Genomic DNA, 56,115 nt, shown 5'->3' on the forward strand with positions numbered 1-56,115 from the left:
CCGCGCGGGGCCGGCCAGGCGCCAGGCTCCCCGGGGGGGATCAGGTGTCAGACCGATGGGGTGTTCTGACACCTCCGACGCGCCTTGACCCAAGACGGGCCGGCCGCCAGGCCCTCCGTGCCGGTCGGTTGCCGCAAAAAAACCAGGCCCCCGAGGGGGCCTGGTTCGTCCATCATGGCGCCGTCGCCGGCGCAACGGGTCAGTCTTCTTCGACGAAGGTCTCTTCGCGCTTCTTGCGGATCGACGGCAGGGCCACCAGCACCACCAGGATCACCGCGGCGGCCAGCAGCGAGGCCGACAGGGGCCGCTCGACGAAGGTGAAGAAATCGCCGCGCGACAGCAGCAGGGCGCGCCGGAAGTTCTCCTCCATCATCGGGCCGAGCACCAGGCCCAGCAGCAGCGGGGCGCCTTCGCACTTCAACTTGGCCCAGACATAGCCCACCACGCCGAAGATGGCGGTGGTGAAGATGTCGAAGGTGTTGTAGTTCAGCGAATAGACCCCGATGGTGCAGAACACCAGGATGGCCGGGAACAGGATGCGGTAGGGCACCTTCAGCAGCTTGATCCACAGGCCGATCAGCGGCAGGTTCAGCACCACCAGCATCAGGTTGCCGATCCACATCGAGGCGATCAGGCCCCAGAACAGCTCCGGATGGCTGGTCATGACCTGCGGGCCGGGCTGGATGTTGTGGATGGTCATCGCGCCGACCATCAACGCCATCACGGCGTTGCCCGGGATGCCCAGGGTCAGCAGCGGGATGAACGAGGTCTGCGCGGCCGCGTTGTTGGCCGATTCCGGTCCGCCCAGGCCGGCCGGGTGGCCCTTGCCGAAGCGTTCGGGGTTCTTGGACAGCTTCTTTTCCAGGGTGTAGGACGCGAACGACGACAGCACCGCCCCGCCGCCCGGCAGGATGCCCAGCATCGAACCCAGCACCGTGCCGCGCACGGCGGCCGGCGCCGCTTCCTTGAACTCCTGCTTGTTGGGGTACAGCGTGCCGATCTTGTCGGTGATGTCGACGCGGTTCTCTTTCTGCTCCAGGTTGGTCATGATCTCGGCGAAGCCGAACACGCCCATGGCCACGATGGCGAAGTCGATACCGTCCTGCAGCTCGGGGATGCCGAAGTCGAAGCGGGCCACGCCGGAGTTCACGTCGGTGCCCACCATGCCCAGCAGCAGGCCCAGCACGATCATGGCGATCGCCTTGGGCAGCGAGCCCGAGGCCAGCACCACGGCGCCCACCAGGCCCAGGGTCATCAGCGAGAAGTACTCGGCGGGGCCGAACTTGAACGCCACTTCGGCCAGCGGGGGCGCGAAGGCGGCCAGCAGCAGCGTCGCCACGCAGCCGGCGAAGAACGAACCGATCGCGGCGATGGCCAGCGCGGCGCCGGCGCGCCCGTTACGCGCCATCTGGTGGCCGTCCAGCACGGTCACCACCGCGGATGTCTCGCCTGGCAGCGCCACCAGGATGGCGGTGGTCGAGCCGCCGTATTGCGCGCCGTAGTAAATACCCGCCAGCATGATCAGCCCGGCCACCGGCGGCAGCACGTAGGTGATCGGCAGCAGCATGGCGATGGTCGGCACCGGGCCGATGCCGGGCAGCACCCCGATCAGCGTGCCCAGGATGCAGCCCAGCAGGGCGTAAGCCAGGTTCTCGGGCGTGAACGCCACCGAGAAGCCCAGCGACAAATGTTCCAGCAATTCCATGACAGTCTCTTCCCTTTAACTCAGTTCATGCCCAGAAACGACGGCCACAGCGGGAAGATCAGACCCAGGCCCTTGATGAACGCCAGGTATGAGAACACCACCAGGAAAATGCCATTGGCCACGGCCACTTTGAGATTGAACTCATGGCTCGCCAGGCTGCTGGCCACCACCAGCACGAAGACCGAGATATACACGCCCAGCAATTTCAGGATCAGGGCGTACAGGACCACCGAGCCGATCACCAGGAAGGTGATCCGCCAATCGAATTTGTCGACATGGGTTTCCGTGGCGTTCTTGGCCAGCGAGCCGAGCAGCACGATGGCGCCCAGCACGGCCAGGACCAAGCCCAGCGCGAAAGGGAAATATCCCGGTCCCATCCGGGCGGCGGTACCCATTTGGTAGCTCGCCGCTTTCCAGGCGAATCCCAGTCCAAGGGCGATGAACATCACCCCCGACCAGAAGTCCTGCCTATTGCGTAGCTGCATGATGGTCTGCTCCTATTTACAGCATGTGAGTTGAAGCCGGTCCTATGCGGAGGCGGCGCACGAAGGCATTCGGTATGCCATTTGTTCTTGGAGAAGGAGGCGCCTTTTGGGCAGCGCGCATGGTAATGGAGGGGTCTGGGGCTGCAAACCCGCGTAAACGGCCGCAAATATGGGGTTTTCCCTAGAACGGGCGTCCAAGTTGTAACCCCGGACCGGAACGGCTCCAGAATGAAAGCAAAGTGAAAGTCAATAGAAAGACGGGCGAAAGCCGCCACCGGCTCGACGGACGTTTTATGCTTCTGGTTCGTACGTCCGGGCCTGTCCCGAAGTCCTACTGAATATTGCCGTATTTCTCACCTTGCGTGCGGCCGCCCGGGCGGCGCGCGGATGGTTTACGATAGCGCCCATGCTGCAAGACCTCGATCAACTCGCCGCCCGTATCGGGCAACTGGTGCAACGCACGCGGCAACTGCATGCCGAGCGTGATGCGTTGCGTGTCCGCCTGAGCCAAAGTGAAGCCAGCCAGCGCTCGCTCGAGCAACGTTGCGCCGAACACCAGGCCGAAATCCAGGCCTTGCAGGCCAAGCTGCAGGAGCACGACGGCACCGTTGCCGGCATGCTGGCGGAAGCCCGTCAGGCTGAAGCCGACCTGCGCGAGCAACTCGCCCGCGAAGCCGCCGAGCGCCAGGCCGTCGAGTCGCGCTCCAGCGCCCGCGAGGCCGAGTTGCAGGGCAGCCTCAGTGCGCGCGATACCGATCTCCAGCGCCTGCGCGTCGCCGCCGCCGCGGCCCGCGAGCGCATCGACACCGTACTGGCCAAGCTGCCGGGCGCGCCGACCGGAGAACAGCCGTAATGGAACGCATCGATGTCACCATCCTGGGCCGCGACTACTCGCTCGCCTGCTCCGCCGATGAAAAGCCCGCGCTGATGGCCGCGGTGCGCCATGTCGACCATCTCATGCTGCGCATCCAGGGTTCCGGCAAGGTTTCCAGCAACGAACGCATCGCCGTCATGGCCGCGCTGCAGATCGCCGGCGAGCTGCTGGCCATGAAAGCGCCCGACGGGCCGCTGGGCGGTTTGGCGGTCGGCGACTTCAAGCGTAGAATCGAGGACATGAACTCCTTGCTCGACGACGCCTTGTCCGGGCAGGAAAAATTGCTGTAGGGCGCAAGCCCCCGGCGTGTCGGTCATCACGCAATGTTTTTTCAGTTTGTCCCTGCCGTGTTCGTGACTCGGCCATACATTCTCTGAACCTATGTCTTACGGCATATGGTTGCGTGAATGGCGAGCTGGAGCGATCGTCTCTCGCAGACGAACCCGACGCTCGACGGAACGCGACCACCTTGAACCTTACGGTTCGAGATGCCGGCCTAGACGGCACAGGCGGGGCATCTACTCCGGCGGGCCTGCACAGCGGCAGGTCCGCGCCGGACATCTTCCTCCTCTCTTCCCTCCACTCTGACAGGTTTGCTATGCACTCCTATCCCGCGTTCTCGTTGACTCGGATCGCCGCCGCGTGCTGCGCCGCCCTGGCCCTGGCGGCCGTCCAGCCCGCCTGGGCGCAGCCGCAGCCGCCGCAGCAGGCCGAAGAACCCGCCAAGCGCGCGCCCGAACTCACGCTCCAGGCTTCCGCCTCGTCCGATGTGCAACAGGACACGGTCCGCATCACCCTGGCCACCGAACTCGAGGCGGCCTCCCAGGCCGCCGCCGGCAAGGCGCTGACCGCCGCGCTGGACGAAGTCGTCAAGCGGGCGCAGGGCACCAAGGGCGTGGAAGTGCGCACCGGCGGCTACAACGTCTGGCCCAATGCCAACGACAAGGGCAAGATCCAGAACTGGCGCGCCCGCGGCGAAATCACGCTCGAATCCAAGGACTTCGCCGCCGCCTCGGCGCTCGCATCCAAGCTGGGCGACAAGGCCGCCATCGCGCAGATCAGTTTCCTGCTGTCACGCGAAGCGCGCGAGGCCGAAGAACGCAAACTGCTCGGCCAGGCCGCCGAAGCCTTCCGTGACCGCGCGCTGGCGGCCGCCACGGCCTTCGGCTTCAGCGGCTACCAGGTGCGGCAGCTCGAACTGAGCGGCGGCGGCTCGCCGGTGCCGGTGCCGCGCCCCATGGGCGCCCAGATGATGGCCAAGAGCAGCATGGCCGAAGCGGCCGATGTGCCGCTCGAGGCGGGCAAGGTCACCGTCAGCATTGCCGTCAACGGGACGGTTGTCTTGCACTGAGCACGAACATCACGATGCCGGCCAGCACCATGGGCAGGGACAGCCACTGTCCCATGCTCATGCCGCCGGCCAGCAGGCCCAGGAAGTCGTCCGGCTCGCGGGTGAATTCCACCAGGAACCGGAACGCCCCGTAGCCGATCAGGAACAGCGCGCTCACCTGGCCGGTGGGGCGCGGCTTGCTGGAAAACCACCACAGCAGCGCGAACAGCGCGATACCCTCCAGCCCCAGCTCATAGAGCTGCGACGGATGGCGCGGCAGCCCGTCGCCCGACTGCGGGAACACCATCGCCCAGGGCACATCCGTGGGCCGGCCCCACAGTTCGCCATTGATGAAATTGCCCAGCCGGCCCGCGCCCAGGCCCAGGGGGATCAACGGCGCGATGAAATCGCTGACCGTGAAGAACGACACGCCTTTCTTGCGCGCGAACAGCAGCATCACCAGGATGACGCCGATCAGCCCGCCGTGGAACGACATGCCGCCTTCCCACAGGTAGAGCGTTTCCAGCGGATGCGCCAGGTAATAGCCGGGCTTGTAGAACAGCACATAGCCCAGCCGGCCGCCCAGCACCACGCCCAGCACGCTGTAGAAGATCAGGTCTTCCAGGTCGCGCGGGGTGAAGGCCGGCGTGTGGCCGCGCGCCAGGCGCACGCGGCCCAGTGCATAGACGAGCGCGAAGCCCACCAGGTACATCAGGCCATACCAGTGAATGGCCAGGGGGCCGATGCGCAGGGCCACGGGATCGAATTCGGGATAGTGCAGCATATTCCGCCACGCAGAAAAAGATTGGTCGATAATAACCGGCGAACGTGTCGCCCCGGCATCGCGGGCGGCCGCGCCATCGCGCAATACCGGAGACAGACCATGCCGAACAACGAACGTTCACGCCATATCACCCACGGCGTCGCCCGCGCGCCCAACCGGGCCATGTACTACGCCCTGGGCTACCAGGAAGCGGATTTCGAGAACCCCATGATCGGCGTGGCCAACGGCCATTCCACCATCACGCCCTGCAACAGCGGCCTGCAGCGGCTGGCCGATGCCGCCATCGAGGCGGTGCGTGCGGCGCGCGCCAATCCGCAGGTGTTCGGCACGCCCACCATCTCCGACGGCATGTCCATGGGCACCGAGGGCATGAAATACTCGCTGGTGTCGCGCGAAGTCATCGCCGACTGTATCGAGACCGCCGTGCAGGGCCAGTGGATGGACGGCGTGGTGGTCATCGGCGGCTGCGACAAGAACATGCCGGGCGGCATGATCGCGCTGGCCCGCATGAACGTCCCCGGCATCTATGTCTATGGCGGCACCATCAAACCGGGCCGCTACCAGGGCAAGGACCTCACCATTGTGTCGGTGTTCGAGGCCGTGGGCGAGTTCACCATGGGCCGCATGGACCAGGAGGACTTCAAGCAGATCGAGAAATGCGCCATTCCCGGTTCGGGCTCGTGCGGCGGCATGTACACCGCCAACACCATGAGCTCGGCCTTCGAGGCGCTGGGCATGAGCCTGCCGTATTCCAGCACCATGGCCAACGAAGACGACGAGAAGGTCGCGTCGGCGGCCGAGTCGGCGCGCGTGCTGGTCGACGCCGTGCGGCGCGGCGTGCGTCCGCGCGACATCATTACCCGCGAATCGATCGAGAACGCCGTCTCGGTCATCATGGCCACGGGCGGCTCCACCAACGCCGTGCTGCACTTCCTGGCCATTGCCCACGCCGCCGAGGTGCCCTGGACCATCGACGATTTCGAGCGCATCCGCCAGCGCGTGCCAGTCATCTGCGACCTCAAGCCATCGGGCCGCTACGTGGCCACCGACCTGCACCGGGCCGGCGGCATCCCGCAGGTCATGAAGATCCTGCTCGACGCCGGCCTCTTGCACGGGCATTGCATGACCATCACCGGCAAGACCATCGCCGAGACGCTGTCCGACGTGCCGTCCGCGCCGCGCGCCGACCAGGACGTCATCCGCCCCATCGACCGTCCGCTGTATCCGCACGGGCACCTGGCCATCCTCAAGGGCAACTTGTCGCCGGAAGGCTGCGTGGCCAAGATCACCGGCCTGAAGAATCCCTCCATTACCGGTCCCGCGCGCGTCTTCGATTCCGAAGACGACGCCATGGCCGCCATCATGGATCGCCGCATCCGCGACGGCGACGTGGTGGTGATCCGTTACGAAGGCCCCAAGGGCGGTCCCGGCATGCGCGAGATGCTGGCTCCCACGTCCGCCCTGATCGGCCAGGGGCTGGGCGAGACCGTCGGGCTCATCACTGACGGGCGCTTCTCCGGCGGGACCTGGGGCATGGTGGTGGGCCACGTTGCGCCCGAGGCCTATGTGGGCGGTCCCATCGCCCTGATCCGCGAGGGCGATTCGGTTACCATCGACGCTCACCAGCTTTTGCTGCAACTCAACATTTCTGACGAGGAAATGGCGGCGCGCCGCAAGGCCTGGGTCCAGCCCAAGCCCCGGTACACGCGCGGCGTGCTTGCCAAGTTCGGCAAGCTGGCCGGCACCGCCAGCCGTGGGGCAGTCACCGATGCGTTTGAAGAGTAGTCTGGCGGCGGCGGCCGCCTGCGTCCTGTGGGCGGGCCTGCCGGCCGCCGTGCCGGCCCAGGAAACCGGCGCCGAACTGGCGCGCAACAAGGCCTGCATGGCCTGTCACCAGGTCGACAGCAAGCGCGTAGGGCCGCCCCTGCGCAGCGTGGCGGAGCGTTATGCCGGCCAGGGCGACGCCATGGTGCAGTATCTGGCGGACAAGATCCGCAACGGCGGCCGCGGCGCCTGGGGGGCCGTTCCCATGCCGGCCCAGCGCCAAGTTGGCGAAGACGAAGCGCGCCAGCTGGCGCAGTGGATCCTCTCCCTGGCGCCCGCCAAGCCCGAATAGCGCCGGACGGCGCGCCGGCGGGCCGTGCGGCCCGCCCTTTGAACAAGGAATCGCCATGTCGCAACAAGCTTCTGCAGGAAATAACCAGGTCGCCGTGCTCGGCGGCGGCTGCTTCTGGTGCGTCGAGGCCGTGCTGGCCGACCTGCGCGGCGTGGTCAGCGTCGTGCCGGGCTATAGCGGCGGCCATGTCGACCACCCCACTTACGAGCAGGTGTGCGGCAAGCAGACCGGCCACGTCGAGGTGGCGCGGGTCGAGTTCGACCCCGCCGTGCTCTCGTACAGCGACCTGCTGCGCGTCTTCTTCGCCACCCACGACCCCACCACGCCGGGCCGCCAGGGCAACGACGTCGGGCCCCAATACGAATCCACCATCTTCTGGCAGGACGAGTCGCAGCGCCAGCAGGCGCAGGACGTCATGGTTGAAATCGAGGCGCAGAAAATCTACGACGCCCCGCTGGTCACGCAACTGCGCGAGCCGGCCACTTTCTGGCCGGCCGAGGACTATCACCGCAATTATTTCGCCCTGCATCCCGAGCAGGGCTATTGCCAGTTCGTCATCGCGCCCAAGGTCGCCAAGTTCCGCAAGCAGTTCCGCGACCGTCTGGCCCGCTGACAGCCGCGGCGCCGGCGGGAACGCCGCGCGCCGTTGCCGCATCTAATGCGGCATACCCCCGGATAATGCGGGGCGGGAGCTGCGGACATGTCCTTGACCCTGTTGAAGCCTGGCGGCGCGGTATCGCCCGATGTCGAACTGGCCGGCCGCATCGCGCGCGGCGACAGCGAGGCCTTGTGCGCGCTGATGCGGCGCTGCAACCAGACCCTGTACCGTACCGCCCGCAGCATCCTGCGCGATGACGCGGACGCCGAAGAAGCGGTGCAGGAAGCCTATTTCAAGGCTTATCGCGTCATGGCTTCCTTTCGCGGCGACGCTTCGCTGAACACCTGGCTGGTGCGCATCGTGGTCAACGAATCGAAGCAGCGCCTGCGCCAGCGCAAGCGCCGGCTCGGCCTGGTGCCGCTCGCCGACCTGGGAGGCGACCTCCCGGACTTGCCGGAGAAAAGCATGTACGAAGCCGCCAGCGGGCTGCCGCCCGAGCAGGTCGTGCTGCAGGCGCAGACGCGCAAGCTGCTCGAAAGCAAGATCGACCAGTTGCCTGACACCTTCCGCATGGTGTTCGTGCTGCGCGCCATCGAGGAAATGAGCGTCGAGGAAGTGGCCGACTGCCTGGATATCCCCGGCGCCACGGTGCGCACCCGCTACTTCCGCGCACGCGCCCTGTTGCGCAAGGCGCTCGAGCGCGAAATGGCCGATGGGCTGAACAGCGCATTCTCGTTTGCCGGCGACCGCTGCGACCGCATCGTCGCCGCCGTCATGGAGCGGCTCGGCGCCACCGCCCCACACCGCTGATTCTCTTCACCACTGGAGGTGCATCATGTCGTTTCTGACGATAGGGGCGTGTACGCGCGCGCGCCCGGGCCGGCGCGCGTTCCTGGGCCAGGGCGGCCTGCTGCTGTCGGGCGCGGCGGTTGCGCTGCTGGCCGGACGCGACGCGCTCGCCAAGGGCGGCAAGGCGCAAGAATCGGATGTGCGCATCCTCAATACCGCACTGGGCGCCGAACTCGAGGCTATTGCCGCCTACCAGCTCGGGGCCGAGAGCGGCCTGCTGCAAAAGCCGGTGCGGGAGCTGGCCCTGTCCTTCCAGGGCCACCACAAGGCGCATGCCGAGCTGTTGTCCAAGACGGTCGCGTCGCTGGGCGGCAGGCCTGTGGCGCCGAAAGACAAGTATGTCTTTCCGACCAGCACGCTGAAATCCCAGGCCGACGTGCTGCGCTTCGCGGCTGCGCTGGAGAAGGGCGCGGTCAGCGCCTACCTGGGGGCGGTGCCGGTGTTCGACAACCGCGAGCTGGCCAAGGCCGCGGCCAGTATCCTGGGCGACGAGGCCATGCATTGGGCCGTCTTGCGGCAGGCGCTGGGCGAAAACCCGGTGCCGGACGCGTTCGTATCATGACTGCGCGCATGGCCGGTGCGATCAGCCTGGCGGGGGTGGCGCTGGCCGGCGGGGCGGCATGGGCCGCCCCGCCCGCGCCGGCCTATACCGGCGAGGCCGCGCGGGGCCAGGCGATTTATGAGCGCTGCCTGGCATGCCACGCGCTGGCCCATGACCGCACCGGGCCACGCCATTGCGGCCTGTTCGGGCGGCGCGCCGGCAGCGTGCCGGGGTTCGCCTATTCCGACGCCATGCGGCGGTCGGGCATCGTCTGGGACGAGCAGACCCTCGACCTGTTCCTGAAAAACCCGCTCGCCGCGGTGCCGGGCACGTCCATGGGCTACGCCGGCGTTGCCGACCCCCAGGAACGCGCCGATCTCATTGCCTACCTGAAACAGGCGCCCGCCTGCGCGCCATAAAGCGCGCCGGCGGGCGGCGGCTCATTCGACGGTCTTGAGCACGCCGCGACGCATCTGGTCCAGCTCGATGGATTCGAACAGCGCCTTGAAATTGCCTTCGCCAAAGCCGTCGTTGCCCTTGCGCTGGATGATCTCGAAGAAGATCGGACCGATCTGGTTCTCGGTGAATATCTGCAGCAGCAGGCCGCCGCCGGGGGCGCCGTCGAGCAGGATGCGGTTCGTCTGCAGGCGCGCCACGTCTTCGCCATGGTTCGGCAGGCGTCGGTCCAGCAGTTCATAGTAGGTGTCCGGCGTATCCAGGAATGCCACGCCGTTCTGGCGCAGCGCCTCGACCGTCGCGTAGATGTCCTCGGTCGCCATGGCGATGTGCTGGATCCCTTCGCCGCGGTACAGGTCCAGGTATTCCTGGATCTGGCCTTTCTCTTCCGTGCCTTCCTCGTTGATCGGGATGCGGATGTTGCCGCAGGGCGAGGTCATGGCCTTGGACTTCACCCCGGTGACCTTGCCTTCGATGTCGAAATAGCGGATCTCGCGGAAATTGAACAGCCGCTCGTAGAATTCGGACCATTCGGCCATGCGGCCCTTGTGCACGTTGTGCGTCAGGTGGTCCACCAGCGTCAGCCCCGCGCCGGCGTGCGTCAGGTCGCTGGCGGCGGTCTGCACGTCGAGCGGCTCGAAGTCCACGTCATAGATGCTGATGTCCCCGATGCCGCCATGGCCGTTCTTGCCGCGCCAGCGGTCCACCAGGTAGATGAGCGAATCGCCGATGCCCTTGATGGCCGGGATGTTCAATTCCATCGGGCCGCTGTGCGAATCGAAGCCCCAGGCGCCCAGCTCCAGCGCGCGCTTGTAGGCCTTGGCCGCGTCTTGCACGCGAAAGCCAATGGCACAGATCGACGGGCCGTGCAGGCGGGCGAAGCGCTGCGCGAACGAGTCGGGTTCGGCGTTGATCAGGAAATTCACGCCGCCCTGGCGGTACAGCGTCACGTCCTTGTGACGGTGCCGGGCGATCGCCTTGAAGCCCAGTGTCTCGAATACCTTGCGCAGCGCGGCCGGGTCCGGCGCGGCATATTCGATGAACTCGAAGCCGGCGGTCCCCATCGGGTTGTCCCAGGTCTGGAAAGAGGTGTTCATGAGAGGCTCTCCCTTGTGTCGTGTTGGAGGACTCGAAAATCAAGTCTAGGACGGAGATTGTAGGGAGCAAAGCGCAGCAGACGATTGCAAATATGCCCCGGGAAGGCCGGTATTGAGCAATAATATTGCTCATTGAAATACATTCAGGGCAGATAATGTCAGATACCGAGCTCGACAGGACAGATCGCCGAATCCTGGCCGAATTGCAGCGCGACGGCCGCCTCAGCAACCAGGAACTGGCCGACCGGGTCTCCCTGTCGCCCAGCCCCTGCCTGCGGCGGGTGCGCCGGCTCGAAGAGCGGGGCTTCATCAAGCGCTACGTAGCCCTGGTCGACGCCGAGAAAGTCGGCCTGGGCCTGCTGGCTTACGTCACCATCCGCCTGAACAAGCATGTCGGCGGCAGCCACGCGCCCATGGGCGAGTTCGCCCGCGATGTGCAGCGCTGGCCCGAAGTAGTGGAGTGCTATGCCATGTCCGGCGACATGGACTACCTGCTGCGCGTGCAAGTGGCCGACCTGGCCCATTTTTCGCGCTTCGCCATGGACACGCTCATGCGCCATCCCGCAGTAGTGGACATGAAGTCCTTCTTTGCGCTGCAGCAGATCAAGGAAACCACCGAACTGCGCCTATAGCTATATAGAACGGCTTTCTGCCCCATAGCCGTCCCCGTTTGTTTTGGCGGTTTCAAAAAATAGTGTCGTACTGACCGTCACGCCTTTGTCATCTGTGCTATAGTCTCGCTCCTTCGCTGCTTGAACGTGATTTTCCAGGCGGCGAAGGGCCGGAATCTTTTGCGGCGAATGGCACGATGCCTCACAGCGTTGTTGCACAGATTGCAAAAGTCGTGTTAAGATTTCGGGCTTGGCAGTTGACGAAAATATCAGGGTTAACCCTGATGTCCAGGCAGCGAGCCGCAGCAAGTCAGATTCGATCGATTTGACAGGTTTCAAAAAAGGCCTCATAATCTCGTTTCTGTGCTGCTGAGACAGCAAGCCGGTTGCGAAGCAGCTGGCGGGCAGTAAGCGGTACCTGTTCTTTAACAACGAAACAACCGATAAGTGTGGGCGCTTGGTGGGCCGCGCGAGGCGGGTCCGGTTTAGCCGGGCTTGCCAGGCCAAAGAGAACCAAGTGCTCACATCGAAGTGAAGAACCTTGAATATGTCAAAGATATTCATCGAACCTCACTTCCTTTGAGCAAAGTGCTGCTACTTCGGTAGCGGTGCGCGAACTACAGAGATTGAACTGAAGAGTTTGATCCTGGCTCAGATTGAACGCTAGCGGGATGCTTTACACATGCAAGTCGAACGGCAGCGCGGACTTCGGTCTGGCGGCGAGTGGCGAACGGGTGAGTAATGTATCGGAACGTGCCCAGTAGCGGGGGATAACTACGCGAAAGCGTAGCTAATACCGCATACGCCCTTTGGGGGAAAGCGGGGGACCTTCGGGCCTCGCACTATTGGAGCGGCCGATATCGGATTAGCTAGTTGGTGGGGTAAAGGCCTACCAAGGCGACGATCCGTAGCTGGTTTGAGAGGACGACCAGCCACACTGGGACTGAGACACGGCCCAGACTCCTACGGGAGGCAGCAGTGGGGAATTTTGGACAATGGGGGCAACCCTGATCCAGCCATCCCGCGTGTGCGATGAAGGCCTTCGGGTTGTAAAGCACTTTTGGCAGGAAAGAAACGGCCCTGGTTAATACCTGGGGCAACTGACGGTACCTGCAGAATAAGCACCGGCTAACTACGTGCCAGCAGCCGCGGTAATACGTAGGGTGCAAGCGTTAATCGGAATTACTGGGCGTAAAGCGTGCGCAGGCGGTTCGGAAAGAAAGATGTGAAATCCCAGGGCTTAACCTTGGAACTGCATTTTTAACTACCGGGCTAGAGTGTGTCAGAGGGAGGTGGAATTCCGCGTGTAGCAGTGAAATGCGTAGAGATGCGGAGGAACACCGATGGCGAAGGCAGCCTCCTGGGATAACACTGACGCTCATGCACGAAAGCGTGGGGAGCAAACAGGATTAGATACCCTGGTAGTCCACGCCCTAAACGATGTCAACTAGCTGTTGGGGGCTTCGGCCCTTGGTAGCGCAGCTAACGCGTGAAGTTGACCGCCTGGGGAGTACGGTCGCAAGATTAAAACTCAAAGGAATTGACGGGGACCCGCACAAGCGGTGGATGATGTGGATTAATTCGATGCAACGCGAAAAACCTTACCTACCCTTGACATGTCTGGAATGCCGAAGAGATTTGGCAGTGCTCGCAAGAGAACCGGAACACAGGTGCTGCATGGCTGTCGTCAGCTCGTGTCGTGAGATGTTGGGTTAAGTCCCGCAACGAGCGCAACCCTTGTCATTAGTTGCTACGAAAGGGCACTCTAATGAGACTGCCGGTGACAAACCGGAGGAAGGTGGGGATGACGTCAAGTCCTCATGGCCCTTATGGGTAGGGCTTCACACGTCATACAATGGTCGGGACAGAGGGCAGCCAACCCGCGAGGGGGAGCCAATCCCAGAAACCCGATCGTAGTCCGGATCGCAGTCTGCAACTCGACTGCGTGAAGTCGGAATCGCTAGTAATCGCGGATCAGCATGTCGCGGTGAATACGTTCCCGGGTCTTGTACACACCGCCCGACACACCATGGGAGTGGGTTTTACCAGAAGTAGTTAGCCTAACCGCAAGGGGGGCGATTACCACGGTAGGATTCATGACTGGGGTGAAGTCGTAACAAGGTAGCCGTATCGGAAGGTGCGGCTGGATCACCTCCTTTAAGAGCTTGAAGTGCGGACTATTAAGCGTCCACGCTTATCGGTTGTTTATATGTGTAGCCGGGATCGGTTGCGGGCGTTGGGTGAGGGGGAGTCCTCCCTGGGCCGCGACCCTGACTGCTGATCCGAAGAGGGTTTTTGGGTCTGTAGCTCAGTCGGTTAGAGCACCGTCTTGATAAGGCGGGGGTCGTTGGTTCGAATCCAACCAGACCCACCAGGTATTTCCGAGGCGGCGGCCGGTAGTGGCCGCGGATGAGGGGATACGGGGGTGTAGCTCAGCTGGGAGAGCGCCTGCTTTGCAAGCAGGATGTCATCGGTTCGATCCCGTTCACCTCCACCATGCGCCAGAGTTCAACGCCCAGGGTTGCGAGTCAGCCCTGTGCGTTGGGTTTTGCCCAATGCGAGCTATACATCGTTCTTTAACAATCAGGAAGAAGCACAACGAAAGTGTGTTCATGTAGTAGTCGGCGCGAGCCGATGAAAATGAGCACGGGTTGTGATTGCATAGATTTAGTTCCAAGTCTCAAGATTCCGATCGCAGTTGGATCGGGATGGCTTTGAAACTTATGAACGGCACAAACGCGAAACATATCAGCGTCCTATAAGACGGTAGTGTTATAGGATCAAGCGACTAAGTGCATATGGTGGATGCCTTGGCGATCACAGGCGAAGAAGGACGTGGTAGCCTGCGAAAAGCTGCGGGGAGCTGGCAAACAAGCTTTGATCCGCAGATGTCCGAATGGGGAAACCCACTGCGCAAGCAGTATCCCTGGCTGAATACATAGGCCAGTGGAGGCGAACCGGGTGAACTGAAACATCTCAGTAGCTCGAGGAACAGACATCAACCGAGATTCCGAAAGTAGTGGCGAGCGAAATCGGAGCAGCCTTTACGATTTAGCCAATCAGATAGTCGAACGGGATGGAAAGCCCGGCCGTAGCAGGTGATAGCCCTGTAGACGAAATCTGGCTGGTGGAACTAGGCGTAAGAGAAGTAGGGCGGGACACGTGAAATCCTGTCTGAAGATGGGGGGACCATCCTCCAAGGCTAAATACTCGTGATCGACCGATAGTGAACCAGTACCGTGAGGGAAAGGCGAAAAGAACCCCGGAAGGGGAGTGAAATAGATCCTGAAACCGTATGCATACAAACAGTCGGAGCCTCTTAATGGGGTGACGGCGTACCTTTTGTATAATGGGTCAGCGACTTACATTCAGTGGCGAGCTTAACCGGATAGGGAAGGCGTAGCGAAAGCGAGTCCGAATAGGGCGATTCAGTCGCTGGGTGTAGACCCGAAACCAGATGATCTACCCATGGCCAGGTTGAAGGCACGGTAACACGTGCTGGAGGACCGAACCCACTAGTGTTGAAAAACTAGGGGATGAGCTGTGGATAGGGGTGAAAGGCTAAACAAATCTGGAAATAGCTGGTTCTCTCCGAAAACTATTTAGGTAGTGCCTCAAGTATGACTGCGGGGGGTAGAGCACTGTTATGGCTAGGGGGTCATGGCGACTTACCAAACCATGGCAAACTCCGAATACCCGCAAGTCCAGCTTGGGAGACAGAGCACCGGGTGCTAACGTCCGGACTCAAGAGGGAAACAACCCAGACCGCCAGCTAAGGTCCCAAATTATCGCTAAGTGGGAAACGAAGTGGGAAGGCATAGACAGTCAGGAGGTTGGCTTAGAAGCAGCCATCCTTTAAAGAAAGCGTAATAGCTCACTGATCGAGTCGTCCTGCGCGGAAGATGTAACGGGGCTCAAGCGATAAACCGAAGCTGCGGGTGTGTACTTTGTACACGCGGTAGGAGAGCGTTCTGTAAGCCTGTGAAGGTGACTCGTAAGGGTTGCTGGAGGTATCAGAAGTGCGAATGCTGACATGAGTAGCGATAAAGGGGGTGAAAAGCCCCCTCGCCGTAAGTCCAAGGTTTCCTGCGCAACGTTCATCGGCGCAGGGTGAGTCGGCCCCTAAGGCGAGGCAGAGATGCGTAGCTGATGGGAAGCGGGTTAATATTCCCGCACCGTCGTACAGTGCGATGGGGGGACGGATCGCGGAAGGTCATCAGGGTGTTGGATGTCCCTGTTGCTGCATTGGAGAAGGCGCTTTAGGCAAATCCGGGCGCGTAATTCAAGGGTGTGGCACGAGCGAGCAAGTCTCGCGAAGTGATTGGAAGTGGTTCCAAGAAAAGCCTCTAAGCTTCAGCTGTACGAGACCGTACCGCAAACCGACACAGGTGGACGGGATGAATATTCCAAGGCGCTTGAGAGAACTCAGGAGAAGGAACTCGGCAAATTGATACCGTAACTTCGGGAGAAGGTATGCCCCGGTAGGGTGAGGCGCCCGCGCGCCAAGCTCGATGGGGCCGCAGAGAATCGGTGGCTGCGACTGTTTATTAAAAACACAGCACTCTGCCAAGACGAAAGTCGACGTATAGGGTGTGACGCCTGCCCGGTGCCGGAAGGTTAAGTGATGGGGTGCAAGCTCTTGATCGAAGCCCCGGTAAACGGCGGCCGTAACTATAACGGTCCTAAGGTAGCGAAATTCCTTGTCGGGTAAGTTCCGACCTGCACGAATGGCGTAACGATGGCCACACTGTCTCCTCCTGAGACTCAGCGAAGTTGAAGTGTTTGTGATGATGCAATCTACCCGCGGCTAGACGGGAAGACCCCATGAACCTTTACTGTAGCTTTGCATTGGACTGTGAACCGGCCTGTGTAGGATAGGTGGGAGGCGCAGAAACCGAGTCGCCAGATTCGGTGGAGCCGTCCTTGAAATACCACCCTGGTTTGTTTGCGGTTCTAACCTTGGTCCGTTATCCGGATCGGGGACAGTGCATGGTAGGCAGTTTGACTGGGGCGGTCTCCTCCCAAAGCGTAACGGAGGAGTTCGAAGGTACGCTAGGTACGGTCGGAAATCGTGCTGATAGTGCAATGGCATAAGCGTGCTTGACTGTGAGACTGACAAGTCGAACAGGTGCGAAAGCAGGACATAGTGATCCGGTGGTTCTGAATGGAAGGGCCATCGCTCAACGGATAAAAGGTACTCTGGGGATAACAGGCTGATACCGCCCAAGAGTTCATATCGACGGCGGTGTTTGGCACCTCGATGTCGGCTCATCTCATCCTGGGGCTGTAGCCGGTCCCAAGGGTATGGCTGTTCGCCATTTAAAGAGGTACGTGAGCTGGGTTTAAAACGTCGTGAGACAGTTTGGTCCCTATCTGCCGTGGGCGTTGGATACTTGACGGAGCCTGCTCCTAGTACGAGAGGACCGGAGTGGACGTACCTCTGGTGTACCGGTTGTCATGCCAATGGCATTGCCGGGTAGCTAAGTACGGAAGAGATAACCGCTGAAGGCATCTAAGCGGGAAACTCGTCTGAAGATTAGGTATCCCGGGGGCTTGACCCCCCTGAAGGGTCGTTCGAGACCAGAACGTTGATAGGTCGGGTGTGGAAGCGCAGTAATGCGTTGAGCTAACCGATACTAATTGCCCGTGCGGCTTGATCCTATAACTCTGCGGGTTTTATAGACCTGGTATGAGCGCGTAGCAGTCAAGTGCCGTTCAAACAAACTTCATAACCCTCGCCCCATCCCGGGCGCGATGTGCTTCTTCCGAATTGCGGCGCCGGCCACACTCGGCCTGCGCCCAACCCGCTACGCCTGACGACCATAGCAAGGTGGTCCCACTCCTTCCCATCCCGAACAGGACAGTGAAACGCCTTCGCGCCGATGATAGTGCACATCCGTGTGTGAAAGTAGGTCATCGTCAGGCTCTTATCCCCAAAACCCCAGTGAGCTCCCCTCACTGGGGTTTTGCTTTTGAGACAAACGGAAAATGCCACCCCGCGTCGCGACCCCGCCACATCGCGGTAATACGGTCTCTCGCCAGGCCCGGCCATGTGTCTTTGTGCGGTAAGATTGACTAAATCTATTCGATGGAGCGGCTATCGTGAGCGATCCCCAGACTTCCCTGCCCGGCAATTCACCCGATTTGCGCACGTTGACCCATGTAGCCTACGGCCTGTATGCGCTGGGTTTTCTCACGGGTGGCTTCCTTGGCATCGCCACGCTGGCGGCGGTGGTGCTGATGTATGTCAAGCGTGCCGATACGGCGGGCACCATGTATGCCGCGCACTTCGACTGGCTGTTGCGCACCTTCTGGTGGGCGCTGCTGTGGCTGGCCATCAGCGCGATCGCCACGCTGATTTTCATCGGCTGGATCGGCCTGGCTGCTACCGTGGTGTGGGTGCTGTACCGCCTGATCAAGGGCTGGCTGGCCCTGTTGGAAGGGTCCGCGCCTACATCCTATGCCTGAAGGCTACGCCATATGACAACGGCTGACCATGGGTCAGCCGTTTCTGTTTTGGGAGTCCGCCAGGCGGGTGCGTCGGCGCCGGCCGGAACGCACAGTGCGGCAGGGGTTCTCGGAGGAAAACAGGCTTGCGGGCCTGGAGAAGCGGCCCTGGCGCGCGCGTCGGGCGGAAGGCAGGGACGTACCAGGTACGCCCTTTGCCGGCTTACTTCAGATGGGCGTTGACCAGCTTGGTCAGTTCGAACATCGTGACCTGGTCTTTGCCGAAGATCGGACGCAGCTTGGCATCGGCGTTGATGTTGCGCTTGTTGCTGGCATCTTGCAGGTTGTGTTTCTTGATGTATTCCCAGATCTTTTTGGTGACCTCGGTGCGCGGCACGGCTTCGGAGCCGATGACGGCGGCCAGCTCTGCGCTGGGGGGTCAGCGGCTTCATGAATGCGGCGTTCGGCTTGCGTGCGGTCGCGGGTTTGGAGGTTGTAGCCATAATGCGGCGCTCCTTCTCTGGCTGTTGGAAAAATTGTCCTGCGGGCGGAGCATAACGTGTCTCCCAGCCAAAGACAAAGCCATTTATGCTCTGTAGCAACTAAAATGGGGACTTGGACACCCCACTACCAAGGTGTGTAACGTCTCATGTACGCCAGATCCGCGCTCGAATCCATCCGCCTCTTTCACGACGAATTGACTGCCATTCGCCGCGATTTGCACGCCCATCCGGAACTCGGTTTCGAAGAGGTCCGCACGTCCGGCATCGTGGCCGGCGCGCTGGAAGCACTGGGCCTGGAAGTGCACCGGGGCATCGGCAAGACGGGCGTGGTGGGCGTGATACGCGGGCGCCGCTGCGACAGCGGGCGCATGATCGGCTTGCGCGCCGACATGGATGCATTGCCCATGACCGAAGACAACGATTTCGCCTACAAGTCGAGCAAGCCGGGCCTGATGCACGGCTGCGGGCACGACGGCCATACGGCGATCCTGCTCGGCGCGGCGCGCTACCTGGCGCAGACGCGCAACTTCGATGGCACCGCGGTGTTGATCTTCCAACCCGCCGAAGAAGGCCGGGGCGGCGCCAAGGCAATGATCGAGGACGGCTTGTTCGATACGTTCCCGTGCGATGCCATCTACGCGCTCCACAACTGGCCGGGCCTCAAGCCGGGCACCATCGGCATCAATCCCGGCCCCATGATGGCGGCCGCCGACCGCTTCGAGATCACCATCACCGGGCGCGGCGGCCACGGCGCGCATCCGTACCAGACCATCGATCCTGTGACCATTGCCGGCCATGTCATCACGGCGCTGCAGACCATCGTGTCGCGCAATGTGAATCCGCTCGATTCGGCGGTGCTGTCGATCGGCTCGCTGCAGGCCGGGCACCCGGGCGCCATGAGCGTGATCCCGCGCGAGGCCAAGATGGTCGGCACGGTGCGCACGTTCCGCAAGTCGGTGCAGGAAATGGTGGAAACGCGCATGCGCGAACTGGTGGGCGCGGTGGCGGGCGGCTTCGGGGCCACCGCGGAGATCGAGTACCAGCGCATTTATCCCGCCACCCTGAATACGCCGCAGCACGCCGACTTGGTGGCCGACATCGCCACCGACATGGTCGGCAAGGAAAACGTGGTGCGCGACCTGACCCCCTCGATGGGCTCGGAGGATTTTTCGTTCATGCTGCAGACGCGGCCGGGCGCGTATTTCCGGTTGGGGCAGGGCGGCGCCGAGTCGGGCTGCCTGTTGCATAATTCCCGTTTCGACTTCAATGATGCCGTGATTCCGCTGGGCAGCGCGATGTTCTGCGCCCTGGCCGAGCGCGGCATGCCTCTGGCCGATTGAGCCGCCATCCCTCGCTTTCATGTCCTCACAGAACGCTACGCAACTGACCATCACCCGCCCCGACGACTGGCACCTGCACCTGCGCGACGGCGCCGCGCTGCAGGCCGTGGTGGGTGACACGGCGCGCCAATTCGCGCGCGCCATCATCATGCCGAACCTGCGGCCGCCGGTGACCACCACCGAGCAGGCGCTGGCCTATCGCCAGCGCATCGATGACGCGCTGCGCCGCCAGGGCGATGCGGTGGATTTCACGCCCCTGATGACGCTGTACCTGACCGACAACACGCCGGCCGAGGAAATCGTGCGGGCCCACGCGTCGGGCCAGGTCTACGCCGTGAAGCTTTATCCGGCGGGAGCCACCACCAATTCAGACGCCGGCGTGACCGACCTGCTGGGCAAGTGCGGCAAGGCCCTGCAGGCCCTGGAACGTTGCGGCATGCCCTTGCTGGTGCATGGCGAGGTGACCGATCCGGACGTCGACGTGTTCGACCGCGAAGCGGTATTCATCGAGCGCGTCATGCAGCCGCTGCGCCGCGCCTACCCGGGCCTGAAAGTCGTGTTCGAGCACATCACCACCAAGGATGGCGCCGAGTACGTGCGCGATGCCGAAGGGCCCATCGGCGCCACCATTACGCCGCAGCACCTGCTGTACAACCGCAATGCCATTTTTACGGGCGGGGTGCGGCCGCATTGGTATTGTCTGCCCATTCTCAAGCGCGAAGTGCACCGGCAGGCGCTGGTCGAGGCCGCCACCAGCGGCAGCCCGCGCTTCTTCCTGGGCACCGACAGCGCGCCGCATGCGCGCGGACTGAAGGAGCATGCCTGCGGCTGCGCGGGATGCTATACCGCGCTGCATGCCATGGAGCTGTACGCCACCGCTTTCGAGCGGGCCGGGCGGCTGGACCGGCTGGAGGGCTTCGCCAGTTTCCATGGCCCGGACTTCTACGGCCTGCCGCGCAACGCCGGCACGCTGACGCTGCGGCGCGAGGACTATGTGATCCCGGACGAAGTGCCGTTCGGCGAGACCTCGCTGGTGCCGCTGGCGGCCGGCGAATCGCTGGAGTGGCGGGTGGCGTGACCCCGGCCGCCGCGGCGCTCAGGTATTCGCGCGGCGGCTTTCCAGCAGTTCCCAGCGCGCGAACTTTTCTTCCAGTTCGGCTTCCAGCGTGGCCAGCTCGGCATTGATGCGTTCGACTTCCTCCGGCGCGTCGCGATACAGGCTGCCGTCGGCCAGCCGTGCCGACAGGGCTTCCTGCCGCGCTTCGATGTCGGCGATTGCCTCGGGCAGTGCTTCGAGTTCGCGCAATTCCCAGGCGCTGAGCCGGGCCGGCCGCGCCGGGCGCACGCGCGGCGCCGCCGTCGTGGTTTCGGGCGGCGCCTCGGCCGGCCGGGCGGGCCGGGCCGGCTGCGGCGGCGCTGGACGCTGGGCCACCCATTCATCGTAGCCGCCGACATAGTCGCGCCAGCGTCCGTCGCCTTCGCTGGCGATGGTCTGGGTGACGACGTTGTTCAGGAAGGCGCGGTCGTGGCTGACCAGCAGCACGGTGCCGGCGTATTCCTGCAGCAGTTCTTCGAGCAGTTCTAGAGTTTCGATATCGAGGTCGTTGGTCGGTTCGTCGAGCACCAGCACGTTGGCGGGCCGCGCGAACAACCGGGCCAGCAGCAGGCGGGCGCGCTCGCCGCCCGACAGGCTGCGCACGGGCGAGCCGGCGCGCGCCGGCGAGAACAGGAAGTCGCCCAGGTAGCTCATGACGTGCTTGCGCGCGCCGCCGATTTCGACCCATTCGCTGCCGGGACTGATGACGTCGGCGAGCGTGGCGTCCTCGTCGAGCTGGGCGCGCATCTGGTCGAAATAAGCGACCGCGACATTGGTGCCCAGGCGGGTCGATCCGTTGTCGGGCGCGAGCTCGCCGAGAATCAGCTTGAGCAGCGTGGTCTTGCCGGCGCCATTGGGGCCGACGATGCCGATGCGGTCGCCGCGCAGGATGGTGGTGCTGTAGTCGCGCACCACCACCTTGTCGCCGAACGCCTTGTCGACATGCTTCAGTTCGGCTACGAGCTTGCCCGAGCGCTGCCCTTCGGCCAGCGCCAGGCTGACATTGCCCATGCGCTCGCGGCGCTCGGCGCGCTCGACGCGCAGGCGCTCGAGCCGCCGGACCCGGCCTTCGTTGCGGGTGCGGCGCGCCTCGATGCCTTTGCGGATCCAGACTTCTTCCTGGGCCAGCAGTTTGTCGAAGCGTTCCTGTTCGAGGCGCTCGGATTCCAGCCATTGGGCCTTGCGCTCTTGCCATTGCGAGAAATTGCCGGGGAAGCTGAGCAGCCGGCCGCGGTCGAGTTCGACGATGCGGGTGGCCACCGCGTCGAGGAAGCGGCGGTCGTGGGTGATGATGACCGCGGCGCCTTTCCAGTTGCGCAACAACTCTTCGAGCCACGCGATGCCGTCGAAGTCCAGGTGGTTGGTGGGCTCGTCCAGCAGCAGCAGGTCGGGCTCGTCGACCAGCGCGCGCGCCAGCGCCACGCGCTTGCGGGTGCCGCCGGACAGGCCCGCGAGCGGCGCGTCGGCCGGCAGGCCGAGGCGCTCGAGCGCGGCCCGGACGCGCGCCGGGCGTTGCCAGTCTTCGTGGTCGTCGCCGATGGCGTGCACGACATCGAATACGGTGGCCCCGTCGTCCAGGACCGGCTCCTGTTCGACGGTGGCCACGCGCAGGCCGGAGGCGCGCGCGACCTCGCCGTCGTCCGGCTGGGCGCGGCCATCGAGCAGGCGCAACAGCGACGACTTGCCGGCGCCGTTGCGGCCGATCAGGCCGATGCGGTCGCCGGCCTGGATGGTGAAGTCGGCGTGGTCGAGCAGCGCGTGGTGGCCGTAGGCCAGTTGGACGCCGGTGAGGGTAATGAGGGTTGCCAAAGCCATGAGAACAAGTTGCCGGATGCGGAGCAGCCCGTATTGTCGCAGGAAGCGTGCCGGCCGCCGGCTGTACTAAAATGGGCGGGCAAGACAGGTCGGGCAATCGCGGCGGGTGCGAATCCGTCGAGGAAGGTCCGGACTCCACAGGGCAGGATAGCGGCTAACGGCCGTCCGGCCGCGCCGCAGGGCTTGTCCCGGCGGCGCGGGCGAGGAACAGGGCCACAGAGACGAGTCTGCGGGGCGGGCGCGCCAGGCGCGCACCGGCACGGCCATCTCCGTGCCGCGCCGTCCGTCATGGGCGGCGGCATCGCAGGGTGAAACGCGGCAACCTCTATCCGGAGCAACACCAAATAGGCATGCGTGGACCCACGGGTCCGAAGGGCGGCTCGTCCAAGCATGCGGGTAGGTGGCTACAGCGGTCCAGCAATGGCCCGCGCAGAGGAATGATTGCCCGCCGGGGCGACCCGGCGTACAGAATCCGGCCTATAGACCTGTCTTGCCGCTGAATCCGGGCCGCCAGGCCGGTCTCGCTCGCGCGGGGCCGAACGTAAAACAATGAAAGCACGCCCGATCCGGGCCATTTCTGAAGAAGGACTTTTAATTGTTACTGCAACCCCCTGATTTATCAGGGGGTTTTTGTTTTGGGAAATCTCGAAAGTCTCCTAAGTCCTTGTTGTGATTGAAAAAATTGCAACCACGCGCTTGACCGGGTTTGTCCATTACCGTAGAGTGGGAAAAAGTAGGAATTTGTGCAATTAAGTGGGGTTACTGTGGTGTTCCAGGGAAGCAGCGCGCTGACGCTCGATGCCAAGGGACGGATCTCGATTCCGACCCGGTATCGTGACGCGCTCGTCGCGCAGGCCGAAGGCCGGCTGACCCTGACCCGCCACCCTGACGGCTGTCTGCTGGTGTACCCGCGGCAAGAATGGGAAAAGAAGCGCGAGCAGATCGCCGCGTTCCCGATGTCCGCGCGCGCGCTCCAGCGGCTGCTGCTGGGCAACGCCCAGGACGTCGAGCTCGACGGCTCTGGTCGCGTGCTGATCGCGCCCGAACTGCGCAACGCTTCCGGTATGACGCGCGATGTGATGCTGCTCGGTATGGGCGCGCACTTCGAGCTCTGGGATGCCGCTTCCCTGGCCCGCCGCGAGGCGGAAGACCTGGCTCAGGGGATGCCGGACGTGTTGAACCAGTTTTCGTTCTGAAACCGCGTATGGAATTCGAACATCGGCCCGTGTTGCTGGAGCCGACGGTGGATGCGTTGCTGCTGGCCGGTTTCGGCGGCAAGGGCGCGACACGGTCGGGCCGGCAGGACGACGCGCAGGCCGGCGAACGGGCGCAGCGCGGGGTGTTCGTCGATGGCACCTTCGGGCGCGGCGGACACAGCCGGGAACTGCTGCGCCGCCTGGGCGGGCAGGCCAGGCTGGTGGTGTTCGACAAGGATCCCCAGGCGATCGCCGTGGCCACGGAACTGGCCGCGGATGATCCCCGGGTGACGGTGGTGCATGGCGGCTTCGGCGCCATGCAGGAAGCATTGGCGGCGCGCGGCATCGGGGCCGTCGATGGGGTGATGCTGGATCTGGGCGTTTCGTCGCCCCAGTTGGATGATGCCGGGCGGGGGTTTTCGTTCATGCGCGAAGGCCCGCTCGACATGCGGATGGATACGACCCGCGGCCCCACGGTAGCGGATTGGCTGGCGCAAGCCAGCGTGGATGAAATGCGGGAGGTCATAGCGGATTATGGCGAAGAACGGTTTGCTTTTCAGGTTGCAAAGGCGATTGCTGCTCGCCGCGCAACACGGCCGCTGCGCACCACGCTCGAGCTTGCCGAGTGCGTCGCCAGCGCCGTCCGCACGCGCGAAAAGGGGCAGCATCCGGCCACACGCACCTTTCAAGCTTTACGGATTTACATCAATCGGGAACTCGAAGAGCTCGCGCGCGCCCTCGCGGCAGCTCTAGAGCTGCTCGCCCCGGGGGGGAGGTTGGCGGTGATCAGCTTTCATTCGCTTGAGGACCGCATGGTCAAGCAGTGCATTGCGGCGGCGGCCAGGCCGGCGGCCGCCCATGCGCGCCTGCCCCTGCGCGAAAGCGAAATGCCGCAACCCCTGGTGCGCTCGCTGGGCCGGGTGCTGGCCGACGAGGCGGAAACCGCCGGCAATGCGCGCGCCCGTTCGGCGGTGCTGCGCGTGGCCGAGCGCACTGCCACGCCGTTCGGCGCCGAGGGCGCCGCGGCCTTCGTGCCGGATGTCCACATGCCCGGCGAGGGCGGTGCCGGCCGGCGCGCCGCCAAGCGGAGGCCGCACTGATGGGACGTACCAGCCTGCTCCTGGCGGTCTTGCTGATGCTGTCGGCCATCTCGCTGGTCACCAGCCGCTATCACTCTCGCCAGTTGTTCATCGAACTGGACCGTAGCAACGCCCAGGCCCGCTCGCTGGATACCGACTGGCGCCGGCTGCAGCTCGAGCGCGCCGAGCTGGCGCGCAATGCCCGTATCGACCGCGCGGCACGGGAGGATCTGAAAATGATCCCCATCGTGCCCGACCGCACTCTCTATTTGAACCAGCCGCCCATTCCCGGCGCCGGAGGCACGCAATGAAGCGCGTGCCGTTTTTCGACAATCCCGTGCTGCGCGGGCAGTTGCCGACCTGGCGCGCCCGCCTGGTGCTGATCATGTTGCTGGGCAGCTTCGTGGTGCTGGCCGGCCGCGCCCTGTACCTGCAAGGGCTGTCCACCGAGTTCCTGCAGCAGCAGGGCGAGCGGCGCTACGAGCGCACGCTGACGCTGGCGGCCACGCGCGGCAAGATCCTCGACCGCAATGGCGTGGTGCTGGCTTCCAGCGTGCCGGCGCGCGCCATCTGGGCCATCCCCGAGGACGTCAAGCCGGCCACGGCGGCGCAATTGGCCGAGCTGGCCAAGTTGCTCGACACCTCGGTGGCCGACCTGCGCGGCCGCCTGGCCGATGAAGACCGCAATTTCGTCTACCTGAAGCGCCAGGTGCCGATGGAGCTGGCCGACCAGATCAAGCAGCTGGACGTGCCGGGTATCCACCAGCAGCCGGAAACGCGCCGCTACTATCCGGACGGCGAGGTCACCGCCCACCTGGTCGGATTCACCAATGTCGAGGACAAGGGCCAGGAAGGCATCGAGCTGGCGTTCGACGACCTGCTGTCGGGCCGTCCGGGCAGCCGCCGGGTCATCAAGGACCGCCTGGGCCGCGTGATCGAGGATGTGCAGGCGGTGACGCTGCCCGTCAATGGCCGCGACCTGCACCTGTCGATCGACGCGCGCCTGCAATACCTGGTGTATCGCGAACTGAACGACGCCATGGAGCGGCACCAGGCGGCCGCCGCCAGCGCCATCATCATGGACGTGCGCACCGGCGAGATTCTGGCCATGACCAGCTTGCCGACCTTCGATCCGAACCGTCGCGAGACCTTCCACGCGCCGAACCTGCGCAACCGGGCCATCACCGACACCTTCGAGCCGGGTTCGATCATGAAGCCGTTCACGGCGGCGCTGGCGCTGGACCTGGGCCGCATCAACGTCAACACGCAATTCGAGACCGGCAACGGCAGTTTCCGCTACCAGGGCAATACCATCCACGACGTCAGCCGCAATGGCACGATCAACGTGGCCGGCGTGCTGCGCCGTTCCAGCAATATCGGCATGACGCTGATCTCGGAAAAACTCGAGTCGCGCGAAATGTGGGAGCGCTTCACGGAGCTGGGCCTGGGCCGCGCGCCGGAACTCGGCTTTCCCGGCGCGGCGCCCGGCCGGCTGCGGCCGTGGGACCGCTGGCGCCTGATCGAAAAAGCGACCATGGCGTATGGCTATGGCCTGTCCGTGTCGCTGCTGCAGATGGCGCGCGCCTATACGGTGTTTGCCCGCGACGGCGCCATGGTGTCCCCTACGCTGGTCAAGCGCGACAGCGATCCCACCAGCGTCAAGGTATATAGCCCGCAGACCGCGCGGATGGTGCGCGCCATGCTGGAGGCCGCCGCCGGCCCCGACGGCGCCAAGGCGGCGCAGGTGCAGGGCTACCGGGTGGCCGGCAAGAGCGGCACCGCGCGCAAGATCATCGATGGCAAGTACAGCAAGCGCTACCGCAGTTCGTTCGTCGGTTTCGCGCCGGTGTCGGACCCGCGCATCGTGGTGGCGGTGTCCATCGACGATCCCAAGGCGGGCGGCTATTACGGCGGCGCGATCGCGGCGCCCGTGTTCTCGACCATCGTCGGCGGCAGCCTGCGCATGATGAGCGTGCAGCCCGACGCGCCGTTCGAATCGACCATCGTGGCGGGCGTGCAGGAGCAATCGCGATGAGCGCGCACCCCGCACTTTCCCTGGCGGCCGTCGATGCGCTGGCCTGGCTGCGCGCGCGCGTGCCGGCCGGCGCCGACCTGCGGCTGGATTCGCGCGAGGTGGCGGCGGGCGATGTGTTCGTCGCCTGCGAAGGCGGCGCCGCGGACGGGCGCCACTATATAAGCCAGGCATTCGCGCGCGGCGCCGCGGCCGTGCTGTGCGAGGCGCCGGCGCCGGCCGACGCCGCGGGCGATTCCCGGGTGCGCGAGGTCGCCGGCCTGCGCGGCCTGCTGGGGGAACTGGCCGACGACTGGTACGGGCATCCCTCGGCCGCCCTGAGCGTGGTGGCCGTCACCGGCACCAACGGCAAGACTTCCTGCGTCCAGTGGGTGGCGCAGGCGCTGAACCGCGCCGACAAGCCGTGCGGCAGCATCGGCACGCTGGGCGCGCTGTTGCCCGACGGCCGTTCGCTGGGCGGCGACCTAACCACTCCCGATGTGCTGACCGTGCACCGCCTGCTGGCGTACATGCTGGCCGAGGGCGCCCAGGCCGTGGCGCTGGAGGCTTCCTCCATCGGCCTGGAACAGGGGCGGCTGGACGGCGTGCGCATTGCCGTGGCCGGCTTCACCAACCTGACGCGCGACCATCTGGACTACCACGGCTCCATGGAACGCTATGAGCAGGCCAAGGCGCTGCTGTTCCAGTGGCCCGGCCTGGAGGCGGCCGTGGTCAACGCCGACGATGCCGCCGGCGAGCGCCTGCTGCGCGCCCTGCCGCGCGAGCTGGCGGTCGGCTATACGCAGCAGGACAGCCCGGCCGCGTTCCAGGCCCGCGACCTGCAGGCGACCGCCCACGGGCAAGTCTTCACGCTGGCCACGCCCGACGGCGAGGCGCAGATCGTCACCTCGCTGCTGGGCCGCCACAACGTCTCGAACCTGTTGTTGGTCGCGGGCGTGCTGTACAAGCTGGGGTGGCCCCTGGGGCAGATCGCCCGCGCGCTGGCATCGACCGCGCCGGTCGACGGCCGCCTGCAGATGGTGGCGCCGCTGCCGACGCGCACGCTCAGCGCGGGCGGACGCGGGCCGCTGGTGGTGGTGGATTACTCGCATACGCCGGATTCCCTGGCGCGCGCCCTGGTGGCGTTGCGGCCGGTGGCCGACGCGCGCGGCGGCAGGCTGGCATGCCTGTTCGGCTGCGGCGGCGAGCGCGATCCCGGCAAGCGGCCCGAGATGGGCCGCATCGCGGCGGAACTGGCCGACAAGGTCACGGTGTCCAGCGACAACCCGCGCGGTGAGGATCCGGCCGCGATCATTGCGCAGATCCTGCCGGGCATCCCGCGCGGCACCCGCTACGTCGTCGAGCCGGACCGCGCCCGCGCGATCATGCAGACCGTCTGGGCGGCCGATCCGGACGACGTGGTGCTGCTGGCCGGCAAGGGCCACGAAACCTATCAGGAGATCCGCGGCGTCAAGCTGCCGTTCGACGACCGCGAATGGGCCCGGCTGGCCTTGCTGCTGCCGCACGCCGGCGGCCTGTCGACCGACACGCGGCGGATCGGTGCCAACGAGATCTTCCTGGCGCTGGCCGGCGAGCAGTTCGACGGCCATCATTATCTGGCGCAGGCCGAGGCCGCCGGCGCCTGCGCCGCCGTGGTCGCGCATCCGGTGGACGGCGTGTCGCCGCCCCAGTTGGTGCTGGGCGATACCCGCCAGGCCTTGATGCGCATCGGCGCGGCATGGCGCGCGCGCTTCGCGCTGCCGGTCATCGCCGTGGCGGGCAGCAACGGCAAGACCACTACCAAGGAAATGGTCTCCGCCATCCTGGCCGACTGGCAAGGCGAGGCGGGGCGGCTGGCCACGGCCGGCAATTTCAATAACGATATCGGCGTGCCGCTGACGCTGCTGCGGCTGCGCGCGCAGCACCGAGCCGCCGTGTTCGAACTGGGCATGAACCATCCCGGCGAGATCGCGCTGCTGGCCGCCGCGGCCGCCGCGTCGGTCGCGCTGATCACCAATGCGCAGCGCGAACATCAGGAATTCATGCATTCCGTCGAGGCGGTGGCCCAGGAGAACGGCGCCTGCATCGAAGCCTTGCCGGACGACGGCGTGGCCGTGTTCCCCGGCGACGATCCGCATTGCGGCGTCTGGGAAGCCCAGGCCGGCGCCCGGCGCGTGCTGCGCTTCGGCTTGCAGCCGGGCCTGGATGTCTATGCCGAACATGTCCAGGCCACGCCGCAGGAGACGCGCTGCCGGGTGGTGACGCCGGCCGGCTGCGCCGACCTGGTGCTGCCGGTGCCCGGCGTGCACAACCTGCGCAACGCCCTGGCCGCGATTGCCGCCACCCTGGCTGCCGGCGCGCCGCTGGACAGCGCGGTGCGCGCGCTGGCGGCTTTCAGCGCGGTGGCGGGGCGGATGCAGCGCAAGGCGCTGGCCGACGGCACGATCCTGATCGACGACACCTACAACGCCAACCCGGATTCGGTGCGCGCGGCGGTCGATGTGCTGGCGCAGCTGCCGGCGCCGCGCGCCCTGGTGCTGGGCGACATGGGCGAAGTCGGCGACAACGGGCCGGCGATGCACCGTGAAGTGGGCGAGTACGCGCGCCAGCACGGCATCGACGTCTTGTACACCCTGGGCGAGGCCAGCCGCGACAGCGCGGCGGCGTTCGGCCAGAAGGCGCTGGCCTGCGGGTCGGTCGACGAAATCGTGGCGGCGCTGCGCAACGCGCGGCCGGCCAGCATATTGGTGAAGGGTTCGCGCTTTATGCGCATGGAGCGGGTAGTGACGGCGCTTTCGACCAACAATAACAACACCATGGCCGGGCGCCAGGGAGATCCGCATGCTGCTTGAAATCGCCCGCTGGCTGTCCGACGATGTGCGCGCGATCGGCGTGCTGGAATACATCACCATGCGCGCCGTGCTGGCCTGCGCGACGGCCCTGCTGATCGGCCTGGTGGCGGGACCGCGCGTGATCCGCAAACTTACCGAGATGAAGATCGGCCAGGCGGTGCGCGCCTATGGCCCGGAATCGCACCTGGTCAAGACCGGTACGCCGACCATGGGCGGCGCGCTGATCCTGATCGCCATCGCGATCAGCACGCTGTTGTGGGCCGACTGGACCAACCGCTTCGTGTGGGTCGTGCTGATGGTCACCTTCGGCTTCGGCTGGATCGGCTGGATGGACGACTACCGCAAGGTGGTCTATCGCGATCCCGAAGGCATGCCGGCGCGCCAGAAATTCTTCTGGCAGGCCACGATCGGCCTGGTGGCGGCGGTATACCTGGCGTTCGCCGTGTCGGCGCCGGCCAATACCGAGCTGTGGCCGCTGTTCAAGGCCTGGGTCAGCAGCGGCTTCGCCATGCCGCTGCCTACCCGCGCCGACCTGATCGTGCCGTTCTTCAAGTCGGTCAGCTACCCCCTCGGCGTGCTGGGCTTCGTGGCGCTGACCTGGGCGGTCATCGTCGGCACCAGCAACGCGGTCAACCTGACCGACGGGCTGGACGGCCTGGCCATCATGCCCACCGTCATGGTCGGCAGCGCGCTGGGCATCTTCGCCTATGTGGTGGGCCGGGTCGACTATTCCAAGTACCTGCTGTTTCCCTACATTCCCGGCGCGGCCGAACTGATGGTGCTGTGCGCGGCCATCGCCGGCGCGGGCCTGGCGTTCCTGTGGTTCAACGCTTATCCCGCCCAGGTGTTCATGGGCGACGTGGGCGCCCTGGCGCTGGGCGGCGCGCTGGGCACGATCGCCGTGATCGTGCGGCAAGAAATCGTCCTGTTCATCATGGGCGGCGTGTTCGTGGTCGAGACGCTGTCGGTGATGATGCAGGTGACCTGGTTCAAGTACACCAAGCGCAAGTACGGGCAGGGGCGGCGGATCTTCCGCATGGCGCCGCTGCACCACCATTTCGAGGTGGGCGGCTGGAAGGAAACCCAGGTCGTCGTGCGTTTCTGGATCATCAGCATGATGCTGGTGCTGGTAGGTCTTTCCACATTGAAGTTGCGATGAACAGTCCCGAAACCTCCCGTGCCGATGCGCCGCTCGTCCTGATCCTCGGATTGGGCGAGACGGGTGTCGCCGCCGCGCGCTGGAGCGCCCGCCAGGGCGCCAGCCTGCGGGTGGCCGACACGCGCGCGGAGCCGGGCGGGCTGCAGGCGCTGCGCGACGCGCTGCCGGATGCGCAGGTGGACTATCGCCTGGGCTGCGGCGATGCGTTCGATCCGGCCCTGCTCGACGGCGTGTCGCAACTGGTGCTCAGCCCCGGCCTGCCGCCGGGACAGGCGCCGGCCCGCGACCTGCTCGACCTGGCCGCCGCGCGCGGCATCGAAGTCGTGGGCGAAATCGAATTGTTCGCGCGGGCGCTGGCGGACCTGGCCGAGACGCGCGACTATCGGCCGCGCGTGCTGGCCATCACCGGCACCAATGGCAAGACCACCGTCACGGCGTTGACGCGCCAGCTGGTGCTGGCGGGCGGGCTGAGCGCGCGCGCGGCCGGCAATATCGGCCCGGCGGCGCTGACGGCCCTGATCGACGCGCTCGATGCCGACGACCTGCCGCAGGTCTGGGTGCTGGAGCTGTCCAGCTTCCAGCTCGAGACCACGCATACGCTGGCGCCCGATGCCGCCACGGTGCTCAATGTGACCCAGGACCACCTGGATTGGCACGGCGACATGCAGGCCTATGCGAATGCCAAGGCGCGCCTGCTGAAGCTGGCCCGGGTGGCGATCGTCAACCGCGACGACGCGCGCGTGGCCGGCATGGTCGAGTCGCTCGATGGCATGGACGTGCGCAGCTTCGGCCGCGACATGCCGGCGCTGGTGGGCGACATGGGCCTGGAGCTGGGCCAGGGCGTCGCCTGGCTGGTGGCCTGCGAGCCCAACGATTTCGACGAGCCCGCGCCGCCGGTGCGGCGCAAGAAGGGCGCGCCGCCGCCGCGGCGCGCCGCCGGCCGCATCAGCCGGCTGATGCCGCTGGACGCCATGCGCATCCGCGGCCAGCATAACGGCCTGAACGCGCTGGCCGCGCTGCAGCTGGCGCGCGTGCTCGACATCGGCTGGGGGCCGATGCTGCGCGCGCTACGCGACTACGCAGGCGAGCCGCACCGCGCCGCATTCGTGCGCAGCGTGGGCGGGGTCGACTACATCAACGACAGCAAGGGCACCAATGTCGGCGCCACCGTGGCCGCCCTGGAAGGACTGGGGCAGTCCGTCGTGCTGATTGCCGGCGGCCTGGGCAAGGGGCAGGATTTCTCGCCGCTGGCGCCCGTGGTGGCCCAGCATGCGCGCGCCGTGGTCCTGATCGGCACCGACGGCCCGCAAATCGGCCGTGTGCTGGCCGATACCGGCGTGCCCTGCGTGGCGGCCGAGGACATGCGCGCGGCGGTGCGGCGCGCGGCCGAGCTGGCGCAGCCTGGTGACGCCGTCCTGTTGTCGCCGGCCTGCGCCAGCATGGACATGTTCCGCAACTATCCGCATCGCGGCGCGGTGTTCGTGGAAGAGGTCGAAGACCTGGCCCGAGACCGGGGAGAGGTGTGATGAGCCTGTTCGCCGAACTGACCGCCAGCGTCAATGCCGTCCGGCCCGGGCGCACCCGCATGCGCAATTACGATGCGCCGCTGGTGCTGGCCGCCACGACCCTGCTGCTGCTGGGGCTGCTGATGGTGTATTCGGCCTCGATCGCCCTGGCCGACGGGCCGCGCTATGCGTCCTACGGCCGCTACTACTTCGTGATCCGGCATGGGTTGTTCCTGGCGGCCGGGCTGCTGGCGGGCGCCGTGGTGTTGTCCATTCCGATCCGGGTGTGGCAGCGCCTGGCGATGCCGTGCTTCATGGCGTCGCTGGCATTGCTGGTGCTGGTCCTGATCCCGGGCGTCGGTCGCGAAGTCAACGGCGCGCACCGCTGGATTCCGCTCGGGCCGCTCAATTTCCAGCCGTCCGAGCTGATGAAGCTGGGCGCGCTGCTGTATGCCGCCGACTATACGGTGCGCAAGCAGGAGCACATGCAGGCGTTTTCGCGCGGCTTCCTGCCCATGGCCTGCGCGCTGGGCGGCGTGGGCATGCTGCTGCTGCTGGAGCCCGACCTGGGCGCCTTCATCGTCATCGTGGCGATCGCGGTCGGCATCCTGTTCCTGGGCGGCATCAACGGCAAGTACTTCAGCAGCCTGCTGGCGGTGCTGGTGGGCACTTTCCTGGCGCTGATCTGGCTGTCGCCGTGGCGGCGCGCGCGCCTGTTCGCCTACCTGGACCCGTGGAACGACGCCAACGCCTACGGCAGCGCCTACCAACTGTCGCATTCGCTCATCGCGCTGGGGCGCGGCGAGTGGCTGGGCGTGGGACTGGGCGCCAGCGTCGAAAAACTGCACTACCTGCCCGAGGCGCATACCGACTTCCTGATGGCGGTGGTGGGCGAGGAACTGGGCTTCGTCGGCGTGCTGCTGGTGATCGTGCTGTTCGGGGTTGTCATCTACCGCGGCTTCGACATCGGCCGCCAGGCCATCGCCATGGAACGCACTTTCGCCGGGCTGGCCGCGCACGGCGTGGCGATCTGGATCGGCGTGCAGGCGTTCATCAACATGGGTGTGTGCCTGGGCCTGTTGCCGACCAAGGGCCTGACCTTGCCGCTGATGAGCTACGGCGGCTCGGGCATCGTGATGAACCTGTGCGGGCTGGCGATCCTGCTGCGCGTCGACATCGAGAACCGCATCATGATGCGCGGGGGGCGGACATGACCGCGCGCACCGTGCTCATCATGGCTGGCGGCACCGGCGGGCACATCATGCCCGGGCTGGCGGTGGCCGACGTGCTGCGCGAGCGCGGCTGGCGGGTGTTCTGGCTGGGCAATCCCGACAAGATGGAGGGCCGCCTGGTGCCGCCGCGCGGCATCGAGCTGGTGCCGCTGCATTTCCAGGGCGTGCGCGGCCGGGGCGCCGCCGCCATGCTGAAGCTGCCGTTCCTGTTGCTGCGGGCGGCCGGGCAGGCATGGCGCCGCCTGTCGCAGGTGCGCCCCGACGTGGTGCTGGGCATGGGCGGCTACGTGGCCTTCCCGGGCGGCCTGGTGGCCGCGCTGCGCGGCCTGCCGCTGGTGGTGCACGAGCAGAACGCGGTGGCCGGCACGGCCAACCGCTGGCTGGCCCGGCTGGCGCGTCGCGTGCTGAGCGGCTTTCCCGGCGTGTTGCCGCGCGGCGAGGCCCTGGGCAATCCCGTGCGCGCCGACCTGTGCGCCTTGCCCGAGCCGGCCGTGCGCTATGGCGCGCGCAGCGGACCGCTGCGCATCCTGGTGGTGGGCGGCAGCCAGGGCGCGCAGGCGCTCAACGCGGCGCTGCCGCGCGCGCTGGCCCTGGTCGAGCCGCAGGCCCGTCCGCAGGTCGTCCACCAGGCCGGCGCCCAGCATGTCCAGGCGCTGCGCGATGCTTACGCCCAGGCCGGCGTGCAGGCGGACTGCCGCGATTTCATCGAAGACATGGCGGGCGCCATGGCCGGCGCCGATGTGCTGGTGTGCCGCGCCGGCGCCATGACCGTGGCCGAAGTGGCGGCCGCCGGCGTGGCGGCGCTGTTCGTGCCGTTCCCGCATGCCATCGACGACCACCAGACCGCCAACGCGCGTTTCCTCAGCGAGGACCAGGCCGCCTGGCTGCGGCCGCAGGCCGACCTGACACCCGAGTGGCTGGCGGCATGGCTGCGCCAGCTCACCCGTCCGGAACTCCAGGCCGTGGCCGAGCGGGCGCGCCAGCATGCGCGCCCGCTCGCCGCGGCCCATATCGCCGATGTCTGCGAACAGGCAGCGAGGCGCTCATCATGAAACACAGAATCCAGCACATCCATTTTGTCGGCATCGGCGGCTCGGGCATGAGCGGCATCGCCGAAGTGTTGCTCAACCTGGGCTACACCGTCAGCGGTTCCGACCTGCACGAATCGGCCGTGACCCAGCGCCTGGCCGCTCTGGGCGCGCGCATCGCGCAAGGCCATACCGCCGGCAACGTGGCCGGCGCGGGCGCTATCGTGACGTCCACCGCCGTCGCCGGCGACAACCCCGAAGTGATCGCCGCCCGCGCGGCCGGCATCCCCGTGGTGCCGCGCGCCATCATGCTGGCCGAGCTGATGCGCCTGAAGCGCGGCATCGCGGTGGCCGGCACGCACGGCAAGACCACCACCACCAGCCTGGTGGCCAGCCTGCTGGCCGCCGGCGACCTGGACCCCACCTTCGTGATCGGCGGCCGCCTGAACTCGGCCGGCGCCAATGCGCGGCTGGGGCAGGGCGAGTACATCGTGGTCGAGGCCGATGAATCGGACGCTTCATTCCTGAATCTGCTGCCCGTCATGGCGATCGTCACCAATATCGACGCCGACCACATGGACACCTATGGCCATGACGTGGCGCGGCTCAAGAGCGCGTTCATCGAGTTCACCCAGCGCCTGCCGTTCTACGGCAGCGCGGTGCTGTGCGCCGACGACGCCAATGTGCGCGAGATCATGCCGTTCGTGTCGCGGCCCATCACCACCTACGGACTCAGCCCGGATGCGCAGGTGCGCGCCGAGGACGTGCAGGCCGACGGCACCCGCATGCGGTTCACGGTGCGCCGCCGCGATCGCGCCACCGAACTGGCGCCGCTGGCGGTGGAGCTGAACCTGCCCGGATTGCACAACGTGCGCAATGCGCTGGCCGCCGTGGCGGTGGCCACCGAACTGGGTGTGCCGGACGCCGCCATCGGCCAGGCGCTGGCTTCGTTCAAGGGCGTAGGCCGGCGTTTCACCCAGGTGGGCGAGTTCGCCGCGCCGGCCGGCGGCACGTTCACGCTCATCGACGACTACGGGCATCATCCCGCCGAAATGGCCGCCACCCTGGCGGCGGCGCGCGGCGCCTGGCCCGACCGTCGCATCGTGCTGGCGTTCCAGCCGCACCGCTACACCCGCACGCGCGATTGCTTCGAGGATTTCGTGCGAGTGCTCGGCAACGCGGATGCGGTGTTGCTGACGGAAGTCTATTCGGCCGGCGAGCCGCCGCTGGTGGCGGCCGACGGCCGTGCGCTGGCCCGGGCGCTGCGGGTGGCCGGCCGGATCGAGCCGGTCTTCGTCGAGGACGTGGCCGAGCTGCCGCAGGCCATCCTGGATTTCGTGCGCGACGGCGACGTGGTGGTGGTCATGGGGGCCGGGTCGATCAGCAAGGTGCCCGCCCAGGTAGGAGAACTGGCATGAATCAGCCCGTGAAAACGCCCGTCGACGTGCAAGCGCTGGGCAAGGTGGGTGTCCTGTACGGCGGCCGTTCCGCCGAGCGCGAAGTGTCCCTGATGTCCGGCAAGGGCGTGCACCAGGCGCTGCAGTCGGCCGGCGTCGATGCGCATCTGTTCGATACCGGCGAGCATTCGCTGGGCGAGCTGGCCGCCGCGGGCTTCGATCGCGTGTTCATCGCCCTGCATGGCCGCTACGGCGAAGACGGCACCTTGCAGGGCGCGCTGGAGCTGCTGGAGCTGCCCTATACCGGCAGCGGCCCCATGGCTTCCAGCCTGGCCATGGACAAGACCATGACCAAGCGCGTCTGGCTGCAGCATGGGCTGCCCACCCCGGCCTTCGAGCTGCTGGACGACTCCTCGGAACTGCGCACCGTGCCGGACCGGCTGGGCCTGCCGCTGATCCTCAAGCCGCCGCACGAAGGGTCGACCGTGGGCATCACCAAGGTGGTGGGCTACTCGGACATGAAGGAAGGCTATGCCCAGGCGGCGCGTTTCGACGCCGCGGTGCTGGCAGAGCAGTTCATCGCCGGACGCGAACTGACCGTCGCCGTGCTGGGCACCGGCCGTTCGGCGCGCGCCCTGCCGGTCATCGAGATCGTGGCGCCCGGCGGCAACTATGACTACGAGCACAAGTACTTCTCCGACGAGACCCAATACTTCTGCCCGGCCGACCTGCCTGCCGAGGTGGCGGAACAGGTGGCCGACCTGGCGGTGCGCGCCTATCGGGCGCTGGACTGCGCCGGCTGGGGCCGCATCGATTTCATGCTGGACCGCGGCAATCAGCCGTGGCTGCTGGAAGCCAACACGTCGCCGGGCATGACCGGCCATTCGCTGGTGCCGATGGCGGCCAAGGCGGTCGGCATGAGCTACGCCGAACTGTGTGTATCCATTTTGTCCGAGGCCGCGTGCAAGGTGCGCAGCCCGGCCCGCAACCCCTGACCGGAACGATCCGTGTGGAACGACGCCCGAACCACCAACCTGATCGCCAACACGCTGGCCGTGCTGGCGGTGGTGGCCATCCTCGTCGCAGGCGTGGTGTGGGTCGCGCATCGTCCGTACTTCACGCTATCGGCCATCGAGCTGGAGGCCGCGCCCGATACGGAGCTGCGCTATGTCTCGCCGGAGGCGGTGCGGGCGGTGATCGCGCGACGCTTCCAGGGCAATTTCTTCACGGTGGACCTGGACCATGCGCGCGAGGTGTTCGAGTCCGTGCCGTGGGTGCGGCGCGCCTCCATCCGCCGCATCTGGCCCGACACGTTGCGCGTGCGCATCGAGGAGCAGCAGCCGCTGGCCTTGTGGAACGAGAACCAGATGATCAATACCTGGGGCGAGGCGTTCACGGCCAACACCGGCGAACTGGACGACGACACCGTGCTGCCGCAGTTCTCGGGCCCGCAAGGCTCGGAGGGGCTGGTGGTGCAGCGCTACGCGGAACTGGCGCGCTGGTTCGCGCCGCTGGACCTGCACGTGCGCGAACTGGACTTGAGTCCGCGCTATGCCTGGAAGGCCACGCTGTCCAACGGCATGGTGCTGGACCTGGGGCGCGACCCGGGCGCCGATGCGCCGGATCCGCACGGCTTGCCGGGGGCGCTGCCGTTCGCCGCGCGCATCCAGCGCTTCGTCCAGGCCTGGCCGGCGGTGGCCAGCCGCCTGGAAGGCCGCACGGTGGCGCAGGCGGACTTGCGCTACCCGAACGGGTTCGCCCTGGCGCTGGTGCCGCTGGAAGCGCAGTCCAAACCGAAATCTCCATCCACATCTTCGAAGAAGCGTTAACGCCATGACCCGTGACATCAAGGACCTCATCGTCGCCCTGGATATCGGCACCAGCAAGGTGGTGGCCGTGGTCGCCGAAATCCTGCCGGAAGGACGCTTCGAAGTGCTTGGCCTGGGCCAGCACGAGTCGCGCGGCATGCGCAAGGGCGTCGTGGTCAACATCGAGACCACCGTCAATTCGATCCAGCGCGCGCTGGAGGAAGCCGAGTTGATGGCCGACTGCAAGATCCGCGACGTATACACCGGCATCGCCGGCAGCCACATCCGCAGCTTCAATTCGAGCGGCATGGTGGCGGTCAAGGACAAGGAGGTCACCGCGACCGACGTGGCGCGCGTGATCGAGACGGCCAAGGCGGTCAACATCCCGACCGACCAGCAGGTGCTGCACGTGCTGACCCAGGAGTTCATCGTCGACGGCCAGGAAGACATCCGCGAGCCGATCGGCATGAGCGGCCTGCGCCTGGAGGTGCGGGTGCACATCGTCACCGGCGCGGTGAGCGCCGCGCAGAACATCGTCAAGTGCGTGCGGCGCTGCGGGCTGGAAGTGCAGGACCTGATCCTGCAGCCGCTGGCCTCCAGCCTGTCGTGCCTGACCGCCGACGAGAAGGAACTGGGCGTGGTGCTGGTCGATATCGGCGGCGGCACCACCGACGTGGCCATTTTCACCGGCGGCGCGATCCGCCATACCGCCGTGCTGCCGATCGCCGGCGACCAGATCACCAACGACATCGCGGCCATGCTGCGCACGCCCACGCCCGATGCCGAGGAAATCAAGCTGCGCTACGGCGTGGCCAAGCAGGTGCTGGCGCGCCCCGACGAGACGGTCGAGGTTCCGGGCCTGGGCGACCGCGGGCCGCGCCAGGTCAAGCGCCAGGCGCTCGGGGCGGTGATCGAGCCGCGCGTGGAAGAACTGTTCTCGTTGGTGCAGCAGGTGGTGCGCGATTCGGGTTACGAGGACCTGCTGGCGTCCGGCGTGGTGCTCACGGGCGGTTCGGCGCAGCTGCCCGGCATGATCGAACTGGCCGAGGACGTATTCCTGAAACCCGTGCGCGTGGCGGTGCCCGAATACGAAGGCAGCCTGTCGGACGTGATGCGCAATCCGCGCTTCTCGACCGTCATGGGCCTGCTGCAGGAGGCGCGCATGCAGCGCGTGCGCGGCCGCAAGGTCGCGGCGCAGACCGGCAACTTCAAGAGCCTGCTGGCGCGCATGAAGGAGTGGTTCATGAACTGACCTTGGGGACAGACTGGGGCCTGTTCCTGGCACGCGCCGCGCATTGCGCGCGGGGCGGGCCGAAAGGGGAGACGTTTCAAACCCGTTGCGGACCGCGAGGCCGGCTTCGGCTTTGAGGCGATTCACAAAAGATAGGTTGTTGGGGAATTTTTGTGATTTGCTTATTCAGACTTGTGAGGGAGTCATCATGATGAACTTTGAGATGCTTGAGAACAACACCAAAGGGACCGTTATCAAGGTCGTGGGTGTTGGCGGCGCCGGCGGCAATGCCGTCGCCCACATGATTCGCAGCGGTGTCAACGGCGTGGATTTCATCTGCGCCAATACCGACGCGCAGGCGCTGGCGGCCACCAACGCGCCGGCGCAGATCCGCCTGGGCCGCACCGGCCTGGGCGCCGGCGCCAAGCCCGAGCAGGGCCGCGCCTCGGCGGAAACCGCGCGCGAGGAGATCCGTTCGGCCCTGAACGGCGCGCACATGGTGTTCATCACTGCCGGCATGGGCGGCGGCACCGGCACCGGCGCGGGCCCGGTCGTGGCCGAGGTCGCCAAGGAACTGGGCATCCTGACCGTTGGCGTGGTCACCAAGCCGTTCTCTTTCGAGGGCACCAAGCGCCTGAAAATGGCCGAGGACGGCATCGCCGAGCTGGCCAAGCACGTGCATTCGCTCATCGTGGTCCTCAATGAGAACCTGTATGAACTGATGGACGAGGACGCGACGCAGGAAGACTGCTTCAAGTCCGCTGACGACATCCTGCACAACGCTTGCGCCGGGATCGCCGAGATCATCAATGTCGAAGGCAATGTCAACGTCGACTTCGAAGACGTCAAGACGATCATGGGCGAGCAGGGCCAGGCCATGATGGGCACGGCGACCGCCAGCGGCGCCGACCGCGCCCGCGTGGCGGCCGAGCAGGCCATCGCGTGCCCGCTGCTGGAAGGCGTGGACCTGAACGGCGCGCGCGGCGTGCTGGTCAACATCACCGCCAGCCGCACCCTGAAGATGCGCGAGACCCGCGAGATCATGGAAACGATCCGCAGCTACGCTTCGGAAGACGCCACCGTGATCTTCGGCACTGCCTACGACGAGTCGATGGGCGACAACCTGCGCGTGACCGTGGTCGCCACCGGCCTGGGTCGCAATGTGGCGCGTCCGCAGCTGGTGCAGAACGTGGCCGAGACTCTGCGTACCGGCACCGACAACCTGCCCATGGGCGGGATGCAGCAGGGCGACTACCGCAACCTGGACATGCCCTCGGTGATGCGCAACCCGCGCACGCAGGCGTCGGCCCAGGTGCGGGCACTGGAAAGCTCGGGCATGGACCACTTCGACATCCCGGCCTTCCTGCGCAAGCAGGCTGACTGACGTCGCGCAACGGGCCGGGCAACCGGCCCGACTCCCTCAGCTCCGGCCCGTCTTCCCCGGGCGGGCCGGACGCGGGGCGGGGCGCGCCTTGCAATACGTAAAAGGGGACGCACTAGCCGGTAAATGTTTCAGGCGCGTGGCGCGCAACGTCCGCGGAGGTTACAATGCGCACTTATGCCGGTGATTTCATTGGTTTTTGGTGATACCGGTGCAACATACACAGCCCATGTTCCGACAACGCAGCATTCAGAATCTCGTTCGCACGACCGGCGTCGGTGTCCATTCCGGCCGGCGGGTCGAGCTCACCCTGCGTCCGGCCGAGGCGAATACCGGTATCGTGTTCCACCGCATCGATCTGCCGCAGGTCGTGGACCTGCCCGCGCAGGCCGCGGCGGTGGGCGACACGCGCATGGCCTCCGTGCTGCAGCAGGGCGATGTGCGCGTGTCCACCGTCGAGCACCTGATGTCGGCCCTGGCCGGCCTGGGCATCGACAACCTGCATGTCGACCTGACCGCCGAAGAAGTCCCGATCATGGACGGCAGCGCCGCCACGTTCGTGTACCTGCTGCGCTCGGCCGGCATCGTCGAGCAGAACGCCCCCAAGCAATTCATCCGGGTGCTAAAGCCCGTCGAGATCCGCGAGGGCGAAGGCCGCAACCTCAAATGGGCCCGCCTGGAGCCCCATGAAGGCTTCGCGCTGGCATTCTCCATCGACTTCCGGCACCCGGCCATCGACTCCACCGCCAACTTCGCCGAGATCGACTTCGCCACGCATTCCTACGTGCGCGAGATCGCCCGCGCGCGCACCTTCGGCTTCGTCAACGAAGTGGAGGCCCTGCGCTCCATGGGCCTGGCCCGCGGCGGCAGCCTCGACAACGCCATCGTCATGGACGAGTACCGCGTGCTCAACAGCGACGGCCTGCGCTACGACGACGAGTTCGTCAAGCACAAGATCCTCGACGCCATCGGCGACCTCTACCTGCTGGGCAAGCCCCTGGTGGCGCGCTATGTGGCGTGCAAGTCCGGCCACGGGCTGAACAACCAGCTGGCCCGCGCGCTGCTGGCCCAGCGCGATGCCTGGGAACTGGTCACCTACGAATCGCAGGCCGACGCTCCCCAGGCCTTTCGCCACGAATGGAAGCTGGCCTGAGGCCGGCGCGCCCCTAGCGGGGCTTGTGGTGTGCCAGCAGCCTGGCCACCGCGTCGGCCAACGGGCCGGGCTGCAATTTTTCCCGCAGTGTCTCGAACGCATCCAGGGCGGTGGCGCCCAGCGGTTCCGCCTCTTTGGGCGGCCGGGGTGATTTTGCCCCGGGTTTGGGCATTCCCGCTTGAACCTTGACCGCAATTTCGTTAAGGTTCCAGCCTTGGGCACCGAGTGCCTGTGCGATCCGCGGGCCAAGCTGACGCAGCTTGGCGGCATGCGCGGCACTGGGTACGGCCAGTTGCAGCCGCTGGTTTTCCAGCTTGGCTACCACGCACACGGCGCCCAGCGCCGGCGGCAGCACCGCCGCCACGGCGCGTTGTATTTGCAGGTGCGCGCGCGCCGTCGCCAACACGCCGGCGCCGCGTGCATCGTGACCCAGCCATCCCAGCGCGGTGTTTTCTCCCCGCCGGCTGGCAGAAGAACGTGAGCGGTATGAGCCAGGTCTGTTCATGCCAGTTCGATAACAGGATACGTATCTTGAAGATCGTCATTATGCACGCCCGCGACGGGCAGCCCGGGCAGGTCGCCCTGGGCGGCGCGCGCCTGGGCCTGATGGTGGCCGCCCTGTTGGCCACCGCGGCGCTGATCGGCGCCACCGTACAACGCTACCTTACTCCGGTTGTTCCGGCCCCGTATTCTGTCGACTGGCCCGCCTACGCGCAGAGCACGCAACCCGAGCGCGATGCCGCGTTCCTGCGGGAAAACGTCGGCATGCTGGCCGCCAAGGTGGGCGAATTGCAGGCCAAGCTGGTCGGCATCGACGGCCTGGGCCGGCGCGTGGCCCAGGTGGCCGGCGTGGCCTATACCGACCCGGAACTGGCCGCCGAGCTCAAAGGCCCGACCGAGGCCGCCCACGTCATGGACGACCTGTTCACCGACCGCCAGCCGCCCTCGGCCGAATCGGCCGAGGAACTGGGCCGCCGGCTCGACGAACTGCAAGCCCGGCTGACCCAGCAGACCGACAACCTGCGCATGCTGGACGTGGCCCTGACGCGCCGCTCGGCCGACCAGGCGCGCCTGCCCAGCACCCTGCCGGTGACCGACTATCCCTTCCTCAGCTCTTCCTACGGCTGGCGGCGCAACCCCGTGACGCATCGCTATGCCATGCACGAGGGGCTGGATTTCGCCGCGCCCTCGGGCACGCCCATCCTGGCGGCGGCCGGCGGCGTCGTGCTCGAGGCCAGCTACCTGGCCGGCTACGGCAACACGGTCGAGGTCGACCATGGCGATGGCCTGATCACCCGCTACGCCCATGCTTCCAAGCTGCTGGTCAAGCCCGGCGACCTGGTCGGGCGCGGCCAGGAGATCGCCCGCGTGGGCTCCACCGGGCGGTCGACCGGCCCGCACCTGCATTTCGAAGTCCGGCTGGCCGGCCAGCCGCTCGACCCCCGGCTGTTCCTGCAGTCTCCCGAGGCCCGCCCGCCCGTCGTGGCGCAGGCCCCCGACACGGCCCCGGTCCAGTCCGTCACGCGCTGAGGCGCGTTTCGCATCCTGCGGCGCGCCGGGCGGGGCCGATGCCTTCCAGGTGCGTTACACTCGATTGTTTCCCAGCGGTATTCGCCGCTCAACCAGACAATAATCCGTCACCGGCGGAGTCGGGCCCATCCGGGGCCGGGCGTCGCCGGCGCCGCCACCGACACGCATGGTTTCTCTGCTCAAAAAACTCATAGGCAGCCGCAACGACCGGCTGCTTAAGCAGTATCGCAAGCTGGTTACCCAGATCAACGCCCTCGAATCCAAGACCGCGGCGCTATCCGATTCGGAACTGGCGGCCAAGACCGACGAATTCCGCAACCGCCACGCCCAGGGCACCTCGCTGGACGACCTGCTGCCCGAGGCCTTCGCCGTCGTGCGCGAAGCCGGCAAGCGGGTCTTCGGCATGCGCCATTTCGACGTCCAGCTGCTCGGCGGCATCGCGCTGCACAACGGCAAGATCGCCGAAATGCGCACCGGCGAGGGCAAGACCCTGATGGCGACCCTGCCGGTGTACCTGAACGCCATTGCCGGCAAGGGCGTGCATGTGGTCACGGTCAACGATTACCTGGCCCGCCGCGATGCCGAATGGATGGGGCGGCTATACCGCTTCCTGGGCATGAGCACCGGCGTGGTGGTGCCCCAGCAGCCCAATGACGAGAAGATCGCCGCCTACCGGGCCGACATCACCTACGGCACCAACAACGAATTCGGCTTCGACTACCTGCGCGACAACATGGAATACCGCGTCGAGGACCGGCGCCAGCGCGGGTTGTCGTACGCGATCGTCGACGAAGTCGACTCCATCCTGATCGACGAGGCCCGCACGCCGCTGATCATTTCGGGGCAGGCCGAGGATCACACCGAACTGTACGTGCGCATGAACGCGGTGCCGCCGCTGCTGAAGCGCATGGCCTCGGAACCCAAGCCGCACGAGCCGGAGCCCGAGGGCGACTACTGGGTCGATGAAAAGAGCCAGCAGGTGTTCCTGTCCGAGACCGGGCACGAGAACGCCGAGCGCATCCTGTCGCAGCAAGGGCTGCTGCCCGAGGGCGAATCGCTCTACGACCCGCGCCACATCGCGCTGATGCACCACCTGATGGTGGCGCTGCGCGCCAATACGCTGTTCTTCCGCGACCAGCAGTATGTGGTGCAGGACGGCGAGGTCGTCATCGTCGACGAGTTCACCGGCCGCCTGATGGTCGGCCGCCGCTGGTCCGACGGCCTGCACCAGGCGGTCGAGGCCAAGGAAGGCGTGAAGATCCAGCACGAGAACCAGACGCTGGCGTCGATCACCTTCCAGAACTACTTCCGCATGTACGACAAGCTGTCGGGCATGACCGGTACGGCCGACACGGAAGCGTATGAGTTCCAGGAGATCTACGGCCTGGAAACCGTCATCATCCCGACCAACAAGCCGATGGTCCGCAAGGACCAGAACGACCAGGTCTTCAAGACGGCGCAGGAAAAGTACAACGCCATCCTGGGCGACATCCGCGACTGCCACGAGCGCGGCCAGCCGGTGCTGGTGGGTACCACCAGCATCGAGAACTCCGAGCTGCTGTCGGGCCTGCTCAAGCAGGCCAAGCTGCCCCACGAAGTGCTCAACGCCAAGCAGCACGCGCGCGAGGCCGAGATCGTCGCCGAGGCCGGCAAGCCGGGCCATATCACCATCGCCACCAACATGGCCGGCCGCGGCACCGACATCGTGCTGGGCGGCAGCGTCGACAAGCAGGTCGACCTGATCCGCGCCGACGAATCGCTGTCCGACGCCGAGAAGGAAGCGCGCATCGAGAAGGTGCGCGCCGAATGGAAGCCGGCCAACGAACAGGTCAAGGCCGCGGGCGGGCTGCGCATCATCGGCACCGAACGCCACGAATCGCGCCGTATCGACAACCAGCTGCGCGGCCGGGCCGGCCGCCAGGGCGACCCGGGTTCGTCGCGCTTCTACCTGTCGCTGGAAGATCCGCTGATGCGCATCTTCGCGGGCGACCGCGTGCGCGGCATCATGGAACGCCTGAAGCTGCCCGAGGGCGAGCCCATCGAGGCGGGCATGGTGACGCGTTCCATCGAGACGGCCCAGCGCAAGGTCGAAGGCCGCAACTTCGATATCCGCAAGCAATTGCTGGAATACGACGACGTCGCCAACGACCAGCGCAAGGTGCTGTACGCGCAGCGCAACGAGGTGCTCGAGGCCACGTCGATCCGCGCGTCCGTCGAGGGCCTGTGCGAAGCCGCGGCCACCGAGCTGGTGCGCCAGTACATCCCGGCGGATTCGGTCGAGGAACAATGGGACGTCGCCGGCCTGGAGAAGGCCCTGGCCGCCGACTGGCAGATCCAACTTCCGCTGGCGGACATGCTGGAAAAGGAGTCCAGCCTGACCGACGAGGACGTGCTGGCGCGCGTGACCGAGGCGGTGCGCAACGTATACGAGGGCAAGATCGCCCTGGTGGGCGACGAGGCCTGGTCGCAGTTCGAACGTTCGATCATGCTGCAGGCCATCGATACGCACTGGCGCGAGCATTTGTCCGCGCTGGATTACCTGCGCCAGGGCATTCACCTGCGCGGCTATGCGCAGAAGAACCCCAAACAGGAATACAAGCGCGAGGCGTTCGAGCTGTTCTCGGGCATGCTCGACCGCATCCGCGACGATGTGGTGCGCGTGCTGCTGACGGTACGGGTGCAGTCGGCCGAGCAGGTCGAGCAGGCCGCCGAGGCCGAGGCCAGCCAGCCGCATGTGCAGAACGTGCAGTACCACCACTCCGACTACGACGAGGCGCTGGCCGGCACCGATGCCGACGCGCAGCCCGCGCAGCAGCCGGTGCGCAACTTCGTGCCCAAGGTCGGTCGCAACGACCCGTGCCCGTGCGGCAGCGGCAAGAAGTACAAGCACTGCCACGGCAAGCTGGCCTGAGCGTCCGGCCATGTTGCACAGCGCCGACCGCACCGAGTTCGACCATGCCGTGGTCATGGTGCGGGAGCGCCTGGAGGCGCTGGCGCCGCACTTCGAGCGCCAGGGCTTCCGCCTGAGCGAAACGGCGGTGCACAACCTGGGGTCGTGCAATCGCCTGATCGTGCTCGATGGCACTTACATCGAGCTGCTGGGCTGGCCGCCGGGCGCGCCGCCGGCGCGCAAGGAAATCGCCGATTCGCCGTTCGGCCTGGAGGCGCTGGTCTTCCGCACCCACGACGCGGAAGGCACTTACCGGCGCCTGCGCGATGCGGGGTTCGCCGTGAACCCGGTGCAGGAACTGACCCGTCCGGCCCGGGTCGATGGCCGCGAGATGCAGGCGCGTTTCCACACGGTGCGTTTCGCCGAGCAGCCCATCCCGGGCATCCGCATGTATTTCTGCCGGCACCTGACGCCGGAGTGCGTCTGGGCGCCGGCCCTGATGGAGCACCCGAACGGCGCGCTGCGCATCCATCGCATCGAGGCGCGCGCCGCCGACCCGCGCGCCGTGGCGCAACGGCTGGCCACGGTGGCCGACGTGACGGCCGTACCGGCCGGGGCGGGTTGGGATGTGCCGTTGGGGAACCTGCGCCTGCATGTGACGCACGATGCGGCCACGCCGGCGGCCCTGTCGTCCCTGACGTTCGAGAACCGCGACGGGTCCCACTACACGTTGGATACGGGCGTCTAGTTTTGTGCCGCGGGGCGTTGCCCATAGACGATTGGCGGTTGCGGTTTCGAGGGGGTATTCCAGTAGGGCGTCCAGGCCGGCGCTGGGGAAGGCGGACCGGCCACGTCGCTCGGCTCGGGCGCGCCACCAGGCGCCCTCGGCCCCCTGCGGGGGCTGCCCTCCCTCCAACTGGCCGGTCCGCCTTCCCCAGCGCCGGCCTGGACTCACAGCAATAGCATGCCTCACGTTGTTGGTGTCAGACACCCCTGCGCACTGTCTTGCTTAAGGAGACGATGTGCACGGGGTGTCTGACACCGATCGGCACAAGATGCCTGGCACCGCCATGAGACATTGCGAGCCCGCGCGTGCCGGCGGGGCCTGGGCGGCCAGTTGGAGCGAGGGGAGCCCCCGCAGGGGGCCGAGGGCGCCTGGTGGCGCGCCCGAGCCGAGCGACGTGGCCGACCGGGCCCCGCCGGCACGCGCGGGCGTCTCAAGAACTCAATACCGGCCCAACAGAACTGAAGACAACCCGCCTAGCCGCCGACACTCGCGACCACATGGTTGACGCCCGTCTGCGCCTCGGCCCGCGCCACGCCGTAGATGTGCAGCGAGATGGCGATATCGTCCCCGGCGTTGCGCAGCCGGTGGATACGCTCCAGCCCCGGCGTCGCCGTGACCGCATCGCCGGGCCGGCGCAGCGCTTCTCCCACGGGCCATGCCAGCTCACTGTCCGCATCCCACCGGTAATGGGTCTCGCTGAGCTCGCCCTGCAATACCCGGTAGGTGCACCAGGTCTTGTGGCCGTGCACCGGAGTCGCCTGTCCGGGACGCCAGACCAGGTAGAAAATGGTGAAGCTGCCATGCGGGTCGCTGTAGGCCACGTGGCGCAGATAGGTGTCCGGGCTGCCCTGGCGCAGCGTCTCCGGCAGGTGGGCCAGCATGCCGCGCAGGTCGGCATCGGCAGAAGCCAGTTCGTCCAGCAGGCCGCGCGCTGCATTTTGCTGCGCCGCACGCACCGTGGCGCATAAAGAGTCCAGGCAGGAGTAGGCAAGCGTGGCAGCAGGCATGGCGAGGCAATGGCAGAGTAGACGATACCTTCCATGCTAGGCCTTGCGCCTGGAATCATTTTGCGAAATCAGGGCCGTTCGACCCGGTCGCGAGAAAAAATTTTGCCTCCACAGCCCTGCCGGCTCCGCAGGCTTTATGACGCCCGCCGCAGCCGTCATAATGCGCGCTTGCGGGGGCCCGCGCTGTGCGGCACCCAAAGGAGCTTGCATGAAGGTCGCAGTATTGGGGGCGGGCGTGGCCGGCGTCGCCGCCGCCTATTACCTGTGGCGCGACGGGCATGAAGTCGTCGTGCTGGAGCGCCAGCCCGGGCCGGCGCGCGAAACCAGCTTCGGCAATGCCGGCGGCCTGTGTCCCAGCTTCGCCGGCCCCTGGGCGGCGCCCGGCATGATCGGCAAGGTACTGAAAATGGCCTTGCAGCGCCAGGCGCCGATCCGGTTCTCGCTGTCGCCCAATCCGCGCAAGCTGGCCTGGCTGGCGCGCTGGCTGGGCAACTGCAACGCCGAACGCTTCCGCGCCAACAAACTGCGCATGCAGCGCGTCGCCCACTATAGCGATGCCTGCCTGAAAGCCTTGGCCGGCGCGGGCCTGCCGGTTGCGTTCGACTACCACCAGGACGGCACCCTGCAGGTGTTCCGCAGCGAGGCCGACCTGAAGGCCGTGCCCGCCATCACCCAGGCGCTGGACGAATACGAAGTGCCCTGGCAGCGGCTGGACGAAGCCGGCGCGCGCCGCCTGGAGCCGGCCCTGGCCGCCACGCGCGCGCCCATTGCCGGCGCCCTGTACCTGCCGCGCGACGGCTCCGGCGACAGCCACAAATTCGCCACCGGCCTGGCCGACTACCTAGCGGGCCAGGGCGTGACGTTCCGCTACGGCGCGCGCATCCGCGCGCTGGTGCGCCAGGGCGACCGCATCGCAGGCGTGCAGGTCGAGGGCGATGCCGGCCTGTGCGCCGCCGACGCCTACGTAGTGGCGCTGGGCCCGCAGGCGCCGTTCCTGCTGCGGCCGCTGGGCATCGCGCTGCCCATCTATCCCCTGAAAGGCTATTCGATCACCGCGGCCATCGCCGATCCGGCGTGCGCGCCGCGGGCGGCGATCATGGACGAATACAACAAGGTCATGATCTCGCGCCTGGGCGACCGCCTGCGCGCGGCCGGCATGGCGGAACTGAAGGGCTACGGGCTGGCGGTGGACCCGGCGCGCGTGGCCTTCCTGAAAGGCGTGGTGCGCGAGTGGTTCCCGGCCGGCGTCGACATTGACGGGGCGCAATCATGGGCCGGCCTGCGGCCCATGACGCCGGACGGCCCGGCCATCCTCGGCAAGACCCGCTACGCCAACCTGTACCTGGACTGCGGCCATGGCTCCAATGGCTGGACGCAGGCCTGCGGAACAGGCAAGATTGTGGCCGACATCGTGGCCGGCCGCCGGCCCGAAGTCGACCTGGAAGGCCTCACCGCCGACCGCTATGCCTGAACGCTGCCCTGCCGCTGCCCGAGAGAACGCCATGGACCAGACGGACCTGAAGATCCTGAGCCTGCTGCAGAAGGATGCCACGCGCCCGGTGGCCGATATCGCCGAGCAGGTCAACCTGTCGGTCACGCCGTGCTGGCGCCGCATCCAGAAAATGAAGGAAGACGGCGTCATCGAGCGTACCGCCGTGCTGCTGGACCCGAAGGCGCTGGGCCTGAACCTGACCGTGTTCGTGTCCATCAAGACCAGCCAGCACAATGCCAAATGGACGCAGAACCTGATCGGCGCGGTCATGTCGCTGCCGAACGTCGTCGAGTTCCATCGCATGGCGGGCGACATCGACTACCTGTTGAAAGTCGTGGTCGAGGACATGGCCGCCTACGACCGCTTCTACCGCCGCCTGATCGAAGCCGTGGATCTGCTCGACGTGAGCGCGAGCTTTTCCATGGAAGTGATCAAGAGCACCACCGAACTGCCGCTGGACGGCCAGGGCTAGCCGCCGCCCGTCCGGCGCCTAGAACGACCAGCGGCCGAACATGAACAGCACGTTGCCGTTGCCTTTGCCGCCGGGAATATACGTGGCGTACAGGGTCGCATCGCGATAGCCGGCCGAGACCAGCGGCAGCAGCCCCGGGAAGGGAATGCGGTTGAAGATGTCGGCGCGCGAAGTCAGGAACACCGTATACCCGGCCCCCAGCCGCCAGTTGTCGCCGACCCGGCCGATTTTCTGGAACGCATAGCCGGCCAGCGGCTCGATCTTGCTGTGCGAATCCAGGAACGCCATGGCGTAGAGCGCCTGCCAGTCGCCATCCTCGTCGTACAGGCTCTTGCCCAGCCCGCCGCCCCAGGCCAGCTCGTTGAAGCTGTCGATCTTCTTCTTGCTATAGGTGGCGCGGTTGTGCCAGGAATAGCCCGTGAGATAGAGGTCGTTGCCGCCTTCGTTCCAGATCTGCCCGAGGCGCTGGCAGGCGGCCTGCGACCAGGAGGGCAGGTCCGCACATGCGGACGCGGCAAAGGCGGGTAGGCAGAGCAGGCAGAACACCGCTGCCCGGAGCTTGGCGATCATTGGGTCTCCGAAGGCGAGGGAAGCGGGCGCGGGCGCGCCCGGCGGTTGTTCCAATGATGCCGCGTCCCGGCGCGTCGCGCGCTACGGGATGTTTCCCGATGTGGACCGGCTGTTTCAGCCTACAGCAGGAAGATCGTCGCCAGGCCCAGGAAAATGAAGAAGCCCAGCGAGTCGGTGGCGAAGGTGAGCAGCACCGACGAGCCGATGGCCGGGTCCTTGCCGAAGCGGGCCCGCACCATGGGCACCAGGACGCCGACCGACGCGCCCACCAGCATGTTGCAGATCATGGCGGCCATCATCACGATGGCGATCGACAGCGAGCCGGAGATGGTCCAGGCGAACAATGCCGCCACCACGCTGCCGCACAGGCCCACCAGCAGGGTGACCAGCATTTCCCGCTTGACCAGTTGCCACAGGTTGCGGCCGGTGATGCGGCCGACCGCCAGCGCGCGGATGATCATGGTCATGGTCTGGTTGCCCGAGTTGCCGCCGATGCCGGCCACGATGGACATCAGGAATGCCAGGATGACGATCTGGCTGACGGTGGCCTCGAAGCGCGAGGCCACGAACGAGGCGGTGGCCGCCGTGCACAGGTTGAACAGCAGCCAGGGCGCGCGGTTGCGCAGCGCCATCGCCACCGGCGCGAAGATGTCTTCTTCTTGCAGGCCGGCGCGCGACAGTGCCTGTTCCTGCGAGTCTTCGCGCATGACGTCGACCACGTCGGCGATGGTGACGCGGCCGATCAGGCGGCCCTGGTCGTCCATGACCGGCGCGGAGACCAGGTCGTAGCGTTCGAAGGCGCCGGCGGCGTCGGCGTCGGAATCGAGCGGGTTGAGCGTGAGGAAGTCGGTGCTCATGACCGCGCGCACTTCGGTTTCCGGCTCGCTGACCAGCAGCCGCGACAGCGGCAGGATGCCCTGCAGTTTGTCCTGGCGGTCCACCACGAACACCTGGTCGGTGTGGTCCGGCAGCTCGTGCAGGCGGCGCAGGTAGCGCAGCACGACTTCGAGCGTGACGTCCTCGCGCACGCGCACCATTTCGAAGTCCATGATGGCGCCCACGCTGTCTTCGGGGTAGCCCATGGCCTCGAGCAGCTGCGCGCGCTCTTCGTCGGTGAGGCCCTTCTGCACTTCGGCCACCACGTCGGGCGGCAGGTCGGGCGCCAGGTCGGCCAGCTCGTCGGCATCCATGTTGCCGGTGGCGGCGACCAGGTCCTGGCGGTCCATGGCCTCGATGAGCGATTCCCGCACCCAGTCCTCGACCTCGAGCAGCACGTCGGCGTCGTGCTCGGGGCTGACCAGGCGCCAGACGTTCTGGCGCTCGTCCTTGGGCAGCGATTCGAGGATGAAGGCGATGTCGGCCGGATGCAGCGCATCGACCAGCGCCTTGAGTTCGGCCTCGTGCTGGCGATGCACCAGGTCTTCGACCAGCGAAGCCTTGTTGTCGCCCTGTTCCTGGCGATGGACGAGGTCCTCGACCAGTTGCTGGCGGCGCAGGCGTTCCTGGACCTCGGCCAGCGCGTGCTGGGCGTCTTCCGGGTCCAACCGGCGAGGCGTCTTGGTCGCGGCGTCGGGCTGCGTCATACGGATACGGCTCAGAGGGTGGGCAGGGGGCGGCTGCGCCGGGCTTCGTCAGTGGCGACGTAGGTCAGGGTCGCCTCGGTGACCTTGACCACTTCGGCGTCGAGGCGCTGGCGCTCGGCGTAGACTTCGACCGATACGGTAACCGATGTCGTGCCGGTCTTGATGATGGACGCGTAGAAACTGAGCAGGTCGCCGACGAATACCGGTTGCTTGAACTGGAAGGCGTTGACGGCCACCGTGGCAACGCGCCCGGCGGCGCGGCGGGCGGCCGGCACCGAGCCGGCGATGTCGACCTGGGACATGATCCAGCCGCCGAAGACGTCGCCATGGATGTTGGCGTCGGCCGGCATCGGCATGACGCGCAGGACGGGCTCCCGGCCGGTGGGCAGCGTGGCGGAGGTAGGGGTGGCGGAAGGCATGGCCGGCTCCTGTGTAGAGACCGGCCGATTATGCAGGAAAACGCCGCCGCGATGCGGCTCAGGTCGCGAGTTTGACGATGCCGTAGCCGCCCAGCAGCAGCCAGGCGTAGAGGATCAGGCCCAGCGCCATGACCCGGGGCCCCGCCTTGCGGATCTGGCCGAAGCGCGTTTCGATGCCCAGCGCGGTCATGGCCATGGTCAGGGCGAACACGTCGAGCCGGCGGATGGCGGTGACGACGTCGTCGGGCAGGATCGCCAGGGAATTGACGATGGCCAGCGCCAGGAAGCCGACCGCGAACCAGGGCACCGGCAGGCGCGCCTTGGCATGGCCGGGTTCGGCGTGCGCGGCCTGGCTGCGCAGCCACAGGCCCAGCACCAGCAAGACGGGCACCAACAGGGCGACGCGGGTCATCTTGACGATGGTCGCGACTTCCGTGGTGGCGGGGTCGATGTTGCTGGCCGCGCCCACCACCTGGGCCACTTCGTGCACGGTGCCGCCGATGTAGATGCCGAGCGCCTGGGTGTCCAGCGACAGCCAGCCCGCGTGGTACAGCACCGGGTACAGGAACATGGACAGCGTGCCGAACAGCACCACCGTGGCCACCGCGACCGCGCTCTTGTGGGGGGGGGCGGCGCGCAGGGTCGGCTCGAAGGCCAGCACCGCGGCGGCGCCGCAGATGGCGCTGCCGGCCGCGGTCAGCATCGCGGTGTCGCGGTCCAGGCCCAGCAGGCGCTGGCCGAGGGCAGTGCCCAGCACCAGGGTGCCGACCACCACCGCGACCGAGACCGCCAGGCCGGGCAGGCCGACCGCGGCGATCTGCTGGATGCTGATATTCAGGCCATAGAATGCGACGGCGATGCGCAGCAGGCGCCGCGCCGTGAAATTGACGCCGACCGCCCAGTCCGCCGGCATGGTGCCGCGCAGGAAGTTGCCGTACAGCATGCCGCACACAATGCCGACCACCAACGGCGAGAAGCCGAGCGCGCGGATGGCCGGCAAGTCGCTGAGCTGCATGACGGCGACCGTCATCAGCGCCACGAATAGCACCCCGTTGAGCTTGTCGCGCCAGGGCGTGGGCAGGGAAAGGGCGGAAGTGGAAGACATGTGTAATGCAATATCTAAATAACTAGAAGCAATATTAAATTCGCCCGTACTATTTGGGAAATTTTTAATTTTGATATTAAATATCGGAAATCACGATATCTAGCCGCGCATGACGCCAGACCAGCTACTGACCTTCGCCTATGTGGCCGATACCGGCAACATCAGCCGGGCCGCCGGCCTGCTGCATTTGTCGCAGCCGGCAGTGTCCGGGCAGTTGCGCCTGTTGCAGGACTGGTTCGGCGAGCCGCTGTACCGGCGCAGCGGCCACGGGGTGGCATTGACGGCGGCGGGCGAGCGCCTGGCCGAGCAGGCGCGCCAGCTGCGCCAGGTGTACAACCAGGCCCATGCCGCCCGGGAAGCCTGGCGCGGGCTGGAAACCGGCATCTTGCGCCTGGGCGCCAGCACCACTCCCGCCAGCTATCTCCTGCCGGCGCTGGTGGCGGATTTCCGCCGCCGCTTCCCGGCGGTCAGCCTGCATCTGTCGGACGGCAATACGCGCGACATCGTCGAGCGCCTGCCGGGCCTGGACCTGGCATTCATCGAAGGCGAAGTGCCGGCCGGGCTGCCGGCCGATACGGCGGTCCACCGCTGGCAGCAGGACGAAGTGGTGGCGATCGTGCGCGCCGATCATCCCCTGGCCGCCAAGGGGCAGGCGCGCCTGCGCGACCTGGCCGATTTGCCGCTGGTGATGCGCGAGCCCGGTTCCGGGGTGCGCCAGCTGGTCGAGCGCGCATTCGAGGCGGCCGCGCTGGCGCCCGCGGTGGGCTTGGAGCTGGCCGGGGTGGAGGGCGTCAAGCAGGCGGTGCGCGCGGGGCTGGGCGTCGGCTTCGTGTCGCGCATGTCGATGCAGCACGAAGACGGCTCGCTGGCCGTGCTGCGGCTCGCGCCGCGGCCATTGACGCGCACCCTGAGCATCCTGGTGCCGCACGCCAAGGCATCGGCGCGCGTGGCCGAACGCTTCCTGGAAGCATGCTTGGCGCTGCCGCCGGTCGAGTTGGCGCGTTAGGGGCCCGCCGATGCGGGCTTCTTTCTTTTAGGGCGGGCAGGCCCTAGTCGACCGGGCGCGCCAGCCACTGGCGCGCGAGCTCCACCCAATAGGTGCCGCCCAGCGGCAGTAGTTCGTCGTTGAAGTCGTAGCTGCCGTTGTGCAGCATGCACGGGCCCATGCCGTGGCCGGCCGCGCGGTGGGTGCCGTCGCCGTTGCCGATCCAGACGTAGCAGCCGGGCATTTCCTGCAGCATGAAGGCGAAGTCTTCGGCGCCCATGGTGGGCTGGACGTGGTCGTCGACGTTGTCGGCGCCGACGATGCCGCGCAGCACCTCGGCGCAGAAGGCCGCTTCGCGCGCGTGGTTGATGGTGGGCGGATAGTTGCGGAAGAACTCGAACTCGACTTCGCAATCGAGGGCGGCGCAGGTATGGCGGGCGATTTCCCGCATGCGGCGTTCGATCAGGTCGAGGGTTTCGAGCGTGAAGGTGCGCACCGTGCCACGCATGATGGCCTGGTTCGGCACCACGTTGTCGGCGCTGCCGGTGTGGATCTGCGTGATGCTGAGCACCGCGGCATCCAGCGGATTGCGGTTGCGCGTGATGATGGTCTGCAGCGATTGCGCCAGCTGCACCGCCGTCATGACCGGGTCGATGCCCAGGTGCGGCATGCCGGCGTGCGAGCCCTTGCCCTGGATGGTGATGACGAATTCGTTGCTGGAAGCCATGATGGGGCCGGCCGTCAGCCCGAACTGGCCCACTTTCAGCCCCGGCCAGTTGTGCATGCCGAATACCGCCTCCATGGGGAAGCGGGTGAACAGGCCGTCGTCGATCATGCGCCGGGCGCCGCCGCCGCCTTCCTCGGCGGGCTGGAAAATGACATAGACCGTGCCGGCGAAATCGCGGTGCTGCGCCAGGTAGCGCGCGGCCGCCAGCAGCATGGCGGTATGGCCGTCATGGCCGCAGGCGTGCATCTTGCCGGGGTGCTGGCTGGCGTGGGCGAAGGTGTTGGCCTCTTGCATGGGGAGGGCATCCATGTCGGCGCGCAGGCCGACCGCGCGCGGGCTGTCGGCCTGGCCGCGGATGATGCCGACCACCCCTGTGCCGCCCAGCCCGCGGTCCACCTCGATGCCCCATTCCTGCAGGCGCGCGGCGACCAGGTCGGCGGTGCGGAATTCCTCGAAGGCCAGTTCGGGATGGGCGTGGATGTCGCGCCGGATGCCGGCGATGTCGTCGCGCCAGGCGACGATGGGTTCGATCAGGTTCATCGGTAGTCTCGCTGGAATGGGCCGCAGGCAACAAGGGTATTATCAGACAAAATTTCCTATAACGATGCACGGAGGCCCACCATGTCGCGTCCCTGGCTCGCTCACTACCCCGAGGGCGTTCCCGCCGAAATCTCGCTCGATTCCCATGCCTCGCTGACCGGCCTGCTGGACCAGGCGTGCAGCCGTCACGCGGCGCGCGTGGCCTGCACGGCCATGGGCACCGACCTCACCTACGCCGACCTGGACCGCCAGGCGCGCGCCTTCGCCGGCTGGCTGCAGGGCCTGGGCCTGGCGCACGGCGCGCGGGTGGCCCTGATGATGCCCAACGT

General features: G+C 66.4%; 48 protein-coding genes, 2 tRNA genes, 3 rRNA genes, 2 other RNA genes and 1 pseudogene (1 of these 56 cut by a window edge). 42 read left to right on the forward strand and 14 right to left on the reverse strand.

Annotated features, from left to right (window positions below; translation table 11 throughout):
- Positions 1 to 199 precede the first annotated feature (199 nt).
- The gene (locus CAL24_RS03135; protein ID WP_094805701.1) at positions 200 to 1,705 is read right to left on the reverse strand and encodes a tripartite tricarboxylate transporter permease; all 1,506 of its coding nucleotides are present in this window, start codon (positions 1,703 to 1,705) and stop codon (positions 200 to 202) included.
- A 20-nt stretch (positions 1,706 to 1,725) separates the two neighbouring features.
- The gene (locus tag CAL24_RS03140) at positions 1,726 to 2,190 is read right to left on the reverse strand and encodes a tripartite tricarboxylate transporter TctB family protein (protein ID WP_028355625.1); all 465 of its coding nucleotides are present in this window, start codon (positions 2,188 to 2,190) and stop codon (positions 1,726 to 1,728) included.
- Positions 2,191 to 2,596: 406 nt separating this feature from the next.
- On the opposite strand from CAL24_RS03140, the gene CAL24_RS03145 reads away from it, so the two are divergent.
- The 4 genes from CAL24_RS03145 to CAL24_RS03160 all read left to right on the forward strand — a co-directional run bounded on the left by CAL24_RS03145 (position 2,597) and on the right by CAL24_RS03160 (position 4,415).
- Positions 2,597 to 3,043, forward strand: coding sequence for a hypothetical protein (locus CAL24_RS03145; RefSeq protein WP_038853907.1), 447 nt, complete (start codon positions 2,597 to 2,599; stop codon positions 3,041 to 3,043).
- Positions 3,043 to 3,354: a cell division protein ZapA gene (locus tag CAL24_RS03150; RefSeq protein WP_028355623.1), complete on the forward strand. Its 312-nt coding sequence runs from the start codon at positions 3,043 to 3,045 to the stop codon at positions 3,352 to 3,354. The genes CAL24_RS03145 and CAL24_RS03150 overlap by 1 nt, the downstream gene beginning before the upstream one ends.
- Before the next feature lie 46 nt (positions 3,355 to 3,400).
- Positions 3,401 to 3,584, forward strand: a non-coding RNA gene (gene ssrS / locus CAL24_RS03155) — 6S RNA.
- Positions 3,585 to 3,662: 78 nt separating this feature from the next.
- Entirely contained in the window at positions 3,663 to 4,415 is a 753-nt protein-coding gene (locus tag CAL24_RS03160; protein ID WP_094805702.1) for an SIMPL domain-containing protein, read from the forward strand.
- Here the strand turns inward: CAL24_RS03160 and lgt are convergent.
- Positions 4,390 to 5,178: a prolipoprotein diacylglyceryl transferase gene (lgt, locus tag CAL24_RS03165; RefSeq protein WP_028355621.1), complete on the reverse strand. Its 789-nt coding sequence runs from the start codon at positions 5,176 to 5,178 to the stop codon at positions 4,390 to 4,392. The two genes, CAL24_RS03160 and lgt, sit on opposite strands and share 26 nt — an antisense overlap.
- Positions 5,179 to 5,277: 99 nt before the next feature.
- Between lgt and ilvD the strand changes: the two genes are divergently transcribed.
- From ilvD to CAL24_RS03195, 6 genes are all read left to right on the forward strand, one after another.
- The gene (ilvD, locus tag CAL24_RS03170) at positions 5,278 to 6,963 is read left to right on the forward strand and encodes a dihydroxy-acid dehydratase (RefSeq protein ID WP_028355620.1); all 1,686 of its coding nucleotides are present in this window, start codon (positions 5,278 to 5,280) and stop codon (positions 6,961 to 6,963) included.
- A complete protein-coding gene (locus tag CAL24_RS03175) occupies positions 6,947 to 7,294 on the forward strand; it encodes a c-type cytochrome (RefSeq protein ID WP_028355619.1) in 348 nt (115 codons plus the stop codon). Before ilvD ends, CAL24_RS03175 begins: the two co-directional genes overlap by 17 nt.
- Before the next feature lie 55 nt (positions 7,295 to 7,349).
- A complete protein-coding gene (msrA, locus tag CAL24_RS03180) occupies positions 7,350 to 7,907 on the forward strand; it encodes a peptide-methionine (S)-S-oxide reductase MsrA (RefSeq protein WP_094805703.1) in 558 nt (185 codons plus the stop codon).
- 87 nt (positions 7,908 to 7,994) lie between these two features.
- Complete coding sequence (locus tag CAL24_RS03185; RefSeq protein ID WP_094805704.1) at positions 7,995 to 8,702, forward strand: RNA polymerase sigma factor; 708 nt, start codon at positions 7,995 to 7,997, stop codon at positions 8,700 to 8,702.
- A gap of 25 nt (positions 8,703 to 8,727) precedes the next feature.
- Positions 8,728 to 9,303, forward strand: a complete 576-nt coding sequence (locus tag CAL24_RS03190) for a ferritin-like domain-containing protein (protein WP_028355616.1) — start codon at positions 8,728 to 8,730, stop codon at positions 9,301 to 9,303.
- Positions 9,300 to 9,701: a c-type cytochrome gene (locus tag CAL24_RS03195; protein ID WP_212591722.1), complete on the forward strand. Its 402-nt coding sequence runs from the start codon at positions 9,300 to 9,302 to the stop codon at positions 9,699 to 9,701. Before CAL24_RS03190 ends, CAL24_RS03195 begins: the two co-directional genes overlap by 4 nt.
- 21 nt (positions 9,702 to 9,722) lie before the next feature.
- Here CAL24_RS03195 and hppD read toward each other — a convergent pair whose 3' ends face one another.
- The gene (gene hppD / locus CAL24_RS03200; protein ID WP_028355614.1) at positions 9,723 to 10,835 is read right to left on the reverse strand and encodes a 4-hydroxyphenylpyruvate dioxygenase; all 1,113 of its coding nucleotides are present in this window, start codon (positions 10,833 to 10,835) and stop codon (positions 9,723 to 9,725) included.
- 155 nt (positions 10,836 to 10,990) lie between these two features.
- On the opposite strand from hppD, the gene CAL24_RS03205 reads away from it, so the two are divergent.
- Positions 10,991 to 11,467 carry an Lrp/AsnC family transcriptional regulator gene (locus tag CAL24_RS03205; RefSeq protein ID WP_028355613.1) on the forward strand — a complete coding sequence of 159 codons (477 nt, stop codon included), beginning with the start codon at positions 10,991 to 10,993 and terminating at the stop codon, positions 11,465 to 11,467.
- Here the strand turns inward: CAL24_RS03205 and CAL24_RS23955 are convergent, their stop codons facing one another.
- On the reverse strand, positions 11,468 to 12,010 hold the full coding sequence (locus CAL24_RS23955) for a hypothetical protein (RefSeq protein WP_141218042.1): 543 nt from the start codon (positions 12,008 to 12,010) through the stop codon (positions 11,468 to 11,470). It lies immediately after the preceding gene.
- A gap of 64 nt (positions 12,011 to 12,074) precedes the next feature.
- Between CAL24_RS23955 and CAL24_RS03210 the strand changes: the two genes are divergently transcribed.
- The 6 genes from CAL24_RS03210 to CAL24_RS03235 all read left to right on the forward strand — a co-directional run bounded on the left by CAL24_RS03210 (position 12,075) and on the right by CAL24_RS03235 (position 17,914).
- Positions 12,075 to 13,605: ribosomal RNA gene (locus CAL24_RS03210) — 16S ribosomal RNA — on the forward strand.
- A 138-nt stretch (positions 13,606 to 13,743) separates the two neighbouring features.
- Positions 13,744 to 13,820: transfer RNA gene (locus tag CAL24_RS03215), tRNA-Ile, on the forward strand.
- 47 nt (positions 13,821 to 13,867) lie between these two features.
- Positions 13,868 to 13,943, forward strand: a tRNA-Ala gene (locus CAL24_RS03220).
- Between the two features lie 281 nt (positions 13,944 to 14,224).
- Positions 14,225 to 17,107: ribosomal RNA gene (locus CAL24_RS03225) — 23S ribosomal RNA — on the forward strand.
- Positions 17,108 to 17,258: 151 nt separating this feature from the next.
- Positions 17,259 to 17,371, forward strand: a 5S ribosomal RNA gene (gene rrf / locus CAL24_RS03230).
- Together the 16S, 23S and 5S rRNA genes with 2 tRNA genes alongside form the textbook arrangement of a ribosomal RNA operon.
- 177 nt (positions 17,372 to 17,548) lie before the next feature.
- Positions 17,549 to 17,914, forward strand: coding sequence for a DUF4870 family protein (locus CAL24_RS03235; RefSeq protein WP_028356853.1), 366 nt, complete (start codon positions 17,549 to 17,551; stop codon positions 17,912 to 17,914).
- Between the two features lie 202 nt (positions 17,915 to 18,116).
- On the opposite strand, the pseudogene CAL24_RS03240 reads toward CAL24_RS03235, so the two are convergent.
- Positions 18,117 to 18,396 (reverse strand): annotated as a pseudogene (locus CAL24_RS03240) (SWIB/MDM2 domain-containing protein).
- Between the two features lie 146 nt (positions 18,397 to 18,542).
- Here CAL24_RS03240 and CAL24_RS03245 point away from each other — a divergent pair.
- A complete protein-coding gene (locus CAL24_RS03245; RefSeq protein ID WP_028356852.1) occupies positions 18,543 to 19,736 on the forward strand; it encodes a M20 aminoacylase family protein in 1,194 nt (397 codons plus the stop codon).
- 19 nt (positions 19,737 to 19,755) lie between these two features.
- Positions 19,756 to 20,814: a dihydroorotase gene (pyrC, locus tag CAL24_RS03250; protein ID WP_094805705.1), complete on the forward strand. Its 1,059-nt coding sequence runs from the start codon at positions 19,756 to 19,758 to the stop codon at positions 20,812 to 20,814.
- An 18-nt stretch (positions 20,815 to 20,832) separates the two neighbouring features.
- Here the strand turns inward: pyrC and CAL24_RS03255 are convergent, their stop codons facing one another.
- Positions 20,833 to 22,647, reverse strand: a complete 1,815-nt coding sequence (locus CAL24_RS03255; RefSeq protein ID WP_094805706.1) for an ATP-binding cassette domain-containing protein — start codon at positions 22,645 to 22,647, stop codon at positions 20,833 to 20,835.
- A gap of 81 nt (positions 22,648 to 22,728) precedes the next feature.
- Between CAL24_RS03255 and rnpB the strand changes: the two genes are divergently transcribed.
- From rnpB to lpxC, 16 genes are all read left to right on the forward strand, one after another.
- Positions 22,729 to 23,143, forward strand: an RNA gene (gene rnpB, locus CAL24_RS03260) — RNase P RNA component class A.
- A 271-nt stretch (positions 23,144 to 23,414) separates the two neighbouring features.
- Positions 23,415 to 23,843: a division/cell wall cluster transcriptional repressor MraZ gene (gene mraZ, locus CAL24_RS03265; protein WP_028356849.1), complete on the forward strand. Its 429-nt coding sequence runs from the start codon at positions 23,415 to 23,417 to the stop codon at positions 23,841 to 23,843.
- Positions 23,844 to 23,851: 8 nt separating this feature from the next.
- The gene (gene rsmH, locus CAL24_RS03270) at positions 23,852 to 24,943 is read left to right on the forward strand and encodes a 16S rRNA (cytosine(1402)-N(4))-methyltransferase RsmH (protein WP_094805707.1); all 1,092 of its coding nucleotides are present in this window, start codon (positions 23,852 to 23,854) and stop codon (positions 24,941 to 24,943) included.
- On the forward strand, positions 24,943 to 25,233 hold the full coding sequence (gene ftsL, locus CAL24_RS03275; protein WP_028356847.1) for a cell division protein FtsL: 291 nt from the start codon (positions 24,943 to 24,945) through the stop codon (positions 25,231 to 25,233). Before rsmH ends, ftsL begins: the two co-directional genes overlap by 1 nt.
- On the forward strand, positions 25,230 to 26,957 hold the full coding sequence (locus CAL24_RS03280) for a peptidoglycan D,D-transpeptidase FtsI family protein (protein WP_028356846.1): 1,728 nt from the start codon (positions 25,230 to 25,232) through the stop codon (positions 26,955 to 26,957). The genes ftsL and CAL24_RS03280 overlap by 4 nt, the downstream gene beginning before the upstream one ends.
- Positions 26,954 to 29,785, forward strand: a complete 2,832-nt coding sequence (murF, locus tag CAL24_RS03285) for a bifunctional UDP-N-acetylmuramoyl-L-alanyl-D-glutamate--2,6-diaminopimelate ligase MurE/UDP-N-acetylmuramoyl-tripeptide--D-alanyl-D-alanine ligase MurF (RefSeq protein ID WP_094805708.1) — start codon at positions 26,954 to 26,956, stop codon at positions 29,783 to 29,785. The genes CAL24_RS03280 and murF overlap by 4 nt, the downstream gene beginning before the upstream one ends.
- On the forward strand, positions 29,775 to 30,944 hold the full coding sequence (gene mraY, locus CAL24_RS03290; protein ID WP_028356844.1) for a phospho-N-acetylmuramoyl-pentapeptide-transferase: 1,170 nt from the start codon (positions 29,775 to 29,777) through the stop codon (positions 30,942 to 30,944). The genes murF and mraY overlap by 11 nt, the downstream gene beginning before the upstream one ends.
- The gene (gene murD / locus CAL24_RS03295) at positions 30,941 to 32,470 is read left to right on the forward strand and encodes a UDP-N-acetylmuramoyl-L-alanine--D-glutamate ligase (protein WP_094805709.1); all 1,530 of its coding nucleotides are present in this window, start codon (positions 30,941 to 30,943) and stop codon (positions 32,468 to 32,470) included. The genes mraY and murD overlap by 4 nt, the downstream gene beginning before the upstream one ends.
- Positions 32,470 to 33,663 carry a putative lipid II flippase FtsW gene (gene ftsW / locus CAL24_RS03300; RefSeq protein ID WP_094805710.1) on the forward strand — a complete coding sequence of 398 codons (1,194 nt, stop codon included), beginning with the start codon at positions 32,470 to 32,472 and terminating at the stop codon, positions 33,661 to 33,663. The genes murD and ftsW overlap by 1 nt, the downstream gene beginning before the upstream one ends.
- A complete protein-coding gene (gene murG / locus CAL24_RS03305; protein ID WP_028356841.1) occupies positions 33,660 to 34,733 on the forward strand; it encodes an undecaprenyldiphospho-muramoylpentapeptide beta-N-acetylglucosaminyltransferase in 1,074 nt (357 codons plus the stop codon). The genes ftsW and murG overlap by 4 nt, the downstream gene beginning before the upstream one ends.
- The gene (gene murC, locus CAL24_RS03310) at positions 34,730 to 36,127 is read left to right on the forward strand and encodes a UDP-N-acetylmuramate--L-alanine ligase (RefSeq protein WP_094805711.1); all 1,398 of its coding nucleotides are present in this window, start codon (positions 34,730 to 34,732) and stop codon (positions 36,125 to 36,127) included. The genes murG and murC overlap by 4 nt, the downstream gene beginning before the upstream one ends.
- On the forward strand, positions 36,124 to 37,101 hold the full coding sequence (locus CAL24_RS03315) for a D-alanine--D-alanine ligase (RefSeq protein ID WP_094805712.1): 978 nt from the start codon (positions 36,124 to 36,126) through the stop codon (positions 37,099 to 37,101). The genes murC and CAL24_RS03315 overlap by 4 nt, the downstream gene beginning before the upstream one ends.
- Positions 37,102 to 37,113: 12 nt before the next feature.
- Complete coding sequence (locus CAL24_RS03320; protein ID WP_094805713.1) at positions 37,114 to 37,935, forward strand: cell division protein FtsQ/DivIB; 822 nt, start codon at positions 37,114 to 37,116, stop codon at positions 37,933 to 37,935.
- Between the two features lie 4 nt (positions 37,936 to 37,939).
- Positions 37,940 to 39,166, forward strand: a complete 1,227-nt coding sequence (gene ftsA, locus CAL24_RS03325; protein ID WP_028356837.1) for a cell division protein FtsA — start codon at positions 37,940 to 37,942, stop codon at positions 39,164 to 39,166.
- A gap of 187 nt (positions 39,167 to 39,353) precedes the next feature.
- Positions 39,354 to 40,529, forward strand: a complete 1,176-nt coding sequence (gene ftsZ / locus CAL24_RS03330; protein ID WP_094805714.1) for a cell division protein FtsZ — start codon at positions 39,354 to 39,356, stop codon at positions 40,527 to 40,529.
- A gap of 226 nt (positions 40,530 to 40,755) precedes the next feature.
- Entirely contained in the window at positions 40,756 to 41,679 is a 924-nt protein-coding gene (lpxC, locus tag CAL24_RS03335) for a UDP-3-O-acyl-N-acetylglucosamine deacetylase (RefSeq protein WP_094805715.1), read from the forward strand.
- Positions 41,680 to 41,692: 13 nt separating this feature from the next.
- Here lpxC and CAL24_RS03340 read toward each other — a convergent pair whose 3' ends face one another.
- Positions 41,693 to 42,184, reverse strand: coding sequence for a flagellar hook-length control protein FliK (locus tag CAL24_RS03340; RefSeq protein WP_028356834.1), 492 nt, complete (start codon positions 42,182 to 42,184; stop codon positions 41,693 to 41,695).
- A 41-nt stretch (positions 42,185 to 42,225) separates the two neighbouring features.
- On the opposite strand from CAL24_RS03340, the gene CAL24_RS03345 reads away from it, so the two are divergent.
- The 3 genes from CAL24_RS03345 to CAL24_RS03355 all read left to right on the forward strand — a co-directional run bounded on the left by CAL24_RS03345 (position 42,226) and on the right by CAL24_RS03355 (position 46,847).
- Positions 42,226 to 43,209, forward strand: coding sequence for a M23 family metallopeptidase (locus CAL24_RS03345; protein WP_028356833.1), 984 nt, complete (start codon positions 42,226 to 42,228; stop codon positions 43,207 to 43,209).
- Between the two features lie 166 nt (positions 43,210 to 43,375).
- Positions 43,376 to 46,120, forward strand: a complete 2,745-nt coding sequence (secA, locus tag CAL24_RS03350; RefSeq protein WP_094805716.1) for a preprotein translocase subunit SecA — start codon at positions 43,376 to 43,378, stop codon at positions 46,118 to 46,120.
- Between the two features lie 10 nt (positions 46,121 to 46,130).
- Positions 46,131 to 46,847, forward strand: coding sequence for a VOC family protein (locus CAL24_RS03355; protein ID WP_094805717.1), 717 nt, complete (start codon positions 46,131 to 46,133; stop codon positions 46,845 to 46,847).
- A 512-nt stretch (positions 46,848 to 47,359) separates the two neighbouring features.
- Here the strand turns inward: CAL24_RS03355 and CAL24_RS03360 are convergent.
- Positions 47,360 to 47,893 (reverse strand): cysteine dioxygenase family protein, encoded by a 534-nt coding sequence (locus CAL24_RS03360; protein WP_094805718.1) that lies wholly within the window; start codon positions 47,891 to 47,893, stop codon positions 47,360 to 47,362.
- Positions 47,894 to 48,101: 208 nt separating this feature from the next.
- Between CAL24_RS03360 and CAL24_RS03365 the strand changes: the two genes are divergently transcribed.
- A complete protein-coding gene (locus CAL24_RS03365; RefSeq protein WP_094805719.1) occupies positions 48,102 to 49,364 on the forward strand; it encodes a D-amino acid dehydrogenase in 1,263 nt (420 codons plus the stop codon).
- A gap of 31 nt (positions 49,365 to 49,395) precedes the next feature.
- The gene (locus tag CAL24_RS03370; protein ID WP_028356828.1) at positions 49,396 to 49,857 is read left to right on the forward strand and encodes an Lrp/AsnC family transcriptional regulator; all 462 of its coding nucleotides are present in this window, start codon (positions 49,396 to 49,398) and stop codon (positions 49,855 to 49,857) included.
- An 18-nt stretch (positions 49,858 to 49,875) separates the two neighbouring features.
- On the opposite strand, the gene pagP is transcribed toward CAL24_RS03370, so the two are convergent.
- The 4 genes from pagP to CAL24_RS03390 form a co-directional block, all read right to left on the reverse strand.
- Positions 49,876 to 50,427, reverse strand: coding sequence for a lipid IV(A) palmitoyltransferase PagP (pagP, locus tag CAL24_RS03375; RefSeq protein ID WP_028356827.1), 552 nt, complete (start codon positions 50,425 to 50,427; stop codon positions 49,876 to 49,878).
- A gap of 119 nt (positions 50,428 to 50,546) precedes the next feature.
- The gene (mgtE, locus tag CAL24_RS03380) at positions 50,547 to 52,010 is read right to left on the reverse strand and encodes a magnesium transporter (protein WP_028356826.1); all 1,464 of its coding nucleotides are present in this window, start codon (positions 52,008 to 52,010) and stop codon (positions 50,547 to 50,549) included.
- Positions 52,011 to 52,021: 11 nt separating this feature from the next.
- Positions 52,022 to 52,429, reverse strand: a complete 408-nt coding sequence (locus tag CAL24_RS03385) for an acyl-CoA thioesterase (RefSeq protein ID WP_094805720.1) — start codon at positions 52,427 to 52,429, stop codon at positions 52,022 to 52,024.
- 58 nt (positions 52,430 to 52,487) lie between these two features.
- Positions 52,488 to 53,534: a YeiH family protein gene (locus CAL24_RS03390; RefSeq protein ID WP_094805721.1), complete on the reverse strand. Its 1,047-nt coding sequence runs from the start codon at positions 53,532 to 53,534 to the stop codon at positions 52,488 to 52,490.
- Between the two features lie 109 nt (positions 53,535 to 53,643).
- Between CAL24_RS03390 and CAL24_RS03395 the strand changes: the two genes are divergently transcribed.
- Positions 53,644 to 54,540 (forward strand): LysR family transcriptional regulator, encoded by an 897-nt coding sequence (locus CAL24_RS03395; RefSeq protein WP_028356823.1) that lies wholly within the window; start codon positions 53,644 to 53,646, stop codon positions 54,538 to 54,540.
- Positions 54,541 to 54,583: 43 nt separating this feature from the next.
- Here the strand turns inward: CAL24_RS03395 and CAL24_RS03400 are convergent, their stop codons facing one another.
- Positions 54,584 to 55,786: a M20 aminoacylase family protein gene (locus tag CAL24_RS03400; protein WP_094805722.1), complete on the reverse strand. Its 1,203-nt coding sequence runs from the start codon at positions 55,784 to 55,786 to the stop codon at positions 54,584 to 54,586.
- Positions 55,787 to 55,867: 81 nt separating this feature from the next.
- On the opposite strand from CAL24_RS03400, the gene CAL24_RS03405 reads away from it, so the two are divergent.
- On the forward strand, positions 55,868 to 56,115 hold the 5' end (the start) of the coding sequence (locus CAL24_RS03405; protein ID WP_028356821.1) for an AMP-binding protein. Its footprint extends 1,426 nt past the window's final position; the window shows 248 of its 1,674 coding nt (coding positions 1–248); the start codon lies at positions 55,868 to 55,870; its stop codon lies beyond the right edge, outside the window.

The organism is Bordetella genomosp. 2 (assembly GCF_002261345.1).
Lineage (GTDB): Bacteria > Pseudomonadota > Gammaproteobacteria > Burkholderiales > Burkholderiaceae_B > Bordetella_A.

Bases quoted from the DNA above. Each gene is read 5' to 3' on its own strand.
- CAL24_RS03135 (WP_094805701.1), bottom strand. From the start codon at position 1,705: ATGGAATTGCTGGAACATTTGTCGCTGGGCTTCTCGGTGGCGTTCACG.
- CAL24_RS03140 (WP_028355625.1), bottom strand. From the start codon at position 2,190: ATGCAGCTACGCAATAGGCAGGACTTCTGGTCGGGGGTGATGTTCATC.
- CAL24_RS03145 (WP_038853907.1), top strand. From the start codon at position 2,597: ATGCTGCAAGACCTCGATCAACTCGCCGCCCGTATCGGGCAACTGGTG.
- CAL24_RS03150 (WP_028355623.1), top strand. From the start codon at position 3,043: ATGGAACGCATCGATGTCACCATCCTGGGCCGCGACTACTCGCTCGCC.
- CAL24_RS03160 (WP_094805702.1), top strand. From the start codon at position 3,663: ATGCACTCCTATCCCGCGTTCTCGTTGACTCGGATCGCCGCCGCGTGC.
- lgt (WP_028355621.1), bottom strand. From the start codon at position 5,178: ATGCTGCACTATCCCGAATTCGATCCCGTGGCCCTGCGCATCGGCCCC.
- ilvD (WP_028355620.1), top strand. From the start codon at position 5,278: ATGCCGAACAACGAACGTTCACGCCATATCACCCACGGCGTCGCCCGC.
- CAL24_RS03175 (WP_028355619.1), top strand. From the start codon at position 6,947: ATGCGTTTGAAGAGTAGTCTGGCGGCGGCGGCCGCCTGCGTCCTGTGG.
- msrA (WP_094805703.1), top strand. From the start codon at position 7,350: ATGTCGCAACAAGCTTCTGCAGGAAATAACCAGGTCGCCGTGCTCGGC.
- CAL24_RS03185 (WP_094805704.1), top strand. From the start codon at position 7,995: ATGTCCTTGACCCTGTTGAAGCCTGGCGGCGCGGTATCGCCCGATGTC.
- CAL24_RS03190 (WP_028355616.1), top strand. From the start codon at position 8,728: ATGTCGTTTCTGACGATAGGGGCGTGTACGCGCGCGCGCCCGGGCCGG.
- CAL24_RS03195 (WP_212591722.1), top strand. From the start codon at position 9,300: ATGACTGCGCGCATGGCCGGTGCGATCAGCCTGGCGGGGGTGGCGCTG.
- hppD (WP_028355614.1), bottom strand. From the start codon at position 10,835: ATGAACACCTCTTTCCAGACCTGGGACAACCCGATGGGGACCGCCGGC.
- CAL24_RS03205 (WP_028355613.1), top strand. From the start codon at position 10,991: ATGTCAGATACCGAGCTCGACAGGACAGATCGCCGAATCCTGGCCGAA.
- CAL24_RS23955 (WP_141218042.1), bottom strand. From the start codon at position 12,010: ATGAATATCTTTGACATATTCAAGGTTCTTCACTTCGATGTGAGCACT.
- CAL24_RS03245 (WP_028356852.1), top strand. From the start codon at position 18,543: ATGTACGCCAGATCCGCGCTCGAATCCATCCGCCTCTTTCACGACGAA.
- pyrC (WP_094805705.1), top strand. From the start codon at position 19,756: ATGTCCTCACAGAACGCTACGCAACTGACCATCACCCGCCCCGACGAC.
- CAL24_RS03255 (WP_094805706.1), bottom strand. From the start codon at position 22,647: ATGGCTTTGGCAACCCTCATTACCCTCACCGGCGTCCAACTGGCCTAC.
- rsmH (WP_094805707.1), top strand. From the start codon at position 23,852: ATGGAATTCGAACATCGGCCCGTGTTGCTGGAGCCGACGGTGGATGCG.
- ftsL (WP_028356847.1), top strand. From the start codon at position 24,943: ATGGGACGTACCAGCCTGCTCCTGGCGGTCTTGCTGATGCTGTCGGCC.
- CAL24_RS03280 (WP_028356846.1), top strand. From the start codon at position 25,230: ATGAAGCGCGTGCCGTTTTTCGACAATCCCGTGCTGCGCGGGCAGTTG.
- murF (WP_094805708.1), top strand. From the start codon at position 26,954: ATGAGCGCGCACCCCGCACTTTCCCTGGCGGCCGTCGATGCGCTGGCC.
- mraY (WP_028356844.1), top strand. From the start codon at position 29,775: ATGCTGCTTGAAATCGCCCGCTGGCTGTCCGACGATGTGCGCGCGATC.
- murD (WP_094805709.1), top strand. From the start codon at position 30,941: ATGAACAGTCCCGAAACCTCCCGTGCCGATGCGCCGCTCGTCCTGATC.
- ftsW (WP_094805710.1), top strand. From the start codon at position 32,470: ATGAGCCTGTTCGCCGAACTGACCGCCAGCGTCAATGCCGTCCGGCCC.
- murG (WP_028356841.1), top strand. From the start codon at position 33,660: ATGACCGCGCGCACCGTGCTCATCATGGCTGGCGGCACCGGCGGGCAC.
- murC (WP_094805711.1), top strand. From the start codon at position 34,730: ATGAAACACAGAATCCAGCACATCCATTTTGTCGGCATCGGCGGCTCG.
- CAL24_RS03315 (WP_094805712.1), top strand. From the start codon at position 36,124: ATGAATCAGCCCGTGAAAACGCCCGTCGACGTGCAAGCGCTGGGCAAG.
- ftsA (WP_028356837.1), top strand. From the start codon at position 37,940: ATGACCCGTGACATCAAGGACCTCATCGTCGCCCTGGATATCGGCACC.
- ftsZ (WP_094805714.1), top strand. From the start codon at position 39,354: ATGATGAACTTTGAGATGCTTGAGAACAACACCAAAGGGACCGTTATC.
- lpxC (WP_094805715.1), top strand. From the start codon at position 40,756: ATGTTCCGACAACGCAGCATTCAGAATCTCGTTCGCACGACCGGCGTC.
- CAL24_RS03340 (WP_028356834.1), bottom strand. From the start codon at position 42,184: ATGAACAGACCTGGCTCATACCGCTCACGTTCTTCTGCCAGCCGGCGG.
- CAL24_RS03345 (WP_028356833.1), top strand. From the start codon at position 42,226: ATGCACGCCCGCGACGGGCAGCCCGGGCAGGTCGCCCTGGGCGGCGCG.
- secA (WP_094805716.1), top strand. From the start codon at position 43,376: ATGGTTTCTCTGCTCAAAAAACTCATAGGCAGCCGCAACGACCGGCTG.
- CAL24_RS03355 (WP_094805717.1), top strand. From the start codon at position 46,131: ATGTTGCACAGCGCCGACCGCACCGAGTTCGACCATGCCGTGGTCATG.
- CAL24_RS03360 (WP_094805718.1), bottom strand. From the start codon at position 47,893: ATGCCTGCTGCCACGCTTGCCTACTCCTGCCTGGACTCTTTATGCGCC.
- CAL24_RS03365 (WP_094805719.1), top strand. From the start codon at position 48,102: ATGAAGGTCGCAGTATTGGGGGCGGGCGTGGCCGGCGTCGCCGCCGCC.
- CAL24_RS03370 (WP_028356828.1), top strand. From the start codon at position 49,396: ATGGACCAGACGGACCTGAAGATCCTGAGCCTGCTGCAGAAGGATGCC.
- pagP (WP_028356827.1), bottom strand. From the start codon at position 50,427: ATGATCGCCAAGCTCCGGGCAGCGGTGTTCTGCCTGCTCTGCCTACCC.
- mgtE (WP_028356826.1), bottom strand. From the start codon at position 52,010: ATGACGCAGCCCGACGCCGCGACCAAGACGCCTCGCCGGTTGGACCCG.
- CAL24_RS03385 (WP_094805720.1), bottom strand. From the start codon at position 52,429: ATGCCTTCCGCCACCCCTACCTCCGCCACGCTGCCCACCGGCCGGGAG.
- CAL24_RS03390 (WP_094805721.1), bottom strand. From the start codon at position 53,534: ATGTCTTCCACTTCCGCCCTTTCCCTGCCCACGCCCTGGCGCGACAAG.
- CAL24_RS03395 (WP_028356823.1), top strand. From the start codon at position 53,644: ATGACGCCAGACCAGCTACTGACCTTCGCCTATGTGGCCGATACCGGC.
- CAL24_RS03400 (WP_094805722.1), bottom strand. From the start codon at position 55,786: ATGAACCTGATCGAACCCATCGTCGCCTGGCGCGACGACATCGCCGGC.